Below are 55428 nucleotides of genomic sequence, written 5' to 3' on the forward strand. Positions count from 1 at the left end.
TTGTCGACTATCCACTCGTAGAGGGCGCGCACCAGATAAGGACGACTGGAATTCATCTCGACTCTCCTCGGCTCAGCGCATGTCGCGCTCGACGGTGGACAGGCTGGCCTGGAAGGCCTCGCGGGCAAACATCCGCTCCATGTAATCCAGCAATGGTTTGGCCGGGCGCGGCAGCTCGATACCCAGGCGCGGCAGGCGCCACAGGATCGGCAGCAGGCAGCAGTCCACCAGGCTCATTTCATCACTGAGGAAGAACGGCTTGTCGGCAAACAGCGCCGATACGCCGGTCAGGCTCTCGCGCAGCTCCTTGCGCGCCAAAGCCCTGTCGGCCTCCTTGGTGCGCGAGTCCAGAATCAGGTCGACCAGCTTGACCCAGTCACGCTGGATACGATGCATCAGCAGGCGACTCTTGGCGCGGTCGACCGGATACACCGGCAACAGCGGCGGGTGCGGGTAGCGTTCGTCGAGATACTCCATCACCACGGTCGACTCGTACAACGCCAGGTCACGATCGACAAGGGTTGGCACGCCGCCGTAGGGATTGGCCTCGGCCAGCTTGGGTGGGCAGCGCCCGGCCTGGACATCGATGATCTCGGCGCTGACGCCCTTCTCGGCCAGCACCAGGCGCACACGATGAGAATAGTGGTCGGCAGGGTCGGAATAACAGGCCAGCTTATTGGTCGCGGCCATGGCGTCCCTCCTGGTTTTTCGATATGGCAGAAACAGAAAGACGCACGCGCCCTTGAGGGGCGCGTGCGTCGACAGCGGTAACGCGATGGATCAGTGCACGTCCTTCCAGTATTCGCGCTTCAGCAGGTAGGCGAACACGAAGAAGAAGGCCAGGTACAGCAGCACATAGGTACCGATGCGCTGGCTCTCCAGCTTGACCGGGTTGGCCGAGTAGGCGAGGAAGGTCACCAAGTTGTGAATCTTCTCGTCGAACTCGGCTTCGCTCAGCTTGCCAGTCTCGGGCACCACGGTCAGCTGATCGCAGGCCTCATGAGTGATCGGCGCGCCGGTCAGCGGGTCGTACTGCTTCTTGCCATCCTCGACCACCTGAACCTGCTTGCAACCGATGACCTGGCGACCCTGCAGACCGACCAGCACGTTGGGCATGCCGACGTTCGGGAAGACCTTGTTGTTGGCGCCCAGCGGACGGGCCGGATCTTCATAGAAGGTACGCAGGTAGGTATACAGCCAGTCGGTACCACGCACACGGGCGACCAGGGTCAAGTCGGGCGGAGCCGCACCGAACCAGACCTTGGCGTCTTCGGGCTGCATGCCGATCTTCATGTGCTCACCGATCTTGGCACCGGTAAACACCAGATTTTCCAGCATCAGCTCTTCCGGAATGCCCAGATCCTTGGCTACACGCTCATAGCGCTGGAACTTGGCACTGTGGCAACCCATGCAGTAGTTGGCGAAGGTGCGCGCACCGTCTTGCATAGCGGCCTTGTCGGTGAGGTCGATATCCACCTTGTCGAGCGGATACTCAACCCCGCCAGCAGCCAGCGAGAGAGCCGGCAGAGCGGCAAACACAAATGCAGCAAATAGCTTCTTCATCAGCCAGTCACCCTTTCCGGAACCGGTTTAGTCTTCTCCATCCGGGTGTAGAACGGCATCAGGATGAAGTAGGCGAAATACAGCGCAGTGCAGATCTGCGACAGCAGGGTACGACCCGGAGTCGGAGCCAGTACACCCAGCACGCCAAGGATCACGAAGGATACGCAGAAGATCACCAGCCAGACCTTGCTCATCCAGCCCTTGTAGCGCATGGACTTGACCGGGCTACGATCGAGCCACGGCAAGACGAACAGGATGGCGATGGCGGCACCCATGGCGATCACACCCAGCAGCTTGTCCGGCACGGCGCGCAGGATGGCGTAGAAGGGAGTGAAATACCACACGGGAGCAATATGCGCCGGTGTCTTGAACGGGTTGGCCTGCTCGAAGTTGGGCTTCTCAAGGAAGTAGCCACCCATCTCCGGGAAGAAGAACACCACGGCACAGAAGACGAACAGGAATACCACGACACCGACGATGTCCTTCACGGTGTAGTACGGGTGGAAGGCAATGCCGTCGACCGGTACGCCGTTGGCGTCCTTGTTCTTCTTGATGTCCACGCCGTCCGGGTTGTTCGAACCCACTTCATGCAGCGCCAGGATGTGCAGCACGACCAGGCCGAGCAGGACGATCGGCAGAGCGATCACATGCAGGGCGAAGAAGCGGTTCAGGGTGATGCCCGAAATCAGGTAGTCACCACGGATCCACTGGGTCAGGTCATCGCCGATCACCGGGATGGCACCGAACAGCGAGATGATCACCTGGGCGCCCCAGTAGGACATCTGGCCCCACGGCAGCAGGTAGCCCATGAAGGCCTCGGCCATCAGGCACAGGTAGATCAGCATGCCGAAGATCCACACCAGCTCGCGCGGCTTCTGGTAGGAGCCGTAGAGCAGACCGCGGAACATGTGCAGGTAGACCACCACGAAGAACGCGGAGGCACCGGTGGAGTGCAGGTAGCGGATGATCCAGCCGTACTCCACGTCGCGCATGATGTACTCGACGGAGGCGAAGGCTTCCTCGGCGGTCGGGGTGAAGCTCATGGTCAGCCAGATGCCGGTGAGGATCTGGTTGACCAGCACCAGCAGGGCCAGCGAGCCGAAGAAGTAGAAGAAGTTGAAGTTCTTCGGTGCGTAGTACTTGCTCAGATGGTCTTCCCACATCTTGGTCGCGGGGAAGCGCGCATCGATCCAGGCCATGAATTTTTCCATCATGCTTTCTCCTGGTCTACACCGATAACGATGACGTCATCGGATTCGTAGGAATGCGGCGGAACCGGCAGGTTCAGCGGCGCGGGCTGGGCCTTGTAAACACGACCGGCCATGTCATAGCGCGAGCCGTGGCATGGGCAGAAGTAACCACCAACCCAGTCCGGCCCCATATCGGCCGGCGCCACTTCCGGACGGAAGGAAGGCGAGCAACCCAGATGGGTACACAGACCGACCAGCACCAGAATCTCTGGCTTGATGGCACGAGTCTTCTTGTCGACATAGGTCGGCTGCACAGATGCGGCAGATTCCGGATCGGCAACGCTACCTTCGATCTTGGTCAGGTTGGCCAGGATCTCCTCGGTACGGCGCACGATGAACACCGGCTGACCGCGCCACTCGGCGACCATCTGCTGGCCGGGTTCGACCTTGGCGATATTCACTTTCACCGGTGCGCCGGCCGCCTTGGCCTTGGCACTGGGGAACCATGACCCCACGAACGGAGTCGCAGCCCCCACCGCTCCGGCAGCACCAACCACCGAAGTGGCCGCCACCAGGAAGCGACGCCGGCCTGCATTCACGCCGTCATTGCTCATTCAGTCGTCTCCCATCAGCTTTGTGGCCTGTTGTCAGGCCTCTACTAAGTAATAAATCGGGCCGCACAAAATTTGCCGAATGGTAAAGAAAAGCCCCTTTTCTGACAAGGCAATTACCGGATACAAAATGGTCGCAGGCCTTGCAGATCGGGCTCTCCACCAATGCGACAGGTTGTCGCAGACAAAACCCGGGACAATAAAAAACGCCCAGTTCCAAACGGAACTGGGCGTCTTTGAACGTAGCAGCGAATTAACGCTTGGAGTACTGCGGACGCTTACGCGCTTTACGCAGACCCACTTTCTTACGCTCGACTTCACGGGCGTCACGAGTGACGTAGCCGGCTTTACGCAGCGGGCTGCGCAGGCTTTCGTCGTACTCGATCAGAGCGCGAGTGATGCCGTGACGGATGGCACCGGCCTGACCACTGACACCACCACCGAGAACGGTGACGTAGATGTCGAACTTCTCGGTGGTCTCGGTCAGCTCCAGCGGCTGACGCACGACCATGCGAGCGGTCTCGCGGCCGAAGAAGTTATCCAGGCTGCGGTTGTTGATGGAGATCTTGCCAGTACCCGGGCGCAGGAATACGCGCGCGGTTGCAGTCTTGCGACGGCCAGTGCCGTAGTTTTGAGTCGCCGACATAATGAACTATTCCGTTAAATCTTCAGTTCTTGGGGCTGCTGAGCGGTGTGCGGGTGGTTGGCACCCTTGTACACCTTCAGCTTGCGATACATGTCGCGACCCAGCGGGTTCTTCGGCAGCATGCCCTTGACCGCGGTCTCGATCACGCGCTCGGGGGCCTTGGCGATCAGCTTCTCGAAGCTGATTTCCTTGATGCCGCCCGGGAAGCCGGAGTGCGAGTAGTACATCTTGTCGCTGGTCTTGGCACCGGTGACACGCACCTGCTCGGCGTTGATCACGACAATGTAGTCGCCGGTATCAACGTGCGGGGTGTATTCCGGCTTGTGCTTGCCGCGCAGACGGCTGGCGATTTCGGTGGCCAGACGACCCAGGGTCTGACCTGCAGCGTCGACGACGTACCAGTCGCGCTTAACAGTTTCCGGTTTTGCAGTAAAAGTCTTCATTCGCTATAGCCTCAGGGGCCGCCCTGAAAATAAGACGGCGGATCTTACTGAATAGTGCTTGCTTTGACAAGGTCAAAGGCAGCCGGAAACAGACGCTATCGGGGGCTCGGGTCAGCGCGTCCGCCACGGCGGGAGTTTCGGTGGGCTAGGCATCCCCACCTTCCTTCTCGCACGGGCTAGGCATCCCCGCCGAGAAAGCCGCGGAATTATGCCGATTGCTGCAAAAATAGCAACCTACTTTATGCTTGGCCTTTGCCGTTGAACCGAGGAGCAGCACATGGAATATCGCCAACTGGGCCGCAGCGATCTGCAGGTCAGCGCCCTGTGCCTGGGCAGCATGACCTGGGGCGAGCAGAACAGCGAGGCCGAGGGCTTCGCCCAGATCGACCGCGCCAAGGCCTGCGGCATCAACTTCCTCGATACCGCCGAGATGTACCCGGTCCCGCCGCGCCGCGACACCTACGGCGCCACCGAACGCATCATCGGCAACTACTTCAAAGCCCGCGGCGACCGCGCCGACTGGGTGCTGGCGAGCAAGGTCGCCGGCCCCGGCAACGGTATCGACTACATCCGCGGCGGCCAACTCAAGCACAACCGCCAGCACATAGTCGCGGCGCTGGACGACAGCCTCAAGCGCCTGCAGACCGACTGGATCGACCTCTACCAGCTGCACTGGCCGGAGCGCAGCACCAACTTCTTCGGCCAGCTTGGCTATCGCCACCAGGAACAGGACTTCACCCCACTGCAGGCAACCCTGGAAGTGCTGGGTGAACAGGTCAAGGCCGGCAAGATCCGCCACATCGGCCTGTCCAACGAGACGGCCTGGGGCACCATGACGTACCTGCAACTGGCCGACCAGCTGGGCCTGCCGCGCGCGGTGTCGATCCAGAACCCCTACAACCTGCTCAACCGCAGCTTCGAGGTCGGCCTGGCCGAAGTCGCCATGCGCGAACAGTGCGGGCTACTGGCTTACTCGCCGCTGGCCTTCGGCATGCTCTCGGGCAAATACGAGAACGGCGCGCGCCCGGCCAATGCCCGCATCACCCTGTTCAGCCGCTTCGCCCGTTACACCAACCCGCAGGCCATCACCGCCTGCAGCCGCTACGTAACGCTGGCCAAGGAGCATGGCCTGGCCCCGGCGCAGATGGCCCTGGCCTTCGTCACCCGCCAGCCCTTCGTCACCAGCAACATCATCGGCGCCACCAGCCTGGAGCAACTGGAGAGCAACCTCGGCAGCCTGAGCCTGGAACTGAGCGACGAACTGCTGGACGCCATCGAGGCGATTCACCGCGAACAGCCCAACCCGGCGCCCTGAAACGAGAAAGCCCGGCCAGAGCCGGGCTTTTCGCATCCGCCGTCCTTACAGGGCGCGGCTGATGATTTCCTTCATGATCTCGTTGGTACCGGCATAGATGCGCTGAACCCGCGAGTCGGCCCAGGCGCGGGCGATCGGGTACTCCCACATGTAGCCGTAGCCGCCGTGCAGCTGCACGCACTCGTCGATCACCTTGCATTGCAGGTCGGTGCCCCAGTACTTGAGCATCGCCGCGGTCGGCACATCGAGCTTCTTGTTCAAGTGCAGCTCCAGGCAGCGATCGACGAACACGCGACCGACCTGAATCTCGGTGGCCATTTCGGCCAGCTTGAAGCGGGTGTTCTGGAAATCCGCCACCGCCCGGCCGAAGGCCTTGCGCTCGCGGGTGTAGTCCAGCGTCCACTTCAGCGCCGCCTCGGCCGAAGCAATGGCGCCAACGCCGACGGTCAGGCGCTCCTGCGGCAGCTCCTGCATCAGGTAGACGAAGCCCATGCCCTCCTTGCCCAGCAGGTTGGCCTTGGGAATGCGCACATCCTGGAAGAACAGCTCGGAGGTGTCCTGCGCCTTCATGCCGACCTTCTCCAGGCGCTTGCCCTTGGAGAAACCGGGCGTCTTGGCATCCACCAGGAACAGGCTGATGCCCTTGGCGCCCGCCTTGGCATCAGTCTTAGCCACGACGATGACCAGGTCGGCCAGCCAGCCGTTGGTGATGAAGGTCTTCGAACCGTTGATCACATACTCGTCACCATCCAGCACGGCGGTGGTCTTCACCCCCTGCAGGTCGGAGCCGGTACCCGGCTCGGTCATGGCGATGGCGGTAACCAGCTCGCCACTGACCAGCTTGGGCAGGTAGTACTGTTTCTGCTCTTCACTGCCGTAATGCAGGATGTAGGGCGCGACGATATCCGAGTGCAGGGAGAAGCCGACACCGGTCAGGCCCAGGCGAGCCTGCTCCTCGATCACCACAGCGCTGTAGAGGAAGTCCGCGGCCATGCCACCGTACTCCTCCGGGATGTGCGAGCAGAGCATGCCGGCCTCGCCCGCCTTGTTCCACAACGCGCGGTCGATATGACCATCCTTCTCCCATTGCGCATGGAAGGGCACGGCCTCCTGCTCGAAGAACTTGCGCACGGACTCGCGGAACAGCTCGTGCTCGGGGCTGAACAGGGTTCTTGGAATCATTGTTACACCTGTGTCTGAGTGGTCATTGGGTGAGACCCACTCTAGGCCAGGGCTCGTGCCGGCGGCACTGGACACATGCGACAAAAAATAAGACGATCCAGCCACCTGATGACCGTTTAATCACTAATAAGAACAATAGCCATGTCGCCCATACGCATCGCCATACTCGCTACCGATGGCGTGTTCGCCGCCACCCTGATGCAGGCGCGCGATTTCTTCCACATGGCCGGGCTGCGCCACAGTAAGCAGCAGGGCCTGGGCCCCACATCCGCCTTCCAGATCCGCGTGGTCAGCCCGGACGGACAGGCGGTGACCAGCTTCAGCGAGGCAGTGATCCCGGTGGATGGCCACCTGGGCGAGGCCGAGGTAATCATCCTGCCGGCCTTCTGGGGCGACTTCGACGCTCTCTGCCGACGCTGCCCCGAGGTGCTGCCCTGGCTGCGTGAACGGCACGCCGCCGGCAGCGCCATCTGCGGCGAGGCCACCGGGGTCTTCTGGATGGCCCAGGCCGGCCTGCTCGATGGCAAGGAAGCGACCACCTACTGGCGCTTTTTCCGCGAATTCGCCGAGCGCTTCCCGCGCGTGCTGCTGAACCAGGACAAGCACCTATCGGACGCCGACAACCTGTACTGCGCCGGCGGCGTCACCTCGGCCTGCGACCTCTACATCTACCTGATCGAACGTTACTGCGGCGCCGGCATCGCCCAGGGCGTGGCGCGCGACATCCTCTATGAGACCCAGCGCAGCTACAGCCCGGGGCGTATCGGCTTCGGCGGGCAGAAGTTGCACCAGGACGTGGCCATCCTGCAGGTACAGCAGTGGCTGGAGGAACACTTCGCCGAGAAGTTCCGCATCGAGGACGTGGCGCGCCAGCACGGCATGAGCATCCGCAACTTCATGCGGCGCTTCCAGGCGGCGACCGGCGACAAGCCGCTGCACTACCTGCAGCGCCTGCGTATCGAAACGGCCAAGGGCCTGCTCTCCTCTACCCGCAAGAGCATCAAGACCATAAGCTATGAGGTCGGCTACGACGACGCCAGCTTCTTCGCCCGCCTGTTCCGCCAGCACGCCGGGCTGTCGCCCAACCAGTACCGCCGCCAGTTCCAGCACAAGGACGGCGCCTGAAGGGCAGTTGATGTGTAGGGCGGGTAAAACCCGCGAGTGGCCCTACGGGTTTCACCCGCCCTACAAATCAAAACGCCGCGCCCCTCAGAAGGAAGGCGCGGCGTTTTTTCTGACCGACCCGGGGCTGGCGTTACGGCTTGTGCGGACGCGACAGGAACTCGTGCGACTGCATCTCCAGCAGGCGGCTGAGAGTGCGCTGGAACTCGAAGTTCAGGCGGCCGCCGCTGTACAGGTCCTTCAGCTCCACCTCGGCGGAGATGATCAGCTTGACGTTGCGGTCGTAGAACTCGTCGACCAGGTTGATGAAGCGCCGCGCCATATCGTCCTTGGCCACGCTCATCTGCTCGACATTGGACAGGATCACCGCGTGGTAGATCTTGCCCAGCTCGATGTAGTCGTTCTGGCTGCGCGGGCCGTCGCACAGCTCGCGGAAGTCGAACCAGGCGATGTCGTCGCCCTCCTTGCGCGCCACGATCGGGCGGTTCTCGATCATCAGCGTCTTGTTCTCATCCACCACGCAGTGCTCCGGCAGCAGGCTGCGGAAGCTCTTTTCCAGACTGATCTCGGCCTCGGCGTCCAGCGGGAAGTGGAACAGCTCTGCCTGCTCCAGGGCGCGCAGGCGGTAGTCCACGCCGCTGTCGACGTTGACGATCTCGGTGTGCTCCTTGAGCAGGGCGATGGCCGGCAGGAAGCGCGCGCGCTGCAGGCCGTCGCGGTACAGACCGTCCGGCACGATGTTGGAGGTGGCCACCAGGCTCACGCCGTTCTTGAACAGCTCTTCCAACAGGGTGGCGAGGATCATCGCGTCGGTGATGTCGCTGACGAAGAACTCGTCGAAGCAGATCACTCGCGCCTCGTCGGCGAAGCGCTTGCCGATGATGGTCAGCGGATTCTTCTCGCCCTTGAGGGTGCGCATTTCCTCGTGCACGCGCTTCATGAAGCGGTGGAAGTGGGTGCGCATCTTCTGCTCGAACGGCAGCGCATCGAAGAAGGTGTCGACCAGATAGGTCTTGCCGCGGCCGACGCCACCCCAGAAGTAGATACCCTTGATCGGCCCCTGGCGCTTCTTGCCGAACAGCTTGCCGAGCAGGCCGGACGCCTTGGAGTCGGCCACCAGCTCGTCGTACAGACGCTGCAGGTGACGCACGGCGTTTTCCTGTGCGGCATCGTGGAAGAAGTCCGGCCGCTTCAGATCGGCCTGATAACGCTCAAGAGGAGTCATGCTGGGAACTTCGGTAACAAAAACGGGGCGGTCACTTTAGCGACGCACCCCGTGCTTGGCAATCATGCCGTGCGCTTCATTCCTGCGGGGCGAGCGCCTCATGCAGGCGGGCGATGGCCTGCTGCAGCGCGCCGGCATCGGCGAAGGCCGGGCTGTCGCCGATCTGCTCGTCGCCCAGCCACACCGAGAAGCTCAGCCCCTCACTGCGCACATCCAGCTCGGCGCCGGACTGCAGGGCCTTGCTGGCCTGGCCGGCGGCCTTGCCATCGGCAAAGGACTTCGACAGCAGCAGCTGCTCGCCGGCGGCATCCAGCAGGCGGAAGCGGAAGCTGCCGTCGTCGTCGCGGAAGCTGACGAAGCGCGCGCTCTTGGCCGCTTTCTTCTTCTCGCCACCCGCCACCTGCACCTGCTCGCGGAACGAGCGCAGGCCGACCGCCTCGCGCAGCTCGCCAAGGAACGGGGTGGCGATCCTGCGCGCCTTGGCCGCGCCGGCGAGGAGGATGTCCTCCAGGTCGGCAGGACGGGCGATCAGCGCGTTGTAGCGCTCGCGCGCCTCACCCAGTTCGTTTTCCAGCAGCTGATACAGGCGGTTCTTCGCCTCGCCCCAGGCCAGGCCGCCTTCCAGCTCGGCGCGGAACTCGGCCTGCTGCGCCTGGCTGGCGAAGGCCTGGTACAGGGTGAACAGGTGCGAGCCGTCAGCATCCTTGGGCTCGCCCGGCAGCTTGGAGTCGGTGACGATGCGAGCGATGGCGTCCTTCAGCTGCTTGGCCGTGCCGAACAGCGGGATGGTGTTGTCGTAGCTCTTGCTCATCTTGCGCCCGTCGAGGCCGGGCAGGGTCGCCACTTCTTCCTCGATCACCGCCTCAGGCAGGGTGAACAGCTCACGGCCCTGGCCGAACAGGTGGTTGAAGCGCTGGCCGATGTCGCGCGCCATTTCCACGTGCTGGATCTGGTCGCGGCCGACCGGCACCTTATGCGCGTTGAACATCAGGATGTCCGCCGCCATCAGTACCGGGTAGCTGAACAGGCCCATGGTCACGCCGGCATCCGGGTCTTCACCGGCCTCGACGTTCTTGTCCACCGAGGCCTTGTAGGCATGAGCGCGGTTGAGCAGCCCCTTGCCAGCGACACAGGTGAGCAGCCAGCACAGCTCGGGGATCTCGGGAATGTCGGACTGGCGATAGAAGGTCGCCTTGTCGGTATCCAGACCCAGCGCCAGCCAGGTGGCAGCGATCTCCAGGCGCGAACGCTGGATACGTGCCGGGTCATCGCACTTGATCAGCGCGTGGTAGTCGGCGAGGAAATAGAAGGAATCGGCGTCGGCGGCGCGGCTGGCAACGATGGCCGGGCGAATGGCGCCGGCGTAGTTGCCCAGGTGCGGGGTGCCGGTGGTAGTGATACCGGTGAGGATACGGGTGGTCATCTGGGTATTCGCTTCAACTTATTGGATACGGGGCTGCACCAGGTCTTTCAGCTCGGGCAACTTGCCGTGAAAAAAGTGGCCGCATTCTGCCACTTTCAGCAGCTCATGGGCACGCGCCAGCCTGGCGGACCAGGCATAGACGTCCTCGGGTGCGATGACTTCATCCTGTTCGGGCTGAATTACCACGAGCTCGCCGCCCTGCGGCAGATGCTCTGGCTGCTGCAGGCGATGCACGGCCGGCGCCACCATGAACAGCCTGGGAATGGCCACGCCCTGGTCCTCCAGGCGCCCGGCCAGCGCACCGGCGACGAAGCCACCGAAGGAGAAACCGAGCAGGGTCAACGGCAGCTCGGGATACTGCGCGCACAGCCAGTGCGCCACGGCCTCGGCATCGTCGACTTCGCCGCTGCCCATGTCATGACTGCCGGCACTGGCGCCAACACCGCGGTAGTTGAAGCGCAGGGTGTGATACCCCATGTCGCGCACCGCACGCTGCAGGGTGGAGACCACCTTGTTGAGCATGGTGCCACCCTGCACCGGGTTGGGATGGCAGATCAGGGCGACGCCGCGGGCGTCAGGAACTTCACAGCACAGAGCCTCGAGCGAGCCGCAGGGGCCGTCGATGGCAAGAGGGGTTTCGCGGATCAACAGCGGGAACTCCGTGACCCCGGGCGGGGTCGACACGTCTTGGTTAGGCACATCGCACAACAGGGCTTTGCCGCGGTATACAGCGCCGGCGAGAGCCGCTACCGTAAAACAAAGCCGCTTTCAGAGGAAGGACTCGTGGAACAATCGCTCACCCCCTGGCTGCTGCCCGCCTTGGCCCTGCTCGCCGGCATCGCCATCGGCTTCCTGGCCGCGCGCCTGCTGCCCAACGCTGCCCCTGGCCGCACCCAGCGCCAGCTGGACGACCTGCAGCAGCGCTTCGACAGCTACCAGAACGAGGTGGTGACCCACTTCAACACCACCGCCAGCCTGGTGAAGAAGCTCACCCAGAGCTACCAGGAGGTGCAGGAACACCTGTCCCAGGGCGCCAACCGCCTGGCCGCCGACGAACTGACCCGCCAGCGCCTGCTGGCTGCGCTCAACACCGATGAGAGCAAGGCCCCGCGCGAGCGCCTGACCCCGCCGAAGACCAACGAGGCCCCGAAGGACTACGCCCCCAAGGAGCCGGATGCGCCCGGCACCCTGGACGAGAGCTTCGGCCTTAAGCGCTGACCGGCAGTCCCCCAGAAGCCCCGCACTGGCGGGGCTTTTTTATGGGCATCGATAGCGGACGCGCCGGCCTTCGACCGCGCACAAAAAAGCCCCGCCAGTGCGGGGCTTATTCGATCCGGCAGGCTTAGATGGCGCCGCGACTGCGCAGCAGATCGAGCACCTGCTTGACGCCCTCCTCAACCGACACAGCCTGGGTGTCGATCACCAGATCGGCATCCAGCGGGATGTCGTAGGGGAAGGACTCGCCCGGAATGTTGTCGCCACCGGCGGCATACAGACCTTGCGGATCGCGCTCGCGGCACACGGCCGGCGAAGCCTGGACGTAGACGGTGAGCAGACGCTCGCTGCCAATCAGCGCCTTGGCCTGCTCGCGGCCTTCGGCATCCGGCGCCACAAAGGCGGCCAGGGTCAGCAGGCCGGCTTCGTTGAACTGACGCGCCACGTGCGCCGCACGCCGCCAGTTTTCGGTGCGCCCGGCACGGTCCTGCGGCAGGCCCTTGTTCAGGTCATGACGCAGGTTCTGGCCATCCAGCACGTACACGGCGCGCCCCATGTCGAACAGCTTGCGCTCCACGGCATAGGCCAGGGTGCTCTTGCCGGCGCCGGAGAGGCCCGAGAACAGCACGGTGGCCGGCTGCTGACCGAAGCGGGTAGCACGCTCCTCGGTGGAGACGTGGGCCAGCTTGCCGTGGTGGCCGCCGCCCTGAGCACCAACCGGATCGGCAATGATCATGCCTGCACCGACGGTGCCGTTGGTCAGGCGGTCAATGACGATGAAGGCACCGGTGGTGCGGTTGTGCTCGTAGCCATCGAGGGCAATCGGCGCATCCAGAGCGACCTTGACCCGGCCAATCTCGTTCAGCTGCAGGCTGCTGGCCGGCCCCTGTTCCAGGGTGTTGACGTCGACACGGTGAACGATGCTCGGGATCGAGCCCGGCACGTAGCTGGTGGCGCGCTTGATGTCGTATTTCTTGCCCGGCAGCATCGGCTCCTCAGCCATCCACACCAGCATGGCGTCGAAGCTGTCGGTGACCAGCGGACGGTTGTCGGCATGCACCAGCATGTCGCCGCGCGACACGTCGATCTCGTCTTCCAGAGTCAGGGTGACGGCCTGGCCCGGACCGGCCTGCTCCAGCTCACCCTCGAAGGTGACGATAGACTTGACCTTGCTGCCCTTGCCCGACGGCAGGGCCACGACTTCGTCGCCCTTGCGCACGATACCGCTAGCCAGGGTACCGGCGAAGCCACGGAAGTTCAGGTTCGGACGGTTGACGTACTGCACCGGGAAGCGCAGGTCGTCGAAGTTGCGGTCGCCGGCGACTTCCACGGTTTCGAGGATTTCCATCAGCGACTGACCGGTGTACCAGGGCGACTGCTCGCTCTTGTTCACCACGTTGTCGCCCTTGAGCGCGGACATCGGCACGAAGTGCAGCGAGGTCGGCTTGAGCGCGATACCTTCGGCGAACTTCAGGTAATCAGCCTTGATCTGCTCGAACACGCCCTGATCGAAGCCCTTGAGGTCCATCTTGTTGATGGCCACCACGATGTGCTTGATGCCCAGCAGGCTGGCGATGAAGCTGTGGCGCTTGGTCTGGGTCTGCACACCATAACGCGCGTCGATCAGGATGATCGCCAGGTCGCAGGTGGAGGCACCGGTCGCCATGTTGCGGGTGTACTGCTCATGGCCGGGGGTATCGGCAATGATGAACTTGCGCTTGGCGGTACTGAAGTAGCGGTACGCCACGTCGATGGTGATGCCCTGCTCGCGTTCGGCCTGCAGACCGTCCACCAGCAGCGCCAGGTCCACTTCGTCACCGGTGGTGCCGACCTTCTTGGAGTCCTTGGTGATGGCTTCCAGATGGTCTTCATAGATCATCTTGGTGTCGTGCAGCAGGCGCCCGATCAGGGTGCTCTTGCCGTCATCGACGTTGCCGCAGGTGAGGAAGCGCAGCAGCTCTTTGCGTTCGTGCTGAGCCAGGTAGGCAACGATGTCCTGGCTGATCAGATCGGATTGATGGCTCATGATGCGGAATCCTTAGAAGTAGCCCTGACGTTTCTTTTCTTCCATCGAGCCGGCCTGGTCGTGGTCGATGACCCGCCCCTGGCGCTCGCTGGTCTTGGTCAGGAGCATTTCCTGGATGATGTCGGTCAGCGTGGTCGCCGTGGACTCCACCGCGCCGGTCAGCGGGTAGCAGCCGAGGGTACGGAAACGCACCATCTTCTTGGTGATCCGGGCTTTCTCTTCGTCCGTGAGGTGCTCGAGGATACGATCGTCGTCGATCATGATCAGCGTGCCGTTCTTCTCGATCACTTCGCGCTCGGCGGCGAAGTACAGCGGCACGATCGGGATCTGTTCCAGATAGATGTACTGCCAGATGTCCAGCTCGGTCCAGTTGGACAGCGGGAAGACGCGGATCGACTCGCCCTTCTTCACCTTGCCGTTGTACACGTTCCACAGCTCGGGACGCTGGTTCTTCGGGTCCCAGCGGTGCTTGCTGTCGCGGAAGGAATACACGCGCTCCTTGGCGCGGGACTTCTCTTCATCGCGGCGGGCGCCACCGAAGGCGGCGTCAAAGCCGTACTTGTCCAGCGCCTGCTTGAGGCCCTCGGTCTTCATCACGTCGGTGTGCTTGGCACTGCCGTAGGTGAAAGGATTCATGTCCTGCGCCACACCATCGGGGTTGATGTGGGTAATCAGTTCCAGCCCCATTTCCTCGACCATCTTGGCACGGAAACGGTACATCTCCTGGAATTTCCAGCGGGTATCCACGTGCAGCACCGGAAACGGCAGCTTGCCGGGGAAGAACGCCTTGCGCGCCAGATGCAGCATCACGGCGGAATCCTTGCCGATGGAGTACAGCATCACCGGGTTGTCGAACTCGGCGGCCACTTCACGAATGATGTGGATACTTTCCGCCTCGAGCTGTTTCAGGTGCGTCAGTTTGTCGAGCATGGCTATTCACGAATCAGGAATGGACGGCCGGCGGGCCGTGGACGAGGGCGCACTCTAGCACAGCACCCTATTCTATTGAGGAGGCCTTTTAGATCGAAACGATCTAGATTTATGCCCAAAAATCAGCGCCTTCCGGGCCTGGCAGGACCGCCACAGCCAGGCTGCGCAAGAGCCCTCAGACGGGGTTCGGGCAGTCGATGAACAGATGCTCGATGGCGAAGCGCCGCGCCAGGTAGTCACCCAGAGCCTGCACGCCGTAGCGCTCGGTAGCGTGATGGCCGGCAGCGATGAAGCTGACGCCGTTCTCGCGGGCGCTGTGGAAAGTCTGCTCGGAGGCCTCGCCGGTGAGGAACAGATCGACCCCGGCAGCGATGGCATCGTCGATATAGCCCTGACCGCCCCCGGTGCACCAACCGATGCGCCGCACCATGCCCGCACCTTCCACCAGCAGCGGCTCGCGCCCCAGCACCTCCTGCACCCGACGGGCGAAATCGCGGGCGGTCATGGGCTCGGCCAGCGAGCCGAGCAGGCCGACCACCTTGGGATTGTCCGGATCGAGCGGCCCTTCCACGGTAATCTCCAGCTGCCGCGCCAGCTGCACGTTGTTGCCGACTTCCGGGTGCAGGTCCAGCGGCAGGTGGTAGGCCAGCAGGCTGATGTCGTGACCCAGCAGGGTCTGCAGCCGGCGCCGCTTCATACCGGTGACGCGCGCATCCTCACCCTTCCAGAAGTAGCCGTGATGCACCAGCACCACGTCGGCCTCGGCCTCCACCGCGGCGTCCAGCAACGCCTGGCTGGCGGTCACGCCACTGATGATGCGGCGGACCTGCGGTCGCCCCTCGACCTGCAGGCCATTGGGGCAGTAGTCGGCGATGCGGGCGGCATTGAGAAAGCGGTCAGCTTCCTCCACCAGGGTGCTCAGGGCGATGGCCATGGGAATTCCTCGTCAAACTGTTGCCGGTGCTGCCCTTACTGCCGGCCGCACCTCTATAATGCCGCCACCTTAAGGGCCGCCTCGGGCCCTCGCAACCCTCAGGATTTCTCATCGATGCTCAAGGCCCTGCGCTTCCTTGGCTGGCCGCTGCTGGTCGGCCTGCTGCTGGCACTGCTGCTGATTCAGCGCTACCCGCAATGGGTCGGCCTGCCAGCCAACGAGGTAAACCTGCAGCAGGCGCCGCAGTACGGCATCGCCCAGGAGGGCCCGGTGTCCTACGCCGAGGCCGTCGGCCGCGCGGCACCGGCGGTGGCCAACCTGTACACCACCAAGATGGTCAGCAAGTCCAGCCACCCGCTACTGGAAGACCCGGTGTTCCGCCGCTTCTTCGGCGAAAACCTGCCCAAGCAGCGGCGCATGGAGTCGAGCCTGGGGTCGGCGGTGATCATGAGCCCGGAAGGCTACCTGCTGACCAACAACCACGTGGTAGCCGGCGCCGACCAGATCGTGGTGGCGCTCAAGGACGGCCGCGAAACCCTGGCCCGCCTGATCGGCAGCGACCCGGAAACCGACCTGGCGGTACTCAAGATCGACCTGAAGAACCTGCCAGCCATGACCCTGGGTCGCTCCGACCAGATCCAGATCGGCGACGTCACCCTGGCTATCGGCAACCCCTTCGGCGTCGGCCAGACCGTGACCATGGGCATCATCAGCGCCACCGGGCGCAACCAGCTGGGCCTGAACACCTATGAGGACTTCATCCAGACCGACGCGGCGATCAACCCGGGCAACTCCGGCGGCGCCCTGGTCGATGCCCACGGCAACCTGATCGGCATCAACACGGCGATCTTCTCCAAGTCCGGCGGCTCCCAGGGCATCGGCTTCGCCATCCCGGTCAAGCTGGCGCGCGAGGTGATGAAGGCGATCATCGAGCACGGCCAGGTGATCCGCGGCTGGCTGGGCATCGAAGTACAGCCGCTGACCCCCGAACTGGCCGAATCCTTCGGCCTGCAGGGGCGTGCCGGCATCCTGGTGGCCGGCATCTACCGCGGCGGCCCGGCGCAGAAGGCCGGCCTGCAGCCCGGCGACCTGATCCTGCGGATCGACGGCGAACCTGCCGTCGATGGCCGGCGCTCGATGAACCAGGTAGCGCGCACCCAGCCTGGCGAACAGGTGGTGGTCGAGGTACTGCGCGCCGGCGAGCTGCTGGAGCTGACCACCGAGATCGGCCTCAGACCCCCGGCAGAAGTACAGGAGCAATGAAAAAGGCGCCCCGCGGGGCGCCTTTTTTGTTTCCGGCCCGACTCAGAGCAACGAGCTCAGGGCGTCCAGCAAGGCCTGATTCTGCTCCGGCGCACCGATGGTGATGCGCAGGAACTGGGCGATGCGCGCCTGCTTGAAGTGGCGCACGATCACGCCCTGCTCGCGCAGGCCGGCGGCCAGCGTGGCGGCATCGCGCTGCGGATGGCGGGCGAAGACAAAGTTGGCCGCCGAGGGCAGCACCTCGAAACCGTGGGCCTGCAAGCCGGCAACCACCACCTCGCGACTGTCGATCACTTGCCGACAGGTAGCGCGGAAATAGTCTTCGTCCTCGAAGGCCGCCGCCGCGCCGACAATGGCCATGCGATCCAGCGGATAGGAGTTGAAGCTGTTCTTGATCCGCTCCAGCGCCTCGATGAGGTCCGGGTGGCCGACCGCAATACCGACCCGCAGGCCCGCCAGCGAGCGCGACTTGGACAGGGTCTGGGTCACCAGCAGGTTCGGGTACTTGTGTACCAGCTTGATCGCCGTCTCGCCGCCGAAGTCGATATAGGCCTCGTCGACCAGCACCACGCTGTCCGGGCTGCCCTGCAGGATGCGCTCGATGGCGTCGAGCGGCAGCAGGCAGCCGGTCGGCGCGTTGGGGTTGGGGAAGATGATGCCGCCGTTCGGCCGCGCATAGTCTTCGGGACGGATCTGGAACTGCTCGTCCAGCGCCAGCGCTTCATGCTGGATGCCGTACAGGCCGCAGTAGACCGGGTAGAAGCTGTAGGTCACGTCCGGGAACAGCAGCGGCTTGCCGTGCTGGAACAGGCCATGGAAGGCGTGCGCCAGCACCTCGTCGGAGCCATTGCCGACGAACACCTCGGCGGTGCTCACGCCGTAATAATCGGCCACGGCCTGCTTGAGGCGATCGCTGTTGGGGTCCGGGTACAGGCGCAGGCTGTCGCCCAGTTCGGCCTGCATGGCGGCGATCGCCTTGGGCGACGGACCATAGGGGTTCTCGTTGGTGTTGAGCTTGACCAGCTTGGCCAGTTTCGGCTGCTCACCCGGCACGTAGGGCACCAGGTCCTTGACGAAGGGGCTCCAGAACTTGCTCATCTGCCCTTCTCTCCTCGATTTTCTCGGTTCGCGTAGGGTGGAAAACTGCGAAGCATTTTCCACCGAACAACACGGTGGACAAGCAAAGCGTTGTCCACCCTACAAAACAGCCATCAAGGCTTGATGCGGTACTCGGCGCTGCGCGCGTGGGCGGTCAGCGATTCGCCACGGGCCAGCACGGAGGCGACCTTGCCCAGCTCGGAGGCACCTTCGGCCGAGCAGTGGATGATCGACGAGCGCTTCTGGAAGTCGTACACGCCCAGCGGCGAGGAGAAGCGCGCGGTACCGGAGGTCGGCAGCACGTGGTTGGGGCCGGCGCAGTAGTCGCCCAGCGCTTCTGCCGTATAGCGGCCCATGAAGATGGCGCCGGCGTGGCGAATCTGCGGCAGGTACTGCTCGGGGTTTTCCACCGACAGCTCCAGGTGCTCCGGCGCGATGCGGTTGGCCACTTCGATGGCCTGCGCCATGTCGGCGACCTGGATCAGCGCGCCACGCCCCTCCAGCGAGGTACGCGCGATGGTCTCACGCTCCAGGGTCGGCAGCAGACGGGCGATGCTCTCGGCCACGCGGTCGAGGAAGGCGGCGTCCGGGCTGACCAGGATGGACTGCGCATCCTCGTCGTGCTCGGCCTGGGAGAACAGGTCCATGGCAATCCAGTCCGGATCGGTCTGGCCGTCACAGACCACGAGGATTTCCGAAGGACCGGCGATCATGTCGATGCCGACCTTGCCGAATACATGGCGCTTGGCGGTGGCGACATAGATGTTGCCCGGGCCGACGATCTTGTCTACCGGCGGCACGCTCTCGGTACCGTAGGCCAGCGCGGCCACGGCCTGGGCGCCGCCGATGGTGAACACGCGGTCGACCCCGGCCACGCAGGCGGCAGCGAGGACGATCTCGTTGATCTCGCCGCGCGGGGTCGGCACCACCATCACCACTTCCGGCACGCCGGCGACCTTGGCCGGGATGGCATTCATCAGCACCGACGAGGGGTAGGACGCCTTGCCGCCCGGCACATAGAGGCCGGCGCGGTCCAGCGGGGTGACCTTCTGGCCCAGCACGGTGCCGTCAGCCTCGGTGTAGGTCCAGGAGTCCTGGCGCTGGCGCTCGTGGTACAGGCGCACGCGCTCGGCGGCCTTTTCCAGGGCAACGCGCTGTTCGGCGCTGATGCGGGTCAGGGCCAGTTCCAGACGCTCGCGCGGCAGGATCAGCTCGGCCATGGACTGTGCCTCGACGCCGTCGAAACGCTGGGTGAATTCGACCACGGCGGCGTCGCCACGCTCGCGCACGGCCTGGATGATGTCCAGCACACGCTGGTTGACCGCGTCGTCCGACACGCTTTCCCAGCTCAGCAGATGATCCAGATGACGCGCAAAGTCCTGGTCAGCGGCATTGAGTCGGCGGATGGCGGTAGGAGCGGTCATAGCGGGCCTCTTAATTGGCAAATCCTCGGGCGTCGCTAGGCTACCAAGCCCACCGTATGGACGCCCGAGAAAAGTGGCTATGACACGGATAGGCAGACGCGACCGATGGTCGCGCCGATGGTATTAGCGTCGGTGGTCGAAAAATGCTCGTGCATTTTCGACATTCCCGCCATCCCTGGCGGTCATCGGGATTCGACCGCGCTGCGCAGGGTCTCGATCAGCGCCTGGATGCGGCCATGCTGCATCTTCATCGACGCCTTGTTGACGATCAGCCGCGAGCTGATGTGGGCGATCAGTTCCTGCGGCTCCAGACCGTTGGCTCGCAGGGTGTTACCGGTGTCGACCACGTCGATGATCTTGTCGGCCAGGCCGACCAGCGGTGCCAGCTCCATGGAACCGTACAGCTTGATGATGTCGACCTGACGCCCCTGCTCGGCGTAGTAGCGCTTGGCTACGTTGACGAACTTGGTGGCCACGCGCAGGCGCCCTTTCGGCTCCGGCGCGCCGACCTTGCCGGCGGTCATCAGCTTGCAGTTGGCGATCTGCAGGTCCAGCGGCTCGTACAGGCCCTGGCCGCCGTACTCCATCAGCACGTCCTTACCGGCCACGCCGAGGTCGGCGGCGCCGTGCTCGACATAGGTCGGCACGTCGGTGGCGCGCACGATCAACAGCTGCACGTCATCCTGAGTGGTCGGGATGATCAGCTTGCGGCTCTTTTCCGGATTCTCGGTCGGCTCGATGCCGGCTGCGGCGAGCAGCGGCAGGGTGTCGTCGAGAATGCGGCCCTTGGACAGCGCGATGGTGAGCATTGCTAAAACCTAATCATGAGAAGCGCTTTTAATCGTCTGGTGCCAACGGGCCTGGGCCCGCCAGCACAGCGGTGAAGCAACCGACGACTAGCCCGGCACGCGGCGGATCTTGGCGCCGAGCAACTGCAGTTTTTCCTCGATGCACTCGTAACCACGGTCGATGTGGTAGATGCGGTCGATCAGGGTTTCGCCCTCGGCCACCAGCGCGGCGATCACCAGGCTGGCGGAGGCGCGCAGGTCGGTGGCCATCACCGGAGCGCCTTTGAGCGCCGGCACGCCAGTGACGATGGCGGTGTTGCCTTCGACCAGAATCTGCGCGCCCATGCGGTTCATCTCGTAGACGTGCATGAAGCGGTTCTCGAACACCGTCTCGATGACGGTGCCGGTGCCCTCGGCAATGGCGTTGAGGGAGATGAACTGGGCCTGCATGTCGGTCGGGAAGGCCGGGTACGGCGCAGTACGCACGTTGACGGCCTTGGGACGCTTGCCCTTCATGTCCAGCTCGATCCAGTCCGGACCGGTGGTGATCTCGGCACCGGCTTCCTGCAGCTTGGCCAGCACGGCCTCGAGGATGGTCGGATCGGTGTCTTTCAGCTTGACCCGGCCACCGGTGGCGGCCGCGGCTACCAGGTAGGTGCCGGTCTCGATACGGTCGGGCATCACGCTGTAACGACCGCCACCAAGGCGTTCGACGCCGTCGATGACGATGGTGTCGGTGCCGGCGCCGCTGACCTTGCCGCCCATGGCATTGATGAAGTTGGCCAGGTCGACCACTTCCGGCTCGCGCGCGGCGTTTTCCAGTACGGTGCGACCCTTGGCCAGGGCGGCAGCCATCATGATGTTCTCGGTACCGGTCACACTGACGATATCGAAGAAGAAGTGTGCGCCACGCAGGCCGCCTTCCGGCGCCTTGGCCTTGATGTAGCCGCCCTCTACATCGATCTTGGCGCCCATGGCCTCGAGACCGCGGATGTGCAGGTCAACCGGACGCGAACCGATGGCGCAACCGCCGGGCAGCGCCACTTCGGCCTCACCGAAACGGGCGACCATCGGGCCGAGTACCAGGATCGAGGCGCGCATGGTCTTGACCAGCTCGTAGGGCGCGACCAGGGTCTTGATGGTGCTGGCGTCGACTTCGACCGAGAGCTTCTCGTCGATGATCGGCTGCACGCCCATGCGGCCGAATAGCTCAATCATGGTGGTGATGTCGTGCAGGTGCGGCAGGTTGCACACGGTGACCGGGGTATCGGCCAGCAGGGTGGCGGCGAGGATCGGCAGCGCGGAGTTCTTCGCGCCGGAAATGCGGATTTCGCCGTCGAGGCGGATACCGCCGGTGATGATCAGTTTGTCCATTCGGGTCTCGGGCTCAAGAACGCTCGGCCCAGGAGGCCTGGCTGAAGAATTTCATGGTCACGGCGTGGATGGCGCCACTGGCGATCCACTCGTTGAGGTGGGCATAGATCTGTTGCTGGCGCTTGACCGGGCTGAGCGCGGCCAGTTCGTCGCTGATCAGGTTCAGCTGGAAGTTGCAGCCTTCGCCTTCCACCTCGACACGGGTGTTGGGCAACTTGGCCTCAAGGAGGTTCTTAACTTCTACGGCCTGCATGCTCAACCTCGATCGGCGCAAAAGAATTCATGGGCGGGCCAAGGCTCGCGGGTCGGCAATCATACAAAAAAGCCCCCCGCCTGCGAAGCCCGGCAGACGGAGGGCTCTGCTGCGGGGTCAGGCCGGCAGGTCGAGCAGCTCGTGCAGACCGGAAACCCGGGCGATGCCCTGCATGTCCTGCGGCAGTCCGCGCACCTTGAGGCTTTTGCCGGCGGCCCTGGCATCACGCATGAAAGCGAGCAGCAGGGACAAACCGACGCTGCTGGACTTCTCCACGGCGGCGCAATCGAGGACCAGGGCGCTGGCCGCACTGGCCGCGATCAGTTGCCGCCCCTGCTCACGCAGAGCCGGCCCGCTGCGATAGTCGAGCACACCGCTGAGCAGCAGCTCGCCGCCGGCACCCTGACGAATGGCGGTCTCGCTCATTGGCCACTCGCCTGCTGACCTTCGGTGCTTTCCTTGGCCTTGGCCACCACTTCGGCCCAGCCATCGATGGTGCGGTCCAGGTCATTGCCGTTGCGCTGCATGCTGTCGGCGAACTGATCGCGGAACAGCTTGCCGACGTTGATGCCATTGATGATCACGTTGCGCAGCTTCCACTGCCCATCGAGCTGCACCATGGTGTAGGAGACGGGGTAGACGGTGCCTTTGCTGTCACTGACTTCCATGCCGACACTGGCGCGGTCGGCGCCTTCGACCTTGGCCGGCAGCACGCGGATGTTCTGATTGTCGTACTCGAGCAGGGCGTTGCCGTAGAACTGCATCAAGCTGCGCTTGAAGTTGTCTTCGAAACGCTTGAGCTGCTCATCGCTGGCGCGACGCGAATACTTGACGGTCATGATGCTGCGCGAGATGCCCGCGCTATCGACCACCGGCCCGAGAATGCGCTCCAGCGTATCGTAGAAGGCCTGTGGGTTCTGCTGATAACCGGTTTTGTTGGCCTTCAGATCACCAATCAGCTCGTCGGTGGTGCTCTTCACCACGTCATGCGCGGTCGGCGCCGCCGCCGCCACCAGGGGCAGGCTCGCCAGCAGGATCAGCAGGCCGCGACGCAGGAGATTGAGGGTGTTCATTTGCTGTCCTTGTTCACCGAGTTCATCAGGAATTTGCCAATCAGGTCTTCCAGTACCAGCGCCGACTGGGTGTCGTGAATGGTGGCGCCGTCCGCGAGCAGATCTTCCTCGCCGCCGACGCTGATGCCGATGTACTTCTCACCCAGCAGGCCGGCCGTGAGGATGGACGCCGTGGAATCGAGCGGCAGGTTGTCGACCCGCTTTTCGATCTCCATGGTCACGCGACCGGTGTAGCTGTCGCGATCCAGGTCGATGGCGGTGACCTTGCCGATGGTCACGCCAGCCATGGTGACCTTGGCCCTGACAGTCAGACCAGCAATATTGTCGAAGTTCGCATACAGCTTGTAGGTGTCACCCGAACTCGTGGCCGACAGGCCGCTGACCCGCAGGGCAAGCAGCAGCAACGCCAGCAGTCCGGCCAGCAGGAACAGGCCGACGCCGATTTCCAGGGAGCGGCTTTGCATCAGAGATCTCCAAACATCAGGGCGGTCAGAATAAAGTCGAGGCCGAGCACGGCCAGGGAGGCGTAGACCACGGTCTTGGTGGTGGCACGACTGATGCCTTCCGAGGTGGGCTCGCAGTCATAGCCCTGGAACACGGCAATCCAGGTCACCACGAAGGCGAACACCACGCTCTTGATCACACCATTGAGCACGTCTTCGGTGAATTGCACGCTGTTCTGCATGTTCGACCAGAACGAACCTTCATAGACACCCAGCCAGTCGACAGCAACCATCGCCCCGCCCCAGATGCCGACCACGCTGAAGATCGCGGCCAGCAGCGGCATGGAGATGAAACCGGCCCACAGGCGCGGGGCGATGATGTACTTGAGCGGGTCGACGCCGATCATTTCCAGGCTGGACAGCTGCTCGGTGGACTTCATGTTGCCGATCTCGGCGGTCAGCGCCGAGCCGGCACGCCCGGCGAACAGCAGGCCGGTCACTACCGGGCCGAGCTCGCGCAACAGGGTCAGGGCAACCATCTGCCCGACCGCCTGCTCCGAGCCGTAGCTGGTCAGGATGTTGTAACCCTGCAGCGCCAGCACCATGCCGATGAACAGCCCGGCGACGATGATGATAGGCAGCGACAGCACGCCCACCGAATACAGCTGTCGGATCAGCAACTGGCCGCCGTTGCGCAGACCACTGCGACCGAACAGCGAACTGAGCAGGAACAGGGTCGAACGCCCCATCGCCTGCACCACATCTATACCCGCGCGCCCAAGCAGGGCTATGCGTTCAACAGGGGACTTCCTACGCATCAGCGCGCTCCCAGCAAATCGTCGAGGTAGCCCGGAGCCGGGTAGTGGAAAGGCACCGGACCGTCCGGTATACCCTTCATGAACTGCTGAATGCGCGGGTTGGTTGAGTTCATCAGCTCAGCCGGCGTGCCCTGCCCCAGCACCTGACCATCGCCCACTACGTAGATGTAGTCGGCGATGCTGGCGGTCTCGGCCAGGTCGTGGGACACCACGATGCTGGTGATGCCGAGGGCATCGTTGAGCAGACGAATCAGGCGCACCAGCACACCCATGGCGATGGGGTCCTGGCCGACGAACGGCTCGTCGTACATCAGGATCTGCGGGTCGAGGGCGATCGCCCGGGCCAATGCCACGCGACGCTTCATGCCGCCAGACAGCTCATCCGGCATCAGCTCGACGGCGCCACGCAGGCCCACGGCCTGCAGCTTCATCAATACGATGTCGCGAATCATCTCGTCGGACAGCTGGGTGTGCACGCGCAGCGGGAAGGCCACGTTCTCGAACACATCCAGGTCGGTAAACAGCGCCCCACTCTGGAACAGCACGCCGAACTGCTTGCGCATGTCGAACAGATCGCTGCGCGACAGGCTCGGCAGGTTCTGTCCGTTGACCCAGACCTCGCCACTGGCCGGCTTGAGCTGGGCGGCGATCAGCCGCAGCAGCGTAGTCTTGCCACAGCCGGAGGGCCCCATGATGCCGGTGACCTTGCCACGCGGTATGCGGATATCGACATTGTCGAAGATGTTGCGCGCGCCACGCTTGAAGGTCAGGCCCTTCAACTCGACGGCATAGGCATTCTCGGCGCTCATCCAAACTCCTTGTTACACGGACCTTCCCGGGTCAGACGCCACAACCCGCGACGGGGATACCTGGCGCCGCAGTCAGGGCCGAACAGGGCGCGGAATATAGCATCGGCGGGGCCTGCAGCCCAAGCCACTGCAACCTTTTCATAACAAATGGTCACAAGATGCAATGACGGCAACGCACTTCAGGTGAGCCAAAGCGGCTTTGTCGTTATACTCGCTTCCTTTTGTGTCGAGTCCCGCGAAGTACCCATGAGCCAGACCAGCGACCTGATCCAGTCCGCGCAACGCACCATTCGCCTCGAAGCCGAGGCCGTCGAAAGCCTGCTGAGCCGCATCGACGCCGACTTCGTGCGCGCCTGCGAAATGATCCTGACCTGCAAGGGCCGCGTCGTAGTGGTCGGCATGGGCAAGTCCGGGCACATCGGCAACAAGATCGCCGCCACCCTGGCCAGCACCGGCACACCGGCCTTCTTCGTGCACCCTGCCGAGGCGAGCCACGGCGACATGGGCATGATCACCAAGGAAGACGTGGTGCTGGCCCTTTCCAACTCCGGTTCCACCGCCGAGATCGTCACCCTGCTGCCGCTGATCAAGCGCCTCGGCATCCAGCTGATCAGCATGACCGGCAACCCGGAGTCGCCACTGGCCAAGGCTGCCGAAGTCAACCTGGACGCCCGCGTCGCCCAGGAGGCCTGCCCGCTCAACCTGGCACCGACCTCCTCCACCACCGTCTCCCTGGTGATCGGCGACGCTCTGGCCATTGCCCTGCTGGAAGCCCGAGGCTTCACCGCCGAAGACTTCGCCTTCTCCCACCCGGGCGGCGCCCTTGGCCGACGCCTGCTGCTCAAGGTGGAGAACGTGATGCACGCTGGCGAGCGCCTGCCACTGGTGTCACGCGGCACCTCGCTGCGCGATGCGCTACTGGAAATGACCCGCAAGGGCCTGGGCATGACCGTTATCGTCGAAGCCGACGGCAAGCTCGCCGGCATCTTTACCGACGGCGACCTGCGCCGCACCCTGGACAAGGGCATCGATGTGCGCGATGCCAGCATCGACCAGGTAATGACCTTGCACGGCAAGACCGCTCGCGCCGAGATGCTCGCCGCCGAGGCACTGAAAATCATGGAAGACCACAAGATCAACGCGCTGGTGGTGGTGGATGACGAGGACAAGCCGGTTGGCGCCCTCAACATGCACGACCTGCTGCGCGCCGGAGTGATGTAAATGACTGCCGACCTGCTGCAACGCGCCAAGGGCGTGAAACTGGCCATCTTCGACGTCGACGGTGTACTCACCGACGGCCGCCTGTACTTCCTCACGGACGGCAGCGAGTTCAAGACTTTCAACACCCTGGACGGCCACGGCATCAAGATGCTGATCAACTCCGGGGTGCGCACCGCCATCATCAGCGGACGCAAGACCCCGGTGGTCGAGCGCCGCGCCCAGAACCTGGGCATCCAGCACCTGTACCAGGGCCGCGAGGACAAGCTTGTCGTTCTGGATGAACTGCTCGGCGAGCTGGGCTTATCCTATAACCAGGTCGCGTATCTGGGTGACGACCTGCCCGACCTGCCGGTGATCCGCCGCGTCGGCCTGGGCATGGCCGTGGCCAGCGCCGACAGCTTCGTGCGCCAGCATGCGCACGGCGTCACCGCCGCCCGCGGCGGCGAAGGTGCGGCACGCGAATTCTGCGAGCTGATCATGCGCGCCCAGGGCACGCTGGAAGCCGCCCAGGCTGCCTACCTCTAGGAATCACCCATGAACGGCAAACTGCGCAATTACGTGATCGGCCTGCTGGCGGTAGCCCTGATCGGCGCCCTCGGCTACTGGAACGTCCGCCCGGAAAGCTTCATGGAGCGCCAGGCGGCCGCCGAATCCGACACCACCATCGACTTCTATGTGGTCGGTGCCAGCGCCCAGCAGTTCCAGGCAGACGGCCAACTGCAGTACGAAATGACCGCCACCAAGCTGGAGCACATCAAGGCCAGCGACATCACCCTGGTGGAAAAGCCCGATCTGCAACTGTACCGCGGCACCCAGTACCCCTGGCATGTGCGCAGCGACAAGGGCGAGGTCGCACCGGAGGGCAAGCAGGTCGAGCTGATCGACAACGTGCGCATTGCCCGCACCGATGCACAGAACCGCGCCACCGTGATCACCACCAGCCGCGCCACCGTATTCCCAGACAAAGAATATGCGCAGACCCAGCAAGCCGTTAGAATCGAGGCCGCCAATGGGGTGACCACGGCACAGGGAATGAAAGCGTACATGAACGACGGCAAGATCAGCTTGCTGTCCAACGTAAGAGGCCAGCATGAGGTTCGTTAAAACCTTCCCCCTACTGCTCAGCCTGGGCGCCGCGCTCGGAAGCGCCAGCGCCTGGGCACTGCCCAGCGACCGCGACCAACCGATCCGGGTGCAGGCGGACAGCGCAGAACTGGACGACAAGCAAGGCGTGGCGGTGTATCGCGGCGGCGTGGTGATCACTCAGGGCACCCTGAAGATCACTGGTGACACCGTGACCATCACCCAGGATGCCAATGGCGAAATCGAGGTCTTCACCTCGGTGGGCAAACCGGCCTACTACGAGCAGAAGCCTTCCGCCGACAAGGACATCGTCAAGGCCTACGGCCTGACCATTCAGTACTACGCGACCAACGAGCGCATCGTGCTGATCGATCAGGCCAAGGTGATCCAGCAGGGTAATACCTTCGAAGGCGAGAAGATCGTCTATGACACCCAGCGCCAGATCGTCAACGCCGGCCGCGCCACGGGTAGCAATGTCTCGATGCCACGCCCGCGGATCGACATGATCCTGCAACCGCGCAAGAAAGACGGCCAAGCGGGGCAGGCGCAGTAATGGCGACTCTCAAAGCCCAGCACCTGGCCAAGAGCTACAAGGGCCGCCAGGTGGTCCGCGACGTCAGCCTGTCCATCGACAGCGGCCAGATCGTCGGCCTGCTCGGCCCCAACGGCGCCGGCAAGACCACCTGCTTCTACATGATCGTCGGCCTGGTCCAGGCCGATCAGGGCCGCGTGCTGATCGACAACCAGGACCTCAGCCACCAGCCCATGCATGGCCGCGCCCGCTCCGGCATCGGCTACCTGCCGCAGGAAGCCTCCATCTTCCGCAAGCTGTCGGTGGCCGACAACATCATGGCCATCCTCGAGACCCGCAAGGACCTCGACCGCGCCGGCCGCGACAAGGCCCTGGAAGCCCTGCTGCAGGAATTCCACATCAGCCACATCCGCGACAGCCTGGGCATGAGCCTGTCCGGTGGCGAACGGCGCCGCGTAGAAATCGCCCGCGCCCTGGCCACCGAACCGAAGTTCATCCTGCTCGACGAACCCTTCGCCGGCGTCGACCCGATTTCGGTGGGCGACATCAAGCAGATCATCCACCACCTCAAGGCCAAGGGCATCGGTGTACTGATCACCGATCACAACGTGCGCGAGACCCTGGACATCTGCGAGACCGCCTACATCGTCAACGACGGCCAGCTGATCGCCGAGGGCGATGCCGAAACCATCCTGGCCAACCAGCTGGTCAAGGAAGTCTACCTGGGGCATGAATTCCGTCTGTGAGCCGAGCCCCGTGCGAGGCTTGCGCAAAGGGCTAGAATCATTCAAGGTCAGGCATATAATTTGCTTCCTAGGGCGGTTCGCCGCCCTGCAGTGGATGGCGCCGCGCGCCGGCAAGTGAACAAGGTACCCAGCCCCACACCATGAAACCGTCGCTAGTCCTCAAGATGGGCCAGCAGCTGACGATGACTCCGCAGCTGCAACAGGCTATCCGTCTCCTCCAGCTCTCCACCCTGGACCTGCAGCAGGAAATCCAGGAGGCCCTGGAATCCAACCCCATGCTGGAACGTCAGGAAGACGGCGAAGATTTCGACAACTCCGACCCGATGGCCGATGCGGCCGAACAGGCCGGAACCACTCAGCAGGACAACTCGAACTTCCAGGACAGCACGGTCGCGGTCAACAACAACGAAAGCGCCGAAGACGGCGACTGGCATGACCGCATTCCCAGCGAACTACCCGTCGACACCGCCTGGGAAGACGTCTACCAGACCAGCGCCAGCAGCCTGCCGAGCAACGATGACGACGAGTGGGATTTCACCACCCGCACCTCCGCCGGCGAGAGCCTGCAGAGTCACCTGCTGTGGCAACTGAACCTGGTGCCGATGTCCGACAAGGACAAGCTGATCGGCGTCACCATCATCGACTGCATCAACGACCAGGGCTACCTGGAAGAGAGCATCGACGAGATCGTCGAGTCCTTCGACCCGGAACTGGAGGTCGAAGCCGACGAGGTCGAGGCCGTACTGCATCGCATCCAGCACTTCGAGCCCGCCGGCATCGGCGCCCGCGACCTGCGCGAATGCCTGCTGCTGCAACTGCGCCAGCTACCCGCCAACACACCCTGGCTGAGCGAAGCACAGCGCCTGGCCAGCGAGTACCTCGATGTCCTCGGCAGCCGCGACTACAGCCAGCTGCTGCGCCGCATGAAGCTCAAGGAAGACGAGCTCAAGCAGATCATCGAGCTCATTCAAAGCCTCAACCCGCGCCCGGGCTCGCAGATCGAGGCCAACGAGCCCGAGTACGTGGTGCCGGACGTAATCGTGCGCAAGCACAACGAGCGCTGGCTGGTGGAGCTGAACCAGGAGGCGGTACCGCGTCTGCGCGTCAATCCGCAGTACGCCGGTTTCGTCAAGCGCGCCGACTCCAGCGCCGACAACACCTTCATGCGCAACCAGCTGCAGGAAGCACGCTGGTTCATCAAGAGCCTGCAGAGCCGCAACGAAACGCTGATGAAGGTGGCGACGCAGATCGTCGAGCACCAGCGCGGCTTCCTCGACTACGGCGACGAGGCGATGAAGCCTCTGGTCCTGCACGACATCGCCGAGGCGGTGGGCATGCACGAGTCGACCATCTCGCGCGTCACCACGCAGAAATTCATGCATACCCCGCGTGGCATCTACGAGCTGAAGTACTTCTTCTCCAGCCACGTCAGCACTTCCGAAGGCGGCGAATGCTCGTCCACCGCAATCCGCGCCATCATCAAGAAACTGGTGGCCGCGGAAAACGCGAAAAAGCCGTTGAGTGACAGCAAGATCGCTGGTTTACTGGAAGCACAGGGCATTCAGGTAGCCCGCCGCACTGTCGCCAAGTACCGCGAATCGCTCGGCATAGCACCATCCAGCGAACGCAAGCGACTGATGTAAGCGGCCCTGAACGGAAGGCTTCTGCACCACCGTACCAGCGCCAGATACCCTGCATGGGGGAAGCATGGCCCGCAGTGCACCAGCCCTTTCAGCCAACGTGTTACGGCGGCAGACAAGCTAGTCTGTCTCTTACACCAGGCAACAAGGAGAAGCGGTATGCAAGTCAACATCAGTGGACATCAACTGGATGTGACCGACGCTCTGCGTGACTATGTCGGCGAGAAGTTGAGCCGGCTGGAACGCCATTTCGACAAGATCACCAATGTGCAGGTCATCATGGAGGTCGAGAAGCTGAAGCAGAAGATCGAAGCGACCCTGCACATTGCCGGCGGTGAAATCGTGGCCAACGCCGAGCACGAAGACATGTATGCGGCCATCGACCTGCTGACCGACAAACTCGACCGACAACTGATCAAGCACAAGGAAAAGCAGCTGGGTCGCCTGCAAGGCGCCACGGCTCGCTGACACCACCCCCCTCATGATCCGACTCGAAACCATACTGACTCCCGCACGTTCTCTAGTGAACGTGCCGGGAGGCAGCAAGAAACGTGTACTCGAACAGATTGCCAACCTGGTTGCCCGCGATCTCACCGATCTGGACGCTCAGGACATCTTCGAAAATCTGATTGCCCGCGAGAAGCTCGGCTCCACCGGCTTCGGCAACGGCATCGCCATCCCGCACTGCCGCCTGCCGGGCTGTCAGGCGCCGATCAGCGCCGTACTGCACCTGGATGCGGCGGTGGACTTCGATGCCATCGACGGCGCGCCGGTCGATTTGCTGTTCGTCCTGCTGGTGCCGGAAGCGGCCACCGATGAGCATCTGGAGCTGCTCCGGCAGATCGCCAGCATGCTCGACCGCGCGGATGTGCGCGACCGTCTGCGCCAGGCACAGAGCAACGAGGGCCTGTACCAGGTCGTGGTCGACGTCCAGAGCGGCCACTGAACACGGGGGGCGTCATGCGTCTGATCATCGTCAGCGGTCGTTCCGGCTCGGGCAAGAGCACTGCCCTCGACGTGCTGGAAGACAACGGCTTCTACTGCATCGACAACCTGCCGGCCGGCCTGCTGCCTGACCTGGCCGAGCGCGCCCTGTTGCAGACCGAGCTGCTGCATCCGCAGGTCGCCGTATCGGTGGACGCGCGCAACCTGCCCAGTCAGCTCAAGCGTTTTCCCGAACTGCTCGACGAGGTGCGCGCCCGTCATATCCAGTGCGACGTGCTGTATCTCGATGCCGACGAGGAGACCCTGCTCAAGCGTTTCTCCGAGACCCGCAGGCGCCACCCGCTGACCAATGAAGATCGCGCCCTGGCCGAGGCCATCCGCGACGAGGCCCTGCTGCTGGCGCCGATCATCGATCTGGCCGACCTGAAGATCGACACCACCCACCTCAACCTCTACCAGCTGCGCGACAGCATCAAGTTGCGCCTGCTGAACAAGCCGGAACCGGGTACCGCCTTCCTGGTCGAATCGTTCGGCTTCAAACGTGGCATGCCGGTGGACGCCGACCTGGTGTTCGATGTGCGCTGCCTGCCCAACCCATACTGGAAGCCGGACCTGCGCGACATGTCCGGCCTGGAGGCACCAGTGGCGGAGTACCTGGCGGCACAACCGGATGTCGAGGAGATGTACCAGGACATCCAGGCCTACCTGAACAAGTGGTTGCCGCGCTTCGCCGCCAGCAACCGGGCCTACGTGACCGTCGCCATCGGCTGTACTGGCGGCCACCATCGCTCGGTGTACCTGGCCAATCGCCTGGGCGAGGCCCTTAAACCCGTACTGAAGAACGTCCAGGTTCGCCATCGCGACCTCGGCTAAGGACTGCAATGCCCACCCGCGAGATCACCATCATCAACAAGCTCGGCCTGCACGCGCGCGCTGCCGCCAAGTTCGTCGGCGTGGCCAGCAGCTTCCCCTGCCAGGTCCGCGTGGGCCGCTCGCCGGAAGCGCTGGTAGACGGCAAGAGCATCATGGCGGTGATGATGCTGGCCGCCGGCAAGGGCACCAGCCTGCACCTGTCTAGCGAGGGCGAACAGGCCGACCAGGCACTGGACGCCCTGGCGGCGCTGATCGACAACAAGTTCGACGAAGGCGAGTGAACGCCGACTCATGAAAAAAGGGGCCCACGGGCCCCTTTTTCGTTGCGCAGCCGATCAGCTGCCGGCGACGGTCATGCGCTCGATCAGCACCGAGCCGGTGCGAATATTGCCGCGCAGCTCCAGGTCGCAGCCAACCGCGACGATCTGGCGGAACATATCCTTGAGGTTGCCAGCGATGGTCACTTCCTGCACCGGGAACTGGATCTCGCCATTCTCCACCCAGAAGCCGGCGGCGCCGCGCGAGTAGTCGCCGGTGACCAGGTTGAGCCCCTGCCCCATCAGCTCGGTCACCAGCAGGCCACGCCCCATACGCTTGATCAGGGCCTGCTGATCCTCGTCGCAATGGTTGACGAACAGGTTGTGCACGCCCCCGGAATTGGCCGTGCTGGGCAGGCCCAGCTTGCGCCCGGAATAGGTGCCGAGGACATAGGACACCAGCTCGCCGCCAGCGACGAAGGGCTTGGCATAGGTGGCCAGGCCATCGCCATCGAAGGTCGCGCTACCCATGGCCCGCGGAATGTGCGGGCGCTCGTCAAGGTTCAGCCACTCGGGGAACAGACGCTGACCCAGCGCCCCTTCGAGGAACGAGGAATGGCGGTACAGGTTGCCGCCGGAAATGGCTGCGAGGAAATGCCCGAACAAGCCGGTGGCCAGTTCCGCGGCAAACAGCACCGGCACCTCGCACGTCGGCACCGGACGCGCACCGAGGCGCGCCACGCTGCGCTCAGCGGCCTTGCGCCCGATCGACAGCGGATCGGCGAGCAGCTCGCCCTGGCGGTTGACGTCATACCAGTAGTCGCGCTGCATCTGCCCCTCGCCCTCGGCGATCATCACGCAACTGAGGCTATGCCGGGTGCTGGCATAGCCGCCGACGAAGCCATGGCTGTTGCCATAGACGCGGCAGCCCTGATGGGTGCTGAGGCTGGTACCGTCGGCGTTGCTGATGCGTTTGTCGGTGGCGAAGGCCGCCGCCTCGCAAGCCAGGGCCAGTTCCACCGCCTGCTCCGGCGCGATGCCCCAGGGGTGATAGAGGTCCAGATCCGGCAGTTCGCGCGCCATCAGCGCGGCGTCGGCGAGGCCGGCACAATCGTCCTCGGAGGCATGCCTGGCGATAGCCAGGGCCGCCGCCACCGTCTCGCGAATGGCCGCCTCGCCGCTCGCCGAGGTGCTGGCCGATCCCTTGCGCTGGCCGACATACAGGGTGATGCCGAAGCCCTGGTCGCGGTTGAACTCGACCGTCTCGACCTCGCCCTGGCGGACCGTGGTGGACAAGCCCTGCTCCATCGACACCGCCACTTCACAGGCGCTGGCGCCCTGGCGGCGCGCCTCGGCGATGATCTGCTCGACCTGCGCCTGCAGGTCCGGCAGGGCCTGAGGGCCCACTGCTTGTGCTGAACTCATGTTGCACTCCAACGACGGGAGGCCGGTCCGCTGCGGACAGGCTCCCCCTGACTGGTTATCATGACAGCGTTTCCATCCGGACCGCCCCCATGGCTGATTCATACGACGAAGACTTCTCCGGCGAGAAGAGCAAGACCCAGATCAAGCGCGAACTGCACGCCCTGCAGGATCTCGGCGCCCGCCTGACCACCCTCAAGCCCGAGCTGATCGCCAAGCTGCCGATCACCGACGGCCTGCGCAAGGCCCTGGCCGAAGCCCCTAAACACACGGCCAATGCCGCCAAGAAGCGCCACGTCCAGTTCATCGGCAAGCTCATGCGCGACCAGGACATCGACGCCATTCTGGCGCTGATCGACCAGGTCGACAGCTCCACCCGCGAATACAACGAGCGCTTCCACAATCTGGAGCGCTGGCGTGACCGCCTGATCGCCGGCGACGACAGCACCCTGGAGAGTTTCGTCGCCGACTATCCGGAGGCCGACCGCCAGCACCTGCGCAGCCTGATCCGTCATGCCCAGCATGAAGCGGCCCACAACAAGCCGCCCGCCGCCGCGCGCAAAGTCTTCAAATACATCCGCGATCTGGACGAGGTCCAGCGCGGCCTGCGTTAACGCCCCGGATCACCAGGCGCGTCCCGCACCGGCGCCTCAGGCGCCGGTGCCGCCCACGGTGATCGCGTCGATCTTCAGGGTCGGCTGGCCGACGCCCACCGGCACCGACTGACCGTCCTTGCCGCAGGTGCCCACACCACTGTCCAGCGCCAGGTCGTTACCGACCATGGACACCCGGCTCATCGCCTCCGGCCCGTTGCCGATCAGGGTCGCGCCCTTGACTGGCGCGGTGATCCTGCCGTCCTCGATCAGGTAGGCCTCGCTGGTGGAGAACACGAACTTGCCGCTGGTAATGTCGACCTGGCCGCCGCCGAGGTTGGCGCAGTAGATGCCGCGTTTCACCGAGCGGATGATTTCTTCCGGATCGCTCTCGCCGGCCAGCATGTAGGTGTTGGTCATGCGCGGCATCGGCAGGTGCGCGTAAGACTCGCGCCGGCCGTTGCCGGTCGGGGCCACGCCCATCAGGCGTGCGTTCAGCTTGTCCTGCATGTAGCCCTTGAGCACGCCGTTCTCGATCAGCGTGGTGCACTGGGTGCGGGTGCCTTCGTCGTCCAGGCTCAGCGAGCCGCGGCGGCCCGCCAGGGTGCCATCGTCGACGATGGTGCACAGGCTCGACGCTACCCGCTCACCGACCTTGCCGCTGTAGGCCGAGCTGCCCTTGCGGTTGAAGTCGCCCTCCAGGCCATGACCGACTGCCTCGTGCAGCAGCACGCCGGACCAGCCGGCGCCCATCACCACCGGCAGGGTGCCGGCCGGCGCGGGAATCGCCTCCAGGTTGACCAGCGCCTGGCGCAATGCCTCGCGGGCGTAGCCCTTGGCACGCTCCTCGCCGTGCTGATCGAGTTCGAGGAAGTAGCGATAGTCGCTGCGCCCGCCACCACCGTGACCACCGCGCTCGCGGCGGCCGTTGTGCTCAACGATGACGCTGACGTTGAAACGCACCAACGGACGGATGTCGGCGCCCAGGCTGCCATCACTGGCAGCCACCAGCACATGGTCCCAGACCCCGGCCAGGCTGACCGTGACCTGCTTGATGCGCGGATCGAGGCTACGGGTGAACTGGTCGATGCGCTTGAGCAGCTCGACCTTCTCGGCACGCTCCAGCACTTCCAGCGGGTTGTCCTGGGCATACAGCGCCACCACCGCCGGGCTGGCGAAGGCCTGCACGCGGCCCTGTTGGCCCGCGCGGGCAATCGAGCGAGCGGCGCGCGCCGCCTGGCTCAGGGCCTCGGCATGGATGGCGTTGCTGTAGGCGAAACCGGTCTTCTCGCCAGACTGGGCGCGCACGCCAACGCCCTGATCGAGGTTGAAGCTGCCTTCCTTGACGATGCCGTCCTCCAGCACCCAGGACTCGGAGACCTGGCTCTGGAAGTACAGATCGGCGGCGTCGATGCCGGGGCCGGCCAGTTCGCCGAGGATCGCCGGCAGCTGCTCGATGGTCAGGTTACCAGGGCTCAGCAGATGACCGCTGACGCGGCCGAGGATATCGCTCATGGTTGCTCCGTGGGCGCCGGACCGGGTTGTTCCGGCGCGATGAATCGTCTGTGAAGGGCCACCGGCATGCGCTGGCGAATCGCCGCCTGCTCGGAGGCATCGCGGCTGGCCAGCAGCACCGCCTCACCCAGGGGCTGTTCGGCGAGCACACGGCCCCAGGGGTCGATGATCGCCGAATGGCCGAAGGTCTCACGGCCACCCGGGTGGCTGCCGCCCTGTCCTGCCGCCAGCACATAGCACTGGGTTTCAATGGCGCGCGCGCGGGTCAGCACCTGCCAGTGCGCCGCGCCGGTAACAGCGGTGAAGGCCGCCGGTGCGCTGATCAGCTCGGCGCCCGCCTCGCGCAGGCGGCTGTACAGCTCGGGGAAACGCAGGTCGTAGCACACCGTCAGGCCGAGCCGGCCGACCGGGGTGTCGGCCACTACCACGCGTCCACCGAAGGCATAGTCGTCCGACTCGCGATAGCGGCCGCGCGCATCGGCGACATCCACGTCGAACAGGTGCAGCTTGTCGTAGCGGGCGGCGCGCTCGCCGTGCTCATCGATCAGCAGGGAACAGGCATGTGCCTTGGCGCTGGGCTGGCCGTCTGGCGGCAGGGGAATGGTGCCGGCGACTATCCACAGGCCCAGATCATGAGCGCTCTGGCGTAGCCAGGGCAGGATCGGTCCCTGGCCTTCGGCCTCGGCACGGCCGAGCGCGGCCAGGTCGCGGCGACCCATGGCGGCGAAGTTTTCCGGCAGCACGGCAAGACGCGCCCCCGCCTCGGCGGCCTGCTGCAGCAGGCGGTGAGCGGCGGCAAGGTTGGCCAGGACATCGTCCTGGCTGACCATCTGGATTACGGCGAGGGACATGGAAACTTCCGTCCGATTGATACCTGCATCCTACCGCAAGTCACTCAGCGCGGCTTCTCGAACGGCTTCTCGAAGCTGATCTCCGGGTCCTGCCAGGGCCCCTTGACCTTGTACTGCACGCTGGCGAAGCGGGCCACGCGATCCCCCAGCAGCTTGTCGGCAATGAACAGCGCGCCGCCGACGGCCGGCGCACCGACAATCAATGCGGCCAGCGGCAGGTTGTTGGTCACCGGCAGGGTCACCAGCAGCTTGGCATCGATCTGCTCACGTGCCATGTCCAGAGTACCGTTCAGCTCCAGGGTGCTGGATGGACCAACGACCTTGAGTGGCTCGCGAGTCTGGAAAACGCCATCCTGGCCGACCAGCAGGGTCTTGGTGGTGTCGTAGCTGAAGCCCTTGCCAAGCAGGTCGGAGAAGTCCAGGCGCAGGCGACGGCTGATCGAGTTGAAGTTGAGCAGGCCGAACACGCGCAGGGCCGAGGCCGAGCCCTGCACTTCGACGAACTGACCCTTGCGCAGGCTGGCATCCAGACTACCGGACAACCGTTGCAGGCCGAACCAGGCGGGCGAGCCAGGCCAGCGGGTATCCATGTCCAGGCGGAAACGCTCGCTGGTGGCGCTCGGCGCATAGCCCCAGGCGCTGAGGATATCGGCCAGGTTCTTGCCCTCGATACGCCCCTTGTACCAGCTGGCACTGCTACCGGCAGCGCCTTCCCAGCCCAGCTCGCCACCGACCTTGAGCCCCTTGAGGTCAAGCTTGAGTTCACTGAAGCGCACGCCCTGCGGAGAGGGCCGGGCCTTGAGCGACCAGGCGCCGATCAGCGCATCGCCCTGCATCACCCTGGCGATGCGCACATCCACTGCGGGGATCTGCCGCGGGTCGACCGTCGCCAGCGGGTCGGGCTTGTCCGGCACCGGCGCGCCAGCCTCGGGCGGCTGGGCCGGCGGAAAGCTGAGACGGGCCAGGTCGATGTCGATGGGCGCGCCTTTGGCATCGGGCAGGCCGACCCTGCCTTCCAGCAGGGCACTGCTCAGGTCGAGTTGCCAGCCGCCCTGCACCGGTGCCAGCTTCACGCCCAGATTATCGACCTGGGTACCGAAGCCACTGAATTGATCGATGCGCAAATCAGCTCCGGCAAACAGCTTGCGATTCTGCCCGTCACCGGCCAGCGCCTGGTAGGGCTGTAGCGCCGCCTGCCAGGCACTCCAGTCGAATTCGGCGAGACGCCCGCTGACCCGCAACCCCGCCGTGCTCGGCAGGCGCGCCGGATCGCCGCCCAGACGCAGCTCACCACGACCATTGCCGAACTGCCCCGGCGGCGCGGCCAGCGCCAGGTTGGCCAGGCCGCCATGGTCCAGCCAGTAGCGCCGTTCCGGGCCCTGCAGGGTCATACGCCAGCTGGTGCTGCGCTCAGCCGCGGCAGGCTTGGCGAAGGGAGCCGGCAGGTTCACCGCAAGCCCCTTGAGGTTGGAGTCGACGCGCAGCTGGCTGTCGCCGCCATCGAGAATCAGGCTCAGCTGATAGGGCAGCTCACCACTGAGCGGCAGTGGCTGCGTGACACCGAGCCAGCTGCTCAGGCGATTCAACGCCACCCGACCATTGACCTCAATACGGCTGCGCGCCTTGCCGCGCGCGCCCTGCGCCAGGGCACGCCCACGCACCGCATGCCCGAGCACCTGGGCGCGAATATCCGGTGCGCTGAGGCCGCTGGCGCTGTTGAAACGGAAGGCTCCAGCAAGCTGGCTCAGCTCCAGCTCGGGGGTACTGATCTTAAGCTGTGCCCCCTGGGTGGCGAAGTCCACCTGGATCTGCGGCTTCTGCCCCTGGCTCAGGGGGATATCCAGTTTCAACTTGCCGCTCAGCGGCCCCTGCCCCTGCCAGCCGGCGAAGGTCTCGGCCGTACCGATGGGCGCTTCCTGGAGAATCTTAAGGGCATCGGGCAGGCTGCTCTCCAGCTCGCCCGCCAGCGCCAGGCGCGGTGGCTGGCCGTTGGCGGCCTTGGGAATGCTGACCGTCACGTCGCGGACCCGGCTATCTAGAATGCGGGCTGCAGGCACGCGCACGTCGACGCCATCGTCCTCGATCAGTACTTCGCCGCGCGCCTCGCGCAGGCTCGGCCAGCCAGGCTGGAAAGCCAGCTCGGCACCGTTCACCAGAAAATACAGGCTGATGCTGCGAGCCGCCTCGTCGGCGCCCTTGGCCAGCGAACCCTGGTACTGGAACCAGCCATCCTCGATATGCCCGGCGCGAATTGCCGTCTGCAGCCAGTCGGCCAGGGCCGGGCTCAGGCCCGGCGAGCGGGTCGGCAGGTACTTCTTGGCCTGCAGCGCATCGCCGTCCTTGAGACCGACACGCAGGTCCATGTAGTCCTCTTGCGCCGGGTCCTTCTTTAGCCGGACCAGGAAATCGCCCGCTACCCGCCCCTCGTCGCCCACCACCTGCAGGTACGGGCTCTGCAGGGTGAAACCCTCCTCATCCAGCTCCCACAGCAGGCGCGCGCCCGCCTGGCGGTAGCGCCACATCTCGGGGAACAGCTCCGGGAAGTGCAGGCCGAAGTTCTCGCTGGCGGTCAGCCCTTCGCCGCTACCAAGGTCGCCGCGCACGCTGCCGCTGGCATTCTCTACCGCCGGCGAGCCATGCCAGGCGCCGATGCTGACGCGCTCCAGGTTGGCCGAATAACGCACCCGCGTGGCGTCGCTCAGCTGCGGACGGTAGTCGAGCTGCACGTTGCGCAGGGCGCCACTTGGCCGCAGCGCTTCCAGGGCCTCGGTAGCGGCATCGGGCAGCGGCGCCAGGGCCAGAATCACCGGGCTCAGGGGGGTCAAGTCGAGGCGGTCGGCACTGAGCGCCCAGCGCTGCACCTGCCCCTGGACATCGAGTTGCTGGCTCAGGGCCAGTTGCACCTCGCCCCAGCGGGTATCACCCAGACTCAACGCCAAACCGTCCACCAGCAGATCGAAACCGTCCGCACGCCGCTCGAAATAGGCGCTCAGCGCCAGATCGCTGACCTGCACGGCCTTGCGCTTGCCGTAGGCGCCGCGCACTTCCGGTGCGTGCAGGCGGGCCGCGCCACGCTGCACCTGGCCGGCAACCCACTGCAACCAGAACTCGCCGCCGGCCTGGGCGCGGTCCAGGTGCCAGTCACGGGTGAGCCCGGCCGGCAACCAGGCGGCCCAGTCGCTCTGCGGCAGGCTCAGGTAGGCGTCGGCCTTGCTCGCGCGCCAGTCCTGGCTGTCCAGCTGGACCTTGAGGTCGAAGGCCAGCGGCTGGCCGTCCGGCAGCCGCAGGCGACCATCGAGATGCTGGCGCACGCTGCCGCTGCGCAGTGTCAGGTCGATGTAGGTCAGGCTGAGAGGTTCACGCCCGCGCGGCTCCAGAGTCAGCTGGCTGCCCAGCAGCGATACCTTGGCGACCATCTGCAGCGCATCGATCAGCTTCTGCGGCTGCGGCGCTGCGGCCGGCTCGCGCTGCGGCAGGCCCTCGACCGTCCAGCGCCCGTCCTCGGCCTGGCGCAGGCTGAGCTGCAGGCCCTCCAGCTGCAGGTTGGCGATACGCGGCTGCCGAGCCAACAGACTGGCGAGCACATCCGGCACCACCCGCACCTGGTCGAGGCGCACCACGTCGGTGCCCTCGCCGAGCTGCACGTCATGCGCGGTGAGGATCGGGTCGAAGCCGCTCCAACCGCCTTCCAGATGGCCGATCGACAGTGGCATGCCCACTGCCGCCTGGGCTCTGACCTGAACTTCATCGCGGTATTCGGCGACCAGCGGCACCAGCTCTCGCCCCAGGCTCACATAGAGCGCGGCGAGCACCAGCAGCATGGCGCAGAGGCCAAGCGTCGCGCGCAGCAGTCGAATCAGCAGGCCCATTCAGCGCAGCGCCTCAGAGCAGCACGACATCGTACTGCTCCTGGGAATACATGCTCTCCACCTGAAACTTGATGGTGCGACCGATGAAGGCCTCCAGATCGGCGACGTTGCCTGACTCCTCGTCCAGCAGGCGGTCGACCACCTTCTGCTCGGCCAGCACCAGATAGCCCTCGGCCTGGTAAGCGCGGGCCTCGCGGAGAATCTCACGGAAGATTTCGTAGCAGATGGTTTCCGGCGTCTTCAGCTTGCCGCGGCCCTGGCAGGCGCTGCAGGGCTCGCACAGCACCTGTTCGAGGCTCTCGCGGGTGCGCTTGCGGGTCATCTGCACCAGGCCCAGCTCGGTGATGCCGATGATGTTGGTCTTGGCGTGGTCGCGCTCCAGCTGCTTCTCCAGGGTGCGCAGCACCTGGCGCTGGTGTTCTTCATCTTCCATGTCGATGAAGTCGATGATGATGATCCCGCCGATGTTGCGCAGGCGCAGCTGGCGAGCAATGGCGGTGGCTGCCTCGAGGTTGGTCTTGAAGATGGTCTCTTCGAGGGTGCGGTGACCGACGAAGGCGCCGGTGTTGACGTCGATGGTGGTCATCGCCTCGGCCGGGTCGATGATCAGGTAGCCGCCGGACTTGAGCGGCACCTTGCGCTCCAGGGCACGCTGGATCTCGTCTTCGACGCCATACAGGTCGAAGATCGGCCGCTCGCCGGGGTAGTGCTCCAGGCGATCGGCGATTTCCGGCATCAGCTCGTCGACGAACTGGGTGATCTTGCCGAAGGTTTCCCGCGAGTCGATGCGGATCTTCTCGATCTTCGGGTTGACCAGGTCACGCAGGGTGCGCAGCGCCAGGGAAAGGTCTTCGTAGATCACCGTGGGGGTCGATGCGGTCTTCATCTGCGCAGCGATCTGCTCCCACAGGCGACGCAGGTAGCGGATATCGACCAGGATCTCGTCCTTGCCAGCGCCCTCGGCGGCGGTGCGCAGGATGAAACCGCCGACCTCCTCGATGCCCTCGGCAGCCACGCAATCGGCCACAACCTGCTTGAGACGCTCGCGCTCGGCCTCGTCCTCGATCTTCAGGGAAATGCCGACATGCGCGGTACGCGGCATGTAGACCAGGTAGCGCGAAGGGATCGAGAGGTGAGTGGTCAGGCGTGCACCCTTGGTGCCGATCGGATCCTTGGTCACCTGCACCACCAGGCTCTGCCCCTCGTGGACCAGGGCGCCGATGGACTCAACGGCGCTACCCTCGCGATTGGAGATTTCCGCGGCATGAATGAAAGCCGCGCGCTCCAGGCCGATGTCGACGAAGGCTGCCTGCATGCCGGGCAGCACCCGCACCACCTTGCCCTTGTAGATGTTGCCGACGATGCCGCGCTTCTGCGTGCGCTCGACATGCACCTCCTGCAGCACACCGTTTTCCACCACCGCCACGCGCGACTCCATCGGCGTGATGTTGATCAGGATCTCTTCGCTCATGCGTCCTACTCTGCGCGCTGCGGCTTGGGGCCACCGCCATTCTCATTGTTGTGGGCCGGCAGGTCAGGCCTGCCAGCACGGAATTCCGAACTCCCCCAGCAACTGCGCGGTTTCGCACAGCGGCAGGCCGACCACGGCCGAATAACTGCCTTCGAGCTGGCTGACGAACACCGCCGCCAACCCCTGAATACCATAACTGCCGGCCTTGTCGCAGGGCTCACCAGTCGCCCAGTAGGCCTCGGCCTCGCCCGCACGCAGCGGGCGGAAGCGCACGCGACTGCTCACCACCCGCGACTCGATGCGCTGTGCGCTGGCCAGCGCCACGGCGGTCAGCACCTGATGCTCACGCCCGGACAGCGCGGCCAGCGTGGCCAAACACTCGGCCTGATCGGCCGGTTTGCCCAGAATGCGACCATCGAGCACCACGGCGGTATCGGCGCCCAGCACCACAGCGCCGGCCGGGTCGTTGAGCGCGGCCAGCCCGGCCAGCGCCTTTTCCCTCGCCAGGCGCTCTACATAGCGCTCGGCAGGCTCGCCGGGCAATGCCGTTTCATCGATGGAAGCGATTAGCGTGACGAAGGGCACACCGATCTGCGCCAGCAGCTCGCGCCGGCGGGGGGAACCCGAGGCCAGATGAAGCGAGGCCATGCAGACATCTCCTGGTCTGGAGTGGGGAGGTGGGGCGCCTCAGTAAACTCCGAAGCGCCGTTGCAGCCCCCGCAGAATGGCGAACACCCAGGGCCAGAGCAAGGCGCTGATCAGCGCCGGCAGGACGAACGCCAGGGTCGGGGGACGGTTGCCGGTGAGCGCGTTGAGCCACAGCTGCACCAGCTGGGCGATGCCGAACACCACCAGCAGTACCAGGCTCTGCTGCCAGGTGGGGAACATCTGCAGGCGCCGCTGCAACGACAGCACCAGGAAGACGATCAGGGTAAGCATCAGGGCATTCTGCCCCAGCAACGTGCCATTGAGCACGTCCACCACCAGCCCCAGGCACCAGGCAGTGAGCATGCCCACCCGCTGCGGCAGGACCAGCACCCAGTAGGACAGGAACAGGGCCAGCCACAGCGGCCGACCCAGCTCGAGGAAACGCAGTTGCGGATGCTCGCTGAACGGGATAGGCGCCACGCTGAACAGCAGCGCCAGCAGCAGACTGGCCCAGAGCAGCCAGGAATTGCGCGATTTGACCCGGACCATCACTGACTCCCTGCAGCGGCTGGAGCCGCCGGAGCGGCCGGTGTTGCTGGCGCTGGCACGGCTGCGGGCGACGCCGGTGGTTGCCCGGTGGCGGCTTCGGCTTTGCGGTCGGCGGCTTCCTGGGCCTCGGCGGCCTCGGTGGCGCGCTCTTCCGCCGTGCGGCCGTCGGTAAACACCAGCAGCATGTAGCGGCTGCGATTGAGCGCCGCAGTGGGCACGGCGCGAACGATGGCGAACGGCTGACCGGAATCGTGTATCACTTCATTGACCGTAGCCACCGGATAGCCGGCCGGGAAGCGTTGCCCCATCCCGGAGCTGACCAGCAGATCGCCTTCCTTGATGTCTGCGGTGTCGGCCACATGGCGCAGCTCCAGGCGCTCAGGATTACCGGTGCCAGCGGCGATGGCGCGCAGGCCATTGCGATTCACTTGCACCGGGATACTGTGGTTGGTATCGGTGAGCAGCAACACCCGGGCGGTATAGGGCATCACCTCGACCACCTGGCCCATCAGGCCGCGGGCATCGAGCACCGGCTGACCGAGGAAGACGCCGTCCTTTTCGCCCTTGTCGATCAGGATGCGGTGTGTGAAGGGATTGGGGTCGACACCGATCAGCTCGGTGACCAGTACCTTTTCCTCCACCAGCGCGGCGGAATTGAGCAGCTCGCGCAGGCGCACATTCTGCTCGGTGAGGGTGGCCAGCTTCTGCAGGCGCCCCTGCATCAGCAGCGCTTCGGCCTTGAGTTTCTCGTTCTCCGCCACCAGCTCGCTGCGGCTGGCTATCTGCTGGGTCGCCTCCTCCCACAGCGTCATCGGCAGGCGAGCCACGCGGTAGGTCGGTTCGACGATCAGGCCGAGCTGCGAGCGCAGCGGCTGCAGCACCTCGAAGCGCGCATCCACCACCATCAGCACGGCCGACAGCACGACCAGCACCAGCAGTCGTACGCCCAGCGACGGTCCCTTGGCGAATAACGGTTTGATGACGGCTACCCTCGACTGACGGCTAGAAAACACAAAGCCGGAAGGACCAGCTTCCGGCTTCGGGTCACCCCTAAGGGGATCACTCGGTGGACAGCAGGTCCATGGAGTGACGGTCCATCATTTCCAGGGCACGACCACCGCCGCGCGCCACGCAGGTCAGCGGGTCCTCGGCAACGATCACCGGCAGGCCGGTTTCCTGGGCCAGCAACTTGTCCAGGTCGCGCAGCAGCGCACCACCACCGGTCAGCACCAGGCCGCGCTCGGCGATGTCGGACGCCAGCTCCGGCGGCGACTGCTCCAGCGCGCTCTTGACCGCCTGCACGATAGTGGCCAGGGATTCCTGCAGCGCTTCCAGCACTTCATTGGAATTCAGGGTGAAGCTGCGCGGCACGCCCTCGGCCAGGTTACGGCCACGCACGTCGACTTCGCGCACATCACCGCCGGCGTAGGCGGTGCCAATTTCCTGCTTGATCCTCTCGGCGGTGGATTCGCCGATCAGCGAGCCGTAGTTGCGGCGCACGTAGGTGATGATGGCTTCGTCGAAGCGGTCGCCGCCGACGCGCACGGATTCGGCGTAGACCACGCCGTTCAGCGAGATCAGGGCGATTTCGGTGGTACCGCCGCCGATGTCGACAACCATGGAACCACGGGCCTCTTCGACCGGCAGGCCGGCACCGATGGCGGCCGCCATCGGCTCTTCGATCAGAAACACTTCACGGGCACCGGCGCCCAGAGCGGATTCACGAATGGCGCGACGCTCGACCTGGGTGGATTTGCACGGCACGCAGATCAGCACGCGCGGCGACGGCTGCAGGAAGCTGTTCTCGTGCACCTTGTTGATGAAGTACTGCAGCATCTTCTCGCAGACGCTGAAGTCGGCGATCACGCCGTCCTTCATCGGACGAATGGCGGAAATGTTGCCCGGGGTACGGCCGAGCATGCGCTTGGCCTCGGTGCCGACGGCAACCACGGATTTCTGGTTGCCACTGCTACGAATGGCGACCACAGACGGCTCGTTGAGGACGATGCCACGCTCGCGGACATAGATCAGGGTATTGGCGGTGCCCAGGTCGATCGACAGATCGCTGGAAAACATGCCACGCAGTTTCTTGAACATGAGGAAGAAGCCCTAGACAGAGCGCGATGAAAACGCTGGGTAAAAAAGTGCGGCAAACTCTATCAACGAGCCGCCCTTTGGGCAAGGCGCCAGATATGCTAAATTGCCTGCTTTTCCGGGCCCGATGGCCCACAATTCGCGGCCTTTGACCGCCCCGCGCGGCATCCGTTCCCCGCCCGTTTTTCTGGAGACTCACGATGGCGCTCGAACGCTCCGACGTGGAAAAAATCGCCCATCTGGCCCGCCTGGGCCTGACCGAGAGCGAAATTCCGCAAACCACCGCCACCCTCAACAACATCCTCGGCCTGATCGACGCCATGCAGGCCGTCGACACCACCGGCATCGAGCCCCTGGCCCATCCGCTGGAAGCCACCCAGCGCCTGCGCGCCGACACCGTGACCGAGCAGAACCAGCGCGACGCCTACCAGGCCGTCGCCCCGGCCGTGGAAAACGGCCTGTTCCTCGTGCCGAAAGTCATCGAATAAAAGGAAAGGGTTCCCCATGCATCAACTGACCCTGGCCGAGATCGCCCGCGGCCTGAAGGACAAGACCTTCTCCTCCGCCGAGCTGACCGACGCCCTGCTGGCGCGCATCGCCCAGCTCGACCCGCAACTGAACAGCTTCATCACCGTGACCGCCGATCTGGCGCGGGAACAGGCCAAGGCCGCCGACGCCCGCCGTGCCGGTGGCGAAGAGAGCGCCCTGCTCGGCGCGCCGATCGCCCACAAGGACCTGTTCTGCACCCAGAACGTGCTGACCAGCTGCGGCTCGAAGATCCTCACCGGCTTCAAGGCGCCCTACAACGCCACCGTGGTCGAGAAGCTGGCTGCCGCCGGCACGGTCACCCTGGGCAAGCTGAACATGGACGAATTCGCCATGGGTTCGGCCAACGAATCCAGCCACTACGGCCCGGTGAAGAACCCCTGGGACCTGACCCGCGTACCGGGCGGATCGAGCGGTGGTTCGGCCGCCGCCGTGGCCGCGCGCCTGCTGCCGGCCGCCACCGGTACCGACACCGGCGGTTCGATCCGCCAGCCAGCCGCGCTGACCAACCTCACCGGCATCAAGCCGACCTATGGACGGGTATCCCGCTGGGGCATGATCGCCTACGCCTCCAGCCTCGATCAGGGCGGCCCGCTGGCCCGCACCGCCGAGGACTGCGCCCTGCTGCTGGGCGCCATGGCCGGCTTCGATCCGAAGGACTCGACCAGCGTCGACCAGCCGATCGATGACTACCTGGCCGCATTGAGCCAGCCGCTGGCCGGCCTGCGCATCGGCCTGCCGCGCGAATACTTCGGCGCCGGCCTCGACGCGCGTATCGGCGAGAAGGTCATGTCCGTGGTCGAGGAGCTGACGAAGCTTGGCGCCACCGTCAAGGACATCTCGCTGCCGAACATGCAGCATGCGATTCCCGCCTACTACGTGATCGCCCCGGCGGAAGCCAGCTCCAACCTGTCGCGCTTCGACGGCGTACGCTTCGGCTACCGCTGCGAGAACCCGGTCAACCTCGAAGACCTGTACAAGCGTTCGCGCGGCGAAGGCTTCGGCGCGGAAGTGAAGCGGCGCATCATGGTCGGCACCTACGCCCTGTCCGCCGGTTACTACGACGCCTACTACATCAAGGCCCAGCAGATCCGCCGGCTGATCAAGAAAGACTTCGTCAGCGCCTTCGCGGAAGTCGACGTGATCCTCGGCCCGACCACGCCGAACCCGGCCTGGAAGCTCGGCGAGAAGAGCGCCGACCCGGTCTCGGCCTACCTGGAAGACATCTACACCATCACCGCCAACCTCGCCGGCATCCCGGGCCTGTCCATGCCCGCCGGCTTCGTCGACGGCCTGCCGGTCGGCGTGCAGCTGCTCGGCAACTACTTCCAGGAAGCCCGCCTGCTCAACGTCGCGCATCAGTACCAGCAGGTGACTGACTGGCACAAACAGGCACCTGCCGGATTCTAAGACATACCCTCCCCTCTCCCATTCATGGGAAAGGGGCCAGGGGAGGGGGCGCGCATCTCTCCCCAACCCTCTCCCGCCAGCGAGAGAGGGGGCAGCCCGCAACAGATTTGAGGGACATTCAAGATGCAATGGGAAACCGTGATCGGGCTTGAGATCCACGCTCAGCTCAGCACCCAATCGAAGATCTTCTCCGGCAGCGCCACCACCTTCGGCGCCGAGCCCAACACCCAGGCCAGCCTGATCGACCTGGGCATGCCCGGCACCCTCCCGGTGCTGAATGCCGAGGCCGTGCGCATGGCCTGCAAGTTTGGCCTGGCGATCGACGCGCACATCGCGCCGCAGAACGTCTTCGCACGCAAGAACTACTTCTACCCGGACCTGCCCAAGGGCTACCAGACCAGCCAGATGGATCATCCCATCGTCGGTAAAGGGCACCTGGACATCACCCTGGAAGACGGCACCGTCAAACGCATCGGCATTACCCGCGCGCACCTGGAAGAAGACGCCGGCAAGAGCCTGCACGAAGACTTCCACGGCATGAGCGGCATCGACCTCAACCGCGCCGGCACGCCGCTGCTGGAAATCGTCTCCGAGCCGGATATCCGCTCGGCCAAGGAAGCGGTGGCCTACGTGAAGGCCATCCACGCCCTGGTGCGTTATCTGGGCATCTGCGACGGCAACATGGCCGAAGGCTCGCTGCGCTGCGACTGCAACGTCTCCGTGCGCCCGAAAGGCCAGGAAGCCTTCGGCACCCGCGCCGAGATCAAGAATGTCAACTCCTTCCGCTTCATCGAGAAGGCGATCAACCACGAGATTCAGCGCCAGATCGAGCTGATCGAGGACGGCGGCAAGGTGGTGCAGGAGACCCGCCTGTACGACCCGAACAAGGACGAGACCCGCTCCATGCGTGGCAAGGAAGAAGCCAACGACTACCGTTACTTCCCCTGCCCCGACCTGCTGCCGGTGGTGATCGAGCAGAGCTTCCTCGACGAGGTGCGCGCCGCCCTGCCGGAGCTGCCGAACCAGAAGCGCGAGCGCTTCCAGAGCCAGTACGGGCTGTCGGCCTACGACGCCAGCGTGCTGTCCGCCAGCCGCGAGATGGCCGAGTATTTCGAGCAGGTGGCCAAGGTCTGCGGCGATGCCAAGCTGGCCGCCAACTGGGTGATGGGCGAGCTGTCCAGCCTGCTGAACAAGGACAACCTGGAGATCGAGCAGTCGCCGGTCTCTGCACAGCACCTGGGCGAGATGATCCTGCGCCTGAAGGATGGCACCATCAACGGCAAGGCCGCGAAGACCGTATTCGCCGCCATGGCCGAAGGTGAGGGCACGCCGGACGAGATCATCAAGGCCAAGGATCTGGTGCAGAACACCGACAGCGGCGCCGTCGAGAAGCTGCTCGATGAAGTACTCGCCGCCAATGCCGAGCAGGTCGAGCAATACCGCGCCGCCGACGAGGCCAAGCGCGGCAAGATGTTCGGCTTCTTCGTCGGCCAGGCGATGAAGGCCGCCAAGGGCAAGGCCAACCCCGGTCAGGTCAACGAGCTGCTGAAGAAGAAGCTCGAAAACTAAGAGCGCAACGCCGGGGCAACCCGGCGTTCCTTTCTCCGGGAGCCGCCATGCACAAGATCGCGACTTTCATCCTGCCGCTCGTGTTGCTGGCCGGCTGCGCCAGCAAGCCACTTGAGCGCCAGCTCGAGACGCCCGCCCCGGCGCCACAGCCTGCACCAGTGGCCAAGGCACCGACACCCCCCGCCAAGCCCCGCCCCGAGCCCAGCTACCAGGCCCAGGGCAAGGCCTCCTACTATGCTTCGCGCCACCATGGCCGGCGCACCGCCAGCGGCGAGCGCCTGAACAACAATGCGCTCACCGCTGCGCACCGCGAACTGCCATTCGGCACCCAGGTAAGAGTCACCAACCTGAGCAACGAGCGTTCAGTGGTGGTGCGTATCACCGACCGCGGCCCGCACGGTCGTGGCCGCCTGATCGACCTGTCGCAGGCGGCTGCCCGCCAGCTGGACATGCTGCGCGCCGGCGTCGCAACCGTACGCGTGGAAAGCCTGGACGACTGAAGCAAGGCGCCACACTCAGGGGCTGCACGCAAGACCCGCAGTTGGCTATGCTCTGACGATTTTGCGCAAGGAGCTCGACATGACCCTGATGACGTTCGTCTATCTGATCGCCGGCCTGGTGCTGCTGGTGGCTGGTGCCGAGGTACTGGTACGCGGCGCCGCCCGGCTGGCCGCCCAGTTCGGCATCCCGCCGCTGATCATCGGCCTTACCGTGGTGGCCTTCGGCACCAGCGCGCCGGAAACCGCGGTGAGTGTGCAGGCTGCCCTCGACGGCAGCGGCGACCTGGCCATCGGCAACGTGGTCGGCAGCAACATTGCCAATGTCCTGTTCATTCTCGGCCTCACGGCGCTGATCGCCCCCCTGCTGGTATCGCGCCAGCTGATCCGCCTCGACGTCCCGATCATGATCGGCGCCAGCCTGGTGACCTGGGCCCTGGCCTGGGACGGCAGCCTGAGCCGCCTGGACGGTGCACTGTTGTTCGCTGGCATACTGGCCTACACCGCCTTCCTCATCATCAACAGCCGCCGCGAGAAGAAGAACGAGGCCGGTGACGAGTTCGAGGATGAGTACGGCCTGCATGAGACGCCCAAACCTTACGCCTGGGCCATCAACGCGGCCCTGGTGGTAGTCGGCCTGGCCCTGCTGGTCGGCGGCGCCAACCTGCTGGTGGAGGGCGCTGTGCAACTGGCCCGCGCCCTGGGCATGACGGAGCTGGTGATCGGCCTGACCGTGGTCGCCGTGGGCACCTCGCTACCGGAACTGGCCACCTCGGTCATGGCCGCCATCAAGGGCGAGCGCGATATCGCCGTGGGCAATATCGTCGGCAGCAATATCTTCAACCTGCTCTGCGTGCTGGGCCTGGCGGCACTGCTTTCGCCCAGCGCCATCCCGGTTGCAGCCAATGCCCTGGCCTTCGATTTCCCGGTGATGATCGCGGTGGCCATCGCCTGCCTGCCGATCTTCTTCAACGGTTACTCGATCAACCGTTGGGAAGGCGCGCTGTTCATCGGCTATTACGCGCTCTACACCACCTACCTGATCTTCAACAGCAGCGGCGCGCCCTGGCTCGGTGCCTTCCAGCACGCCATGCTGACCTTCGTGCTGCCGCTGACAGCCATCACGCTGGCGGTGATCGGCGCCCGCGCCTGGCACCGCCAACGCTGATCTTCGGAGTAAGGCGATGAGTGACAACCGTAAACAGGGCGAACAGGTGCGCCGCGAGGTGATGGGCGATGCCTTCGTCGACCGCGCCCTGGGCAGCGCAACCGACTTCACCCAGCCGCTACAGGACTTCGTCAACGAACACGCCTGGGGCGGGGTCTGGACCCGCGGCGTGCTGGAACGCAAGACCCGCAGCCTGATCACCCTGGCCGCGCTGACCGCGCTGAAATGCCCGCAGGAACTGAAAGGCCATGTGCGCGGCGCCCTGAATAATGGCTGCACGGTGGAGGAAATCCGCGAAGCCCTGCTGCATTGCGCTGTCTACGCCGGCGTGCCGGCGGCCATCGACGCCTTCCGCGCGGCGCAGGAAGTGATCGATGCCTGGCAGGCGCCTGAGGCCTGAGCCGTAGGACGGGTGCAACCCGCGTGCAATGCACCCTGGGTAACGCGGGTTGCACCCGTCCTACATCGCTCAGGGATAACTGAAGCGCTTTACCAGGGTCAGCTCGCCCGGTGCACGCATGGGGATGAGGAAGGACTCCTGCTTCTCGTTGGAGCTGCCCTCGCCGCTGATCAGCGTCACCTGGGCCGTGGTCAGGTCCTGCGCCATGTTGCCCTCGGAGCTCTGCCCGCCGCCGTAGTAATTGACGTAGACCAGGTACTCGCCCTTTAGCGGGGTTGGCGAGGCGATCATTTCCGGGCCGAAGCCACCGGTCACATCCACGTCCAGCGCCGCGCCGTTGGCCAGCGCGCGCTCGCCATACCAGACATGGCCGCCGTCGGGCGTCACCAGGTGCAGGTCGAGGTCGGTGTTGTCGCTGTCCCAGGACAGCACCACGCGTAGCTTGGCCGGCGTCTCGCCGCTGCCGTTGTTGTAGAACTGCACGCGGCGTACCTGCTGGCCATCCGGGCTGCGCACCTCGACGTTGTTGCTGCCGGCCGGGAACACGAAGGGCCGGTCGAAACCACCGCCCTCCTGCACCTTGAGCGGCATGCTCAGGCCGTTCACCACCAGGCGCGCCGGCGCACCACTGGGCGCCTTGTCGGTGGCGCTGATCTGCCCGCGGATGCGCGCGCTGTCGCCCTGATCCGGCGCGCTGTTGACCGCCGAAGCCGGGTAGTTGACCTCCTGCATAAAGTGCGCGCCCTCGTCCGAGCCAGTTCGCCAGCCGGCGCGCGGAGTGTCCAGCGTGATGTCGGCAAACGCGCCGAGTGGCATGGCGCAGGCCAGGAAGGCGACCGAGTAGAAACGATGAGTCATGGCTGAGCTTCCAGCAGCAGATGGCGGGCAAGGCCCTCGATATAGGTTTCATCCTGGCCATTTGGATGAGCGTCGAAGGCCAGGTGCAGGTATTCGTGAGCCAGGTCGAGGCGGTCCTGCAACGACTGCAGGCCGCGCACGTAGATGCGTCGGCGCTCGCGGTCGACATGCGGGTTGCCGCTGTACAGGCGACACACGGCGAATTCGGCGGTCTCGGCATAGCCCGGCTCGCGATCCAGCAGCTCACGCCAGCTGCGGCGCTGCTTGTGCAGCCAGTCCTCGGCGGCGGGTAGCGGCTGGCAGGCGGCCACCGGCCGGTCCCAACGGCTCAGGCTGGCACGCGGAAAGGCGCGAGCGAGAATGGCGTCGTAGCGCAGGCCGGCCTGCGCCTGCTCGATAGCCTGGCTCCAGGCCAGGCGATCCACGCCGGGCTGGTCGGCGTGATAGGTGACAGGGCTGCCGGCCAGTACCAGGTCGGCGGTCCAGGCGGCTATCTCGCGCGCGGCGGCGCTGGCCGGGCGCGGCGCCACGCGCTGCTGGGCGCTGCTGTCGCGGATCGCCAGGCACTCGCTACGGCGCTCGCCGTTCTGTAGCAGGTAACTGCGGATGCTCACAGCAAGGGCCTTGGCCGCCTCGGCCGGCTGCGCCGTTGCCTCGCGATCCAGTACCCGCGCCACGTATTCCTCGCGGCTCAGGCGGGCCACCAGCCGAGGCTGCTCGCCAGCCAGCAGGAACAGCTCGCCCTGGCTCTCGATCTCCAGCGTGTTGCCGTTGGCGAACGCCACCCGGTAATGGCCGCGCAGCGCGCCGGATTGGCTCACCGCTCCGCCATCCGCGCGACTGAGGCCGCGCAGCGGATAGCGATCGAACAGCGCCACCTCGACGCAGCCACCCGGCTCCGCCGGCCAGGGTGCCGGCAGCACCTTGCCGAGTGCTTCGGCATGGCGCTTGAGCACACCCTGACTGGTGCCGGAGCCGCCAGCCCAGAGCGGCGTGCCGTCGACCAGCCAGCCAGCGAAACCGCCCTGGCGTGCCTGGGTATCGCCATCGGCCAGCCAGCTCCAGGTCTTCACCCGCAGGCGGCTGCCGAGCGACCCGAGCAGCGCGCCGTCGGCAGCGCTCACCGGCACGTCGAGCAGTACGCGGCGAGCCTCGGCCTGGGCCGGCAGCGTGGTCAGGCTGTCGAGCAGCTCGCCGATCGCCACCCGGCGTTGCGGCTGCAATTGGTCGAGATCGAGCAGCCAGTCCGGCGCATGCCGCGCCTGCCAGTAGTCGCGCCATTCGCCGGCCTGCAGACCGAGGCGTTGCGGCGCGAAGTACAGGCCACAGGAACGCACCAGCGCCTGGTCACGGTCGATGCGCTCGCCGGCCTTGCAGCAGTAAACCTCCTCGCGATCCTGGCCGGTGCAGGCATAGCCCGGATCGGGCAGGCCGCGGTCGATCTGGTAGGCGTAGACGAACAGCTTCCAAAGGCTGCCCAGCGGCGCCTCGAGGTTCGCCGGCAACGGCTCGCGGGACAACAGCTGCTGCCCGTCCAGGCGCAGCAGCTCGGCGCCCTGTGGCGTGTGCCAGGCCAGCTGCAGCGGCGCCGGCCCGGCGGAGGCCAGCAGCGGCGGCAGGAGCGCCAGCCAGGCGAGCGCGCGCATCCTTACTCGACCTTCAGCTCGGCCAGTGCCGGCTTCTGCTCGAAGGCCTGGGCCTGCGGGTCATACATGCGCGAGTAGCGCGCCGGTGGCAGATGGAACTCGCCCTTCTGCGAGAAACGCACCAGGTGGCGCAGCACCAGCTTGCCCTGCAGGCTGTCCACCGGCACCGCGTAGAGCAGCTGGCCCGGCTCGTGACGGGCCTTCTCCAGCGGCGCCGCCTCTTCCGAATCCAGGCCGCTGACCTGCAGGCCCCAGGTGGTGCGCTCGACATCCGCGCCCGGCGGCAGCGGCACTTCCAGCAGGCCATAGCGGCGCGGCGTCTCGGCCTCGCTCTCCAGGGTAATCTCATCCAGATACAACTGGTCGCCGGAGATCGGGCCGTCTCCCACTTCCTCGGCGCTGAAGCTGAACGCCGCCTCGCCCGGCACCAGGCGCAGCAGGCGGCGGCTGACCTTCACCTCCAGCGGTCCACTCGGCGGCGTGGCGGCACTGTCGTAGCTGAGCGCCGCGACCAGCGGGCTGCCCAGCTCGGCCGGCAGTTCCAGGGCGCTCGGCGGCTGGCTGCCCTGCCATTGCCACCAGGTCTCGCCACTGGCGCCCTCGCGGGCCTGCCAGCCGGCCCCCGGTTGCGGTACGGCAACCAGCGGAGCATCGCCCAGGCGACGCTGCAACCAGGTCAGCGCCAGGGCCCGCTCCAGAGTGGCCTGGGCCGGAGTCAGGCGCTGCAACAACGCGTTGATCTGCAGCGGATCAACCGGACCACGGGACAGGCGCACCGCCTCGGCGAACGGCTGGGTGCTGGCCGCGACGCGCTCACGGGCGGCAGCCAGGCCGACAGCGAAGCGCGGCGGCAGGCCGACCTTTCTGCCGTCCGAGCCGGCGGCCATATCGGCCGCCAGCACGCGGGCCAGATCCAGGCCCAGGCGCGAGTCCGGGTAGGCCATCACCAGGCTGGTCTCGCCACTGTCGTCCAGTACCACCTCCTGGCCTTCATCCGTGTTGGCCAGGTCCTCCAGCAGACCCTTGAGCAGGGTCTCGGTGGGCAACTGCATCTCGCGGGCGAAACCGAGGATCAGCGCACGCTGCAGCAGCGGCACGCTCGGCGCCTGCTGGGCGTAGATATCCAGCACGCGCTGCCAGTGCTCGGGCGGCAGCTCGACGGCCAGGGCACGGCTGGCATGCCAGTCGGCGTAGTAGGCGTAGGCGGTGAGGAAGGCGTCGGGGCTCTCGCCCTCGCCCCACCAGGTGAAAGTCGCTTCCGGGCCGGCCATCTGCACCAGGCGCAGGCGGCTGTTCTGCATGATCAGGCGCAGCCGATCACCGATGCGCGCCTCGCCCTTGGCCAGCGTCGGGTAGGCCAGGCTCAGCGGCAGCAGGCGGCTGGCGGTCTGCTCGACGCAGCCATAGGGGTATTCCAACAGGTCGTCGAGGGCCGAGCGGAACAGCATCTGGCTACTGTCGCCGAGGCGCAGGCGGATGTTGCCGGCATCCGCCGGCAGGCTCAGCGGGTTGCTGCCTGGGTTGAGCGCCATGTTCTGCACATGCAGGCGCTGCCAGCCTTCGCCGGCCACGCGCAGGCCAACGGCCAGGGCGTCGATCGGCTTGCCATCCTGCACCAGCTCGGCAGTCAGCTCGCCGGCGGCCAGGGCGGTAGGCGGCAGAGACAGATAGTTGGCACCACGGGCCAGCTCCACGGTCTGCCGCTGTTCCTGGCCAGCGAAGCGGGTGACCAGCTCGGCCTCGGTCTCCTCCTCGCCCTGGTTGAAGGCAAACAGGCCCAGCTGCGGCTTGTCGCCGTCACGGAACAGGGTCGGCCCGCTCCACTTCAGGTACAGCGGCTTCTCGGAGCGGATGAAC

General features: G+C 65.1%; 57 protein-coding genes (2 of these 57 running past the window's edge). 21 read left to right on the plus strand and 36 right to left on the minus strand.

Annotation, left to right across the window (positions count from 1 at the left end; translation table 11 throughout):
- From ACOAPY_RS17490 to rplM, 7 genes are all read right to left on the minus strand, one after another.
- On the minus strand, positions 1–56 hold the beginning of the coding sequence (locus ACOAPY_RS17490) for a ClpXP protease specificity-enhancing factor (protein WP_465154158.1). The gene continues 358 nt to the left of window position 1, outside the view; 56 of the gene's 414 nt are visible here — the first part of the coding sequence; the start codon lies at positions 54–56; its stop codon lies off the left edge, out of view.
- Positions 57–72: 16 nt separating this feature from the next.
- Entirely contained in the window at positions 73–690 is a 618-nt protein-coding gene (locus ACOAPY_RS17495; protein ID WP_076428177.1) for a glutathione S-transferase N-terminal domain-containing protein, read from the minus strand.
- A 90-nt stretch (positions 691–780) separates the two neighbouring features.
- On the minus strand, positions 781–1563 hold the full coding sequence (locus ACOAPY_RS17500; RefSeq protein WP_465154159.1) for a cytochrome c1: 783 nt from the start codon (positions 1561–1563) through the stop codon (positions 781–783).
- A complete protein-coding gene (locus ACOAPY_RS17505) occupies positions 1563–2774 on the minus strand; it encodes a cytochrome b (RefSeq protein WP_465156842.1) in 1212 nt (403 codons plus the stop codon). Before ACOAPY_RS17505 ends, ACOAPY_RS17500 begins: the two co-directional genes overlap by 1 nt.
- Positions 2774–3367 carry a ubiquinol-cytochrome c reductase iron-sulfur subunit gene (petA, locus tag ACOAPY_RS17510; RefSeq protein WP_465154160.1) on the minus strand — a complete coding sequence of 198 codons (594 nt, stop codon included), beginning with the start codon at positions 3365–3367 and terminating at the stop codon, positions 2774–2776. The genes ACOAPY_RS17505 and petA overlap by 1 nt, the downstream gene beginning before the upstream one ends.
- Positions 3368–3617: 250 nt before the next feature.
- Positions 3618–4010 carry a 30S ribosomal protein S9 gene (gene rpsI / locus ACOAPY_RS17515; protein ID WP_021701334.1) on the minus strand — a complete coding sequence of 131 codons (393 nt, stop codon included), beginning with the start codon at positions 4008–4010 and terminating at the stop codon, positions 3618–3620.
- Between the two features lie 14 nt (positions 4011–4024).
- Positions 4025–4453, minus strand: a complete 429-nt coding sequence (rplM, locus tag ACOAPY_RS17520) for a 50S ribosomal protein L13 (protein WP_021701333.1) — start codon at positions 4451–4453, stop codon at positions 4025–4027.
- Positions 4454–4730: 277 nt separating this feature from the next.
- Here rplM and ACOAPY_RS17525 point away from each other — a divergent pair, with 277 nt between their 5' ends.
- On the plus strand, positions 4731–5768 hold the full coding sequence (locus ACOAPY_RS17525) for an NADP(H)-dependent aldo-keto reductase (RefSeq protein WP_465154161.1): 1038 nt from the start codon (positions 4731–4733) through the stop codon (positions 5766–5768).
- Between the two features lie 45 nt (positions 5769–5813).
- Here the strand turns inward: ACOAPY_RS17525 and ACOAPY_RS17530 are convergent, their stop codons facing one another.
- Complete coding sequence (locus ACOAPY_RS17530) at positions 5814–6950, minus strand: acyl-CoA dehydrogenase family protein (protein WP_465154162.1); 1137 nt, start codon at positions 6948–6950, stop codon at positions 5814–5816.
- 222 nt (positions 6951–7172) lie between these two features.
- Between ACOAPY_RS17530 and ACOAPY_RS17535 the strand changes: the two genes are divergently transcribed.
- Positions 7173–8075 carry a GlxA family transcriptional regulator gene (locus tag ACOAPY_RS17535; RefSeq protein ID WP_465156844.1) on the plus strand — a complete coding sequence of 301 codons (903 nt, stop codon included), beginning with the start codon at positions 7173–7175 and terminating at the stop codon, positions 8073–8075.
- A gap of 130 nt (positions 8076–8205) precedes the next feature.
- On the opposite strand, the gene zapE is transcribed toward ACOAPY_RS17535, so the two are convergent.
- The 3 genes from zapE to ACOAPY_RS17550 form a co-directional block, all read right to left on the minus strand.
- The gene (gene zapE / locus ACOAPY_RS17540) at positions 8206–9297 is read right to left on the minus strand and encodes a cell division protein ZapE (protein WP_465154163.1); all 1092 of its coding nucleotides are present in this window, start codon (positions 9295–9297) and stop codon (positions 8206–8208) included.
- A 76-nt stretch (positions 9298–9373) separates the two neighbouring features.
- A complete protein-coding gene (locus ACOAPY_RS17545; RefSeq protein ID WP_076584078.1) occupies positions 9374–10720 on the minus strand; it encodes a tryptophan--tRNA ligase in 1347 nt (448 codons plus the stop codon).
- 18 nt (positions 10721–10738) lie between these two features.
- Positions 10739–11371, minus strand: coding sequence for an alpha/beta hydrolase (locus ACOAPY_RS17550; protein ID WP_465156846.1), 633 nt, complete (start codon positions 11369–11371; stop codon positions 10739–10741).
- Positions 11372–11503: 132 nt separating this feature from the next.
- Here ACOAPY_RS17550 and ACOAPY_RS17555 point away from each other — a divergent pair, with 132 nt between their 5' ends.
- Entirely contained in the window at positions 11504–11938 is a 435-nt protein-coding gene (locus ACOAPY_RS17555; RefSeq protein WP_021701326.1) for a Z-ring associated ZapG family protein, read from the plus strand.
- 124 nt (positions 11939–12062) lie between these two features.
- On the opposite strand, the gene cysN is transcribed toward ACOAPY_RS17555, so the two are convergent.
- The 3 genes from cysN to ACOAPY_RS17570 form a co-directional block, all read right to left on the minus strand.
- Positions 12063–13961, minus strand: coding sequence for a sulfate adenylyltransferase subunit CysN (gene cysN / locus ACOAPY_RS17560; RefSeq protein WP_076428195.1), 1899 nt, complete (start codon positions 13959–13961; stop codon positions 12063–12065).
- 12 nt (positions 13962–13973) lie between these two features.
- Positions 13974–14891, minus strand: a complete 918-nt coding sequence (gene cysD, locus ACOAPY_RS17565; RefSeq protein ID WP_465154164.1) for a sulfate adenylyltransferase subunit CysD — start codon at positions 14889–14891, stop codon at positions 13974–13976.
- Positions 14892–15066: 175 nt separating this feature from the next.
- Entirely contained in the window at positions 15067–15825 is a 759-nt protein-coding gene (locus ACOAPY_RS17570; protein ID WP_076584071.1) for a Nif3-like dinuclear metal center hexameric protein, read from the minus strand.
- A 114-nt stretch (positions 15826–15939) separates the two neighbouring features.
- Here ACOAPY_RS17570 and algW point away from each other — a divergent pair, with 114 nt between their 5' ends.
- Positions 15940–17088 carry a Do family serine endopeptidase AlgW gene (algW, locus tag ACOAPY_RS17575; RefSeq protein WP_061903406.1) on the plus strand — a complete coding sequence of 383 codons (1149 nt, stop codon included), beginning with the start codon at positions 15940–15942 and terminating at the stop codon, positions 17086–17088.
- A 42-nt stretch (positions 17089–17130) separates the two neighbouring features.
- Here algW and hisC read toward each other — a convergent pair whose 3' ends face one another.
- The 10 genes from hisC to ACOAPY_RS17625 all read right to left on the minus strand — a co-directional run bounded on the left by hisC (position 17131) and on the right by ACOAPY_RS17625 (position 25168).
- Positions 17131–18186, minus strand: coding sequence for a histidinol-phosphate transaminase (gene hisC / locus ACOAPY_RS17580; RefSeq protein ID WP_465154165.1), 1056 nt, complete (start codon positions 18184–18186; stop codon positions 17131–17133).
- Positions 18187–18299: 113 nt separating this feature from the next.
- Positions 18300–19610, minus strand: coding sequence for a histidinol dehydrogenase (gene hisD, locus ACOAPY_RS17585; RefSeq protein WP_465154166.1), 1311 nt, complete (start codon positions 19608–19610; stop codon positions 18300–18302).
- A gap of 182 nt (positions 19611–19792) precedes the next feature.
- On the minus strand, positions 19793–20419 hold the full coding sequence (gene hisG / locus ACOAPY_RS17590) for an ATP phosphoribosyltransferase (protein WP_076584060.1): 627 nt from the start codon (positions 20417–20419) through the stop codon (positions 19793–19795).
- Between the two features lie 87 nt (positions 20420–20506).
- A complete protein-coding gene (gene murA, locus ACOAPY_RS17595) occupies positions 20507–21772 on the minus strand; it encodes a UDP-N-acetylglucosamine 1-carboxyvinyltransferase (protein WP_142135603.1) in 1266 nt (421 codons plus the stop codon).
- Positions 21773–21785: 13 nt separating this feature from the next.
- Positions 21786–22025: a BolA family protein gene (locus ACOAPY_RS17600; protein WP_021701317.1), complete on the minus strand. Its 240-nt coding sequence runs from the start codon at positions 22023–22025 to the stop codon at positions 21786–21788.
- A gap of 117 nt (positions 22026–22142) precedes the next feature.
- The gene (locus ACOAPY_RS17605; protein ID WP_021701316.1) at positions 22143–22451 is read right to left on the minus strand and encodes an STAS domain-containing protein; all 309 of its coding nucleotides are present in this window, start codon (positions 22449–22451) and stop codon (positions 22143–22145) included.
- A complete protein-coding gene (locus ACOAPY_RS17610) occupies positions 22448–23098 on the minus strand; it encodes an MlaC/ttg2D family ABC transporter substrate-binding protein (RefSeq protein WP_465154167.1) in 651 nt (216 codons plus the stop codon). The genes ACOAPY_RS17605 and ACOAPY_RS17610 overlap by 4 nt, the downstream gene beginning before the upstream one ends.
- A complete protein-coding gene (gene mlaD / locus ACOAPY_RS17615) occupies positions 23095–23562 on the minus strand; it encodes an outer membrane lipid asymmetry maintenance protein MlaD (protein WP_021701314.1) in 468 nt (155 codons plus the stop codon). Before mlaD ends, ACOAPY_RS17610 begins: the two co-directional genes overlap by 4 nt.
- The gene (gene mlaE / locus ACOAPY_RS17620) at positions 23562–24359 is read right to left on the minus strand and encodes a lipid asymmetry maintenance ABC transporter permease subunit MlaE (protein ID WP_465154168.1); all 798 of its coding nucleotides are present in this window, start codon (positions 24357–24359) and stop codon (positions 23562–23564) included. The genes mlaD and mlaE overlap by 1 nt, the downstream gene beginning before the upstream one ends.
- Entirely contained in the window at positions 24359–25168 is an 810-nt protein-coding gene (locus ACOAPY_RS17625; RefSeq protein ID WP_076584049.1) for an ATP-binding cassette domain-containing protein, read from the minus strand. The genes mlaE and ACOAPY_RS17625 overlap by 1 nt, the downstream gene beginning before the upstream one ends.
- A 246-nt stretch (positions 25169–25414) precedes the next feature.
- On the opposite strand from ACOAPY_RS17625, the gene ACOAPY_RS17630 reads away from it, so the two are divergent.
- From ACOAPY_RS17630 to ACOAPY_RS17675, 10 genes are all read left to right on the plus strand, one after another.
- Entirely contained in the window at positions 25415–26389 is a 975-nt protein-coding gene (locus ACOAPY_RS17630) for a KpsF/GutQ family sugar-phosphate isomerase (protein WP_465154169.1), read from the plus strand.
- On the plus strand, positions 26390–26914 hold the full coding sequence (locus ACOAPY_RS17635; RefSeq protein WP_465154170.1) for a KdsC family phosphatase: 525 nt from the start codon (positions 26390–26392) through the stop codon (positions 26912–26914).
- Positions 26915–26923: 9 nt separating this feature from the next.
- The gene (gene lptC, locus ACOAPY_RS17640; protein ID WP_076584039.1) at positions 26924–27493 is read left to right on the plus strand and encodes an LPS export ABC transporter periplasmic protein LptC; all 570 of its coding nucleotides are present in this window, start codon (positions 26924–26926) and stop codon (positions 27491–27493) included.
- The gene (lptA, locus tag ACOAPY_RS17645; protein WP_021701308.1) at positions 27480–28025 is read left to right on the plus strand and encodes a lipopolysaccharide transport periplasmic protein LptA; all 546 of its coding nucleotides are present in this window, start codon (positions 27480–27482) and stop codon (positions 28023–28025) included. Before lptC ends, lptA begins: the two co-directional genes overlap by 14 nt.
- Positions 28025–28750: an LPS export ABC transporter ATP-binding protein gene (gene lptB, locus ACOAPY_RS17650; RefSeq protein WP_465154171.1), complete on the plus strand. Its 726-nt coding sequence runs from the start codon at positions 28025–28027 to the stop codon at positions 28748–28750. Before lptA ends, lptB begins: the two co-directional genes overlap by 1 nt.
- A gap of 140 nt (positions 28751–28890) precedes the next feature.
- Positions 28891–30393: an RNA polymerase factor sigma-54 gene (locus ACOAPY_RS17655; RefSeq protein ID WP_465154172.1), complete on the plus strand. Its 1503-nt coding sequence runs from the start codon at positions 28891–28893 to the stop codon at positions 30391–30393.
- 156 nt (positions 30394–30549) lie between these two features.
- Positions 30550–30858 (plus strand): ribosome hibernation-promoting factor, HPF/YfiA family, encoded by a 309-nt coding sequence (gene hpf, locus ACOAPY_RS17660; protein ID WP_021701305.1) that lies wholly within the window; start codon positions 30550–30552, stop codon positions 30856–30858.
- 13 nt (positions 30859–30871) lie between these two features.
- On the plus strand, positions 30872–31336 hold the full coding sequence (gene ptsN, locus ACOAPY_RS17665) for a PTS IIA-like nitrogen regulatory protein PtsN (protein ID WP_465154173.1): 465 nt from the start codon (positions 30872–30874) through the stop codon (positions 31334–31336).
- A 14-nt stretch (positions 31337–31350) separates the two neighbouring features.
- Positions 31351–32208, plus strand: a complete 858-nt coding sequence (gene rapZ, locus ACOAPY_RS17670; protein ID WP_076584031.1) for an RNase adapter RapZ — start codon at positions 31351–31353, stop codon at positions 32206–32208.
- Positions 32209–32216: 8 nt separating this feature from the next.
- Entirely contained in the window at positions 32217–32489 is a 273-nt protein-coding gene (locus tag ACOAPY_RS17675) for an HPr family phosphocarrier protein (RefSeq protein ID WP_076584028.1), read from the plus strand.
- Positions 32490–32543: 54 nt separating this feature from the next.
- Here ACOAPY_RS17675 and pmbA read toward each other — a convergent pair whose 3' ends face one another.
- A complete protein-coding gene (pmbA, locus tag ACOAPY_RS17680; RefSeq protein ID WP_465154174.1) occupies positions 32544–33890 on the minus strand; it encodes a metalloprotease PmbA in 1347 nt (448 codons plus the stop codon).
- An 89-nt stretch (positions 33891–33979) separates the two neighbouring features.
- Here pmbA and yjgA point away from each other — a divergent pair, with 89 nt between their 5' ends.
- Positions 33980–34501 carry a ribosome biogenesis factor YjgA gene (gene yjgA, locus ACOAPY_RS17685; protein WP_061903394.1) on the plus strand — a complete coding sequence of 174 codons (522 nt, stop codon included), beginning with the start codon at positions 33980–33982 and terminating at the stop codon, positions 34499–34501.
- 36 nt (positions 34502–34537) lie between these two features.
- Here the strand turns inward: yjgA and tldD are convergent, their stop codons facing one another.
- The 8 genes from tldD to mreB all read right to left on the minus strand — a co-directional run bounded on the left by tldD (position 34538) and on the right by mreB (position 45480).
- A complete protein-coding gene (gene tldD / locus ACOAPY_RS17690; protein ID WP_465154175.1) occupies positions 34538–35995 on the minus strand; it encodes a metalloprotease TldD in 1458 nt (485 codons plus the stop codon).
- Positions 35992–36846, minus strand: coding sequence for a carbon-nitrogen hydrolase family protein (locus ACOAPY_RS17695; protein WP_465154176.1), 855 nt, complete (start codon positions 36844–36846; stop codon positions 35992–35994). The genes tldD and ACOAPY_RS17695 overlap by 4 nt, the downstream gene beginning before the upstream one ends.
- A 44-nt stretch (positions 36847–36890) precedes the next feature.
- Positions 36891–40715, minus strand: a complete 3825-nt coding sequence (locus ACOAPY_RS17700; protein WP_465154177.1) for a YhdP family protein — start codon at positions 40713–40715, stop codon at positions 36891–36893.
- Positions 40716–40728: 13 nt separating this feature from the next.
- Positions 40729–42186, minus strand: a complete 1458-nt coding sequence (gene rng, locus ACOAPY_RS17705) for a ribonuclease G (RefSeq protein WP_021701296.1) — start codon at positions 42184–42186, stop codon at positions 40729–40731.
- 63 nt (positions 42187–42249) lie between these two features.
- Positions 42250–42834, minus strand: coding sequence for a Maf family protein (locus tag ACOAPY_RS17710; protein ID WP_465154178.1), 585 nt, complete (start codon positions 42832–42834; stop codon positions 42250–42252).
- A gap of 39 nt (positions 42835–42873) precedes the next feature.
- Complete coding sequence (gene mreD, locus ACOAPY_RS17715; RefSeq protein ID WP_465154179.1) at positions 42874–43383, minus strand: rod shape-determining protein MreD; 510 nt, start codon at positions 43381–43383, stop codon at positions 42874–42876.
- Entirely contained in the window at positions 43383–44315 is a 933-nt protein-coding gene (mreC, locus tag ACOAPY_RS17720; protein ID WP_465154180.1) for a rod shape-determining protein MreC, read from the minus strand. The genes mreD and mreC overlap by 1 nt, the downstream gene beginning before the upstream one ends.
- A 127-nt stretch (positions 44316–44442) precedes the next feature.
- Entirely contained in the window at positions 44443–45480 is a 1038-nt protein-coding gene (gene mreB, locus ACOAPY_RS17725) for a rod shape-determining protein MreB (RefSeq protein WP_021701292.1), read from the minus strand.
- Positions 45481–45677: 197 nt separating this feature from the next.
- Here mreB and gatC point away from each other — a divergent pair, with 197 nt between their 5' ends.
- The 6 genes from gatC to ACOAPY_RS17755 all read left to right on the plus strand — a co-directional run bounded on the left by gatC (position 45678) and on the right by ACOAPY_RS17755 (position 51067).
- Positions 45678–45965 (plus strand): Asp-tRNA(Asn)/Glu-tRNA(Gln) amidotransferase subunit GatC, encoded by a 288-nt coding sequence (gene gatC / locus ACOAPY_RS17730; protein ID WP_021701291.1) that lies wholly within the window; start codon positions 45678–45680, stop codon positions 45963–45965.
- Positions 45966–45981: 16 nt separating this feature from the next.
- Complete coding sequence (gene gatA, locus ACOAPY_RS17735) at positions 45982–47433, plus strand: Asp-tRNA(Asn)/Glu-tRNA(Gln) amidotransferase subunit GatA (protein ID WP_465154181.1); 1452 nt, start codon at positions 45982–45984, stop codon at positions 47431–47433.
- Between the two features lie 123 nt (positions 47434–47556).
- Positions 47557–49002 (plus strand): Asp-tRNA(Asn)/Glu-tRNA(Gln) amidotransferase subunit GatB, encoded by a 1446-nt coding sequence (gatB, locus tag ACOAPY_RS17740; protein WP_465154182.1) that lies wholly within the window; start codon positions 47557–47559, stop codon positions 49000–49002.
- Between the two features lie 47 nt (positions 49003–49049).
- Entirely contained in the window at positions 49050–49502 is a 453-nt protein-coding gene (locus tag ACOAPY_RS17745; RefSeq protein ID WP_465154183.1) for a septal ring lytic transglycosylase RlpA family protein, read from the plus strand.
- Between the two features lie 79 nt (positions 49503–49581).
- Positions 49582–50667: a calcium/sodium antiporter gene (locus ACOAPY_RS17750; protein ID WP_465154184.1), complete on the plus strand. Its 1086-nt coding sequence runs from the start codon at positions 49582–49584 to the stop codon at positions 50665–50667.
- Between the two features lie 16 nt (positions 50668–50683).
- Positions 50684–51067, plus strand: coding sequence for a carboxymuconolactone decarboxylase family protein (locus tag ACOAPY_RS17755; RefSeq protein WP_465154185.1), 384 nt, complete (start codon positions 50684–50686; stop codon positions 51065–51067).
- A gap of 69 nt (positions 51068–51136) precedes the next feature.
- Here the strand turns inward: ACOAPY_RS17755 and ACOAPY_RS17760 are convergent, their stop codons facing one another.
- The 3 genes in view from ACOAPY_RS17760 to ACOAPY_RS17770 are tightly spaced (at most 2 nt apart) and all read right to left on the minus strand, a layout consistent with a single transcriptional unit that may run on beyond the window.
- Entirely contained in the window at positions 51137–51925 is a 789-nt protein-coding gene (locus tag ACOAPY_RS17760; RefSeq protein ID WP_465154186.1) for a YfaP family protein, read from the minus strand.
- Complete coding sequence (locus ACOAPY_RS17765; RefSeq protein WP_465154187.1) at positions 51922–53571, minus strand: DUF2300 domain-containing protein; 1650 nt, start codon at positions 53569–53571, stop codon at positions 51922–51924. The genes ACOAPY_RS17760 and ACOAPY_RS17765 overlap by 4 nt, the downstream gene beginning before the upstream one ends.
- A gap of 2 nt (positions 53572–53573) precedes the next feature.
- A protein-coding gene (locus ACOAPY_RS17770) for an alpha-2-macroglobulin family protein (RefSeq protein WP_465154188.1) crosses the window boundary here: on the minus strand, positions 53574–55428 show its 3' end. 2702 nt of this gene lie beyond the right edge of the window; the window shows 1855 of its 4557 coding nt (coding positions 2703–4557); the start codon falls outside the window, past its right edge — the gene reads right to left on this strand; it ends in the stop codon at positions 53574–53576.

This window comes from Pseudomonas stagnisoli (assembly GCF_048595745.1).
Lineage (GTDB): Bacteria > Pseudomonadota > Gammaproteobacteria > Pseudomonadales > Pseudomonadaceae > Aquipseudomonas > Aquipseudomonas alcaligenes_A.

Excerpts from the sequence above, each read along its gene's own strand:
- tldD (WP_465154175.1), bottom strand. The coding sequence starts at position 35,995 with ATGAGCGATATCCTCGGCCGCGTCAGCGGTCATCTGCTGAGCCCTGGT.
- ACOAPY_RS17500 (WP_465154159.1), bottom strand. The coding sequence starts at position 1,563 with ATGAAGAAGCTATTTGCTGCATTTGTGTTTGCCGCTCTGCCGGCTCTC.
- ACOAPY_RS17655 (WP_465154172.1), top strand. The coding sequence starts at position 28,891 with ATGAAACCGTCGCTAGTCCTCAAGATGGGCCAGCAGCTGACGATGACT.
- lptC (WP_076584039.1), top strand. The coding sequence starts at position 26,924 with ATGAACGGCAAACTGCGCAATTACGTGATCGGCCTGCTGGCGGTAGCC.
- ACOAPY_RS17700 (WP_465154177.1), bottom strand. The coding sequence starts at position 40,715 with ATGGGCCTGCTGATTCGACTGCTGCGCGCGACGCTTGGCCTCTGCGCC.
- murA (WP_142135603.1), bottom strand. The coding sequence starts at position 21,772 with ATGGACAAACTGATCATCACCGGCGGTATCCGCCTCGACGGCGAAATC.
- ACOAPY_RS17535 (WP_465156844.1), top strand. The coding sequence starts at position 7,173 with ATGGCCGGGCTGCGCCACAGTAAGCAGCAGGGCCTGGGCCCCACATCC.
- ACOAPY_RS17695 (WP_465154176.1), bottom strand. The coding sequence starts at position 36,846 with ATGTCCCTCGCCGTAATCCAGATGGTCAGCCAGGACGATGTCCTGGCC.
- ACOAPY_RS17760 (WP_465154186.1), bottom strand. The coding sequence starts at position 51,925 with ATGACTCATCGTTTCTACTCGGTCGCCTTCCTGGCCTGCGCCATGCCA.
- ACOAPY_RS17750 (WP_465154184.1), top strand. The coding sequence starts at position 49,582 with ATGACCCTGATGACGTTCGTCTATCTGATCGCCGGCCTGGTGCTGCTG.
- mlaE (WP_465154168.1), bottom strand. The coding sequence starts at position 24,359 with ATGCGTAGGAAGTCCCCTGTTGAACGCATAGCCCTGCTTGGGCGCGCG.
- yjgA (WP_061903394.1), top strand. The coding sequence starts at position 33,980 with ATGGCTGATTCATACGACGAAGACTTCTCCGGCGAGAAGAGCAAGACC.
- ACOAPY_RS17545 (WP_076584078.1), bottom strand. The coding sequence starts at position 10,720 with ATGACCACCCGTATCCTCACCGGTATCACTACCACCGGCACCCCGCAC.
- ACOAPY_RS17765 (WP_465154187.1), bottom strand. The coding sequence starts at position 53,571 with ATGCGCGCGCTCGCCTGGCTGGCGCTCCTGCCGCCGCTGCTGGCCTCC.
- ACOAPY_RS17600 (WP_021701317.1), bottom strand. The coding sequence starts at position 22,025 with ATGCAGGCCGTAGAAGTTAAGAACCTCCTTGAGGCCAAGTTGCCCAAC.
- hisC (WP_465154165.1), bottom strand. The coding sequence starts at position 18,186 with ATGAGCAAGTTCTGGAGCCCCTTCGTCAAGGACCTGGTGCCCTACGTG.
- ACOAPY_RS17625 (WP_076584049.1), bottom strand. The coding sequence starts at position 25,168 with ATGAGCGCCGAGAATGCCTATGCCGTCGAGTTGAAGGGCCTGACCTTC.
- rpsI (WP_021701334.1), bottom strand. The coding sequence starts at position 4,010 with ATGTCGGCGACTCAAAACTACGGCACTGGCCGTCGCAAGACTGCAACC.
- mreB (WP_021701292.1), bottom strand. The coding sequence starts at position 45,480 with ATGTTCAAGAAACTGCGTGGCATGTTTTCCAGCGATCTGTCGATCGAC.
- algW (WP_061903406.1), top strand. The coding sequence starts at position 15,940 with ATGCTCAAGGCCCTGCGCTTCCTTGGCTGGCCGCTGCTGGTCGGCCTG.
- mreD (WP_465154179.1), bottom strand. The coding sequence starts at position 43,383 with ATGGTCCGGGTCAAATCGCGCAATTCCTGGCTGCTCTGGGCCAGTCTG.
- rplM (WP_021701333.1), bottom strand. The coding sequence starts at position 4,453 with ATGAAGACTTTTACTGCAAAACCGGAAACTGTTAAGCGCGACTGGTAC.
- ACOAPY_RS17710 (WP_465154178.1), bottom strand. The coding sequence starts at position 42,834 with ATGGCCTCGCTTCATCTGGCCTCGGGTTCCCCCCGCCGGCGCGAGCTG.
- lptA (WP_021701308.1), top strand. The coding sequence starts at position 27,480 with ATGAGGTTCGTTAAAACCTTCCCCCTACTGCTCAGCCTGGGCGCCGCG.
- pmbA (WP_465154174.1), bottom strand. The coding sequence starts at position 33,890 with ATGAGTTCAGCACAAGCAGTGGGCCCTCAGGCCCTGCCGGACCTGCAG.
- ACOAPY_RS17635 (WP_465154170.1), top strand. The coding sequence starts at position 26,390 with ATGACTGCCGACCTGCTGCAACGCGCCAAGGGCGTGAAACTGGCCATC.
- gatA (WP_465154181.1), top strand. The coding sequence starts at position 45,982 with ATGCATCAACTGACCCTGGCCGAGATCGCCCGCGGCCTGAAGGACAAG.
- ACOAPY_RS17530 (WP_465154162.1), bottom strand. The coding sequence starts at position 6,950 with ATGATTCCAAGAACCCTGTTCAGCCCCGAGCACGAGCTGTTCCGCGAG.
- ACOAPY_RS17745 (WP_465154183.1), top strand. The coding sequence starts at position 49,050 with ATGCACAAGATCGCGACTTTCATCCTGCCGCTCGTGTTGCTGGCCGGC.
- gatB (WP_465154182.1), top strand. The coding sequence starts at position 47,557 with ATGCAATGGGAAACCGTGATCGGGCTTGAGATCCACGCTCAGCTCAGC.
- zapE (WP_465154163.1), bottom strand. The coding sequence starts at position 9,297 with ATGACTCCTCTTGAGCGTTATCAGGCCGATCTGAAGCGGCCGGACTTC.
- hisG (WP_076584060.1), bottom strand. The coding sequence starts at position 20,419 with ATGCTCACCATCGCGCTGTCCAAGGGCCGCATTCTCGACGACACCCTG.
- ACOAPY_RS17570 (WP_076584071.1), bottom strand. The coding sequence starts at position 15,825 with ATGGCCATCGCCCTGAGCACCCTGGTGGAGGAAGCTGACCGCTTTCTC.
- petA (WP_465154160.1), bottom strand. The coding sequence starts at position 3,367 with ATGAGCAATGACGGCGTGAATGCAGGCCGGCGTCGCTTCCTGGTGGCG.
- ACOAPY_RS17505 (WP_465156842.1), bottom strand. The coding sequence starts at position 2,774 with ATGGAAAAATTCATGGCCTGGATCGATGCGCGCTTCCCCGCGACCAAG.
- ACOAPY_RS17605 (WP_021701316.1), bottom strand. The coding sequence starts at position 22,451 with ATGAGCGAGACCGCCATTCGTCAGGGTGCCGGCGGCGAGCTGCTGCTC.
- rapZ (WP_076584031.1), top strand. The coding sequence starts at position 31,351 with ATGCGTCTGATCATCGTCAGCGGTCGTTCCGGCTCGGGCAAGAGCACT.
- ACOAPY_RS17610 (WP_465154167.1), bottom strand. The coding sequence starts at position 23,098 with ATGAACACCCTCAATCTCCTGCGTCGCGGCCTGCTGATCCTGCTGGCG.
- ACOAPY_RS17495 (WP_076428177.1), bottom strand. The coding sequence starts at position 690 with ATGGCCGCGACCAATAAGCTGGCCTGTTATTCCGACCCTGCCGACCAC.
- ACOAPY_RS17630 (WP_465154169.1), top strand. The coding sequence starts at position 25,415 with ATGAGCCAGACCAGCGACCTGATCCAGTCCGCGCAACGCACCATTCGC.
- ACOAPY_RS17755 (WP_465154185.1), top strand. The coding sequence starts at position 50,684 with ATGAGTGACAACCGTAAACAGGGCGAACAGGTGCGCCGCGAGGTGATG.
- hisD (WP_465154166.1), bottom strand. The coding sequence starts at position 19,610 with ATGACCGCTCCTACCGCCATCCGCCGACTCAATGCCGCTGACCAGGAC.
- rng (WP_021701296.1), bottom strand. The coding sequence starts at position 42,186 with ATGAGCGAAGAGATCCTGATCAACATCACGCCGATGGAGTCGCGCGTG.
- ptsN (WP_465154173.1), top strand. The coding sequence starts at position 30,872 with ATGATCCGACTCGAAACCATACTGACTCCCGCACGTTCTCTAGTGAAC.
- cysN (WP_076428195.1), bottom strand. The coding sequence starts at position 13,961 with ATGAGCCATCAATCCGATCTGATCAGCCAGGACATCGTTGCCTACCTG.
- ACOAPY_RS17675 (WP_076584028.1), top strand. The coding sequence starts at position 32,217 with ATGCCCACCCGCGAGATCACCATCATCAACAAGCTCGGCCTGCACGCG.
- lptB (WP_465154171.1), top strand. The coding sequence starts at position 28,025 with ATGGCGACTCTCAAAGCCCAGCACCTGGCCAAGAGCTACAAGGGCCGC.
- gatC (WP_021701291.1), top strand. The coding sequence starts at position 45,678 with ATGGCGCTCGAACGCTCCGACGTGGAAAAAATCGCCCATCTGGCCCGC.
- cysD (WP_465154164.1), bottom strand. The coding sequence starts at position 14,891 with ATGCTCGACAAACTGACGCACCTGAAACAGCTCGAGGCGGAAAGTATC.
- ACOAPY_RS17525 (WP_465154161.1), top strand. The coding sequence starts at position 4,731 with ATGGAATATCGCCAACTGGGCCGCAGCGATCTGCAGGTCAGCGCCCTG.
- mlaD (WP_021701314.1), bottom strand. The coding sequence starts at position 23,562 with ATGCAAAGCCGCTCCCTGGAAATCGGCGTCGGCCTGTTCCTGCTGGCC.
- hpf (WP_021701305.1), top strand. The coding sequence starts at position 30,550 with ATGCAAGTCAACATCAGTGGACATCAACTGGATGTGACCGACGCTCTG.